Raw genomic sequence first — 56,164 nt, 5'->3', positions numbered from 1 at the left:
TGACCGCCTGGGCGCGGGCTTTCCCTATCTCGCGCACCAGGATTTCATAGATTGGTTTAATAATCTCTGCTTCTATTTTGCGGCGGGCGAGAATGCCCAGCTCATTATTATCACTCATCACATTGCCTCACTGCGTTACTTCGTTTTGGCGCCGCCCAGTACCGTTTGCGGCTGCCATTTACCATCCACGACTTTGTAGACGGTGAAAGACGGCGATTTCAGGTTGCCTTCATTATCAAAAGCGATCTGCCCGGTAACGCCGGAATAGCTTATTGCGCGCAGAACCGGCAGATACTCAGCCGGATCGACAGAGTCGGCTTTTTCCATCGCAGCAACCAGAACGCGGGTGGCGTCATAGGCGAACGGGGCGTGGAGTTCAATATGGGTGTGGTAGCGAGACTGATACTCTTGTTCGAACGCCTTACCGCCCGGCATTTGCTCAACCGGCAGGCCCGGCTCCAGCGCCACGACGCCTTCACCTTCTTTCTGGGCCAGTTGCAGGAAGGTCTGGCTGACGAAGCCGCCTGCGCCCATCAGCGTGGCGTTCATACCCAGCTGTTTGATACGACGCGCCAGCGGCGCGGCCTGGCTATCCACGCCGCCGAAGAAAATCAGGTCAGCGTTTTTGCTACGAATGGCGGTCAGCACGGCGCTGAAATCCACGGTTTTGTCGTCAACGTACTGACGGTCAACAATCTTCACGCCCTGCGCTTCAAGTGATTTTATAAACTCGTCAGCCAGCCCCTGACCGAATGCGGTACGGTCGTCGATCACGGCAATACGTTTTGCCTTCAGGGTATTCACCGCGTACTGACCGGCAAACTGGCCGCCGTCGTCGTCATGCCCCATCACACGGAAGCTGGTATCAAAGCCTTGTCTGGTATAGGCATGGCCGGTGGCAACAGGCGCGACCTGGGCGATACCCGCATCGTGATAAACGCGTGCTGCCGGAATACTGGTGCCGGTATTCCAGTGGCCGACCACGCCCGCCACGCCGCTATCGACCAGACGCTGCGCCACAGCCACGGCAGTGCGCGGGTCGGACTGATCGTCTTCAGATTGCAGCCTGAAAGTCACCGCTTTACCACCGATGGTCGGGTGCTGCTTGTTGATATCGTCAATCGCCAGTTGGGCGCCGTTCTCCAGATCTTTACCAATACGGGCAGACGGGCCGGTAAGCGGGCCTGCAAGACCGATGGTCACGGTTTCGCTTTTAGCTGACCATGCACCTGTTGAGGCAAAACTACTGAGCAGAATAGCGGCGCTGAGCGCACTGATTTTTACTGTTTTCATTGTTTTTCCCTGCTGTTGGTGAGTGTGTTAAACAGGCATTTCGCCCAAATAAATCTGTGCAATTTGATCGTCATTAAGCATCGCTTTCGACTCGCCGTGATGCACAATGCTGCCGCTGTCCATCACCCAGGCGCTGTCGGTTACTTCCAGCGCCAGTCGGGCGTTTTGTTCAATGAGCAGCAGGGCGACGCCGCGTGCGCGCAGCCCGGCGATCACGGTAAAAATGTTTTCCACCATCCTGGGGGCTAACCCCATAGACGGCTCGTCGAGGATCAGCAAACGCGGGCGGCTCAGCAGGGCGCGGTTGAGCGCCAACAGCTGCTGCTCGCCGCCAGAGAGCAATCCTGCAAGCTGGTGCTGGCGTTCGCCAAGACGCGGGAAACGCTCAAAAATCTCTGCCATTTCGCGCTTAACGCTGGCGGCGTCACGCCTTAACCATGCCCCCATCTGCAAATTTTCAAGCACCGTCATGCGGGCAAAGATGCCGCGACCTTCCGGCACCATCACCAGCCCGTTGCGCAGCAGCGTCTCCGGTTTCTGTTTGCGTACGGCTTTGCCATTGAACTCAATGTTGCCGTTAAAACTTTCCAGCCCGGTGATGGCGCGCACGGTGGAACTTTTACCCGCGCCGTTGGCGCCAATCAGCGTGGCTTGTTCACCCTCATGCAGGGTAAAGGAGATATCGCGAACGGCCTGAATACCGCCGTAATGCACATCCAGGCGTTCCACCTTCAGTAACTCAGACATGCTTATTGCCTCCAAGCCAGGCTGCGATAACTGCCGGGTCGCGACGCACGCTATCCGGCGTGCCGCAGGCCAGCGTTTTGCCGTAATCGAGTACCGTCAGGCGGTCGCAGATGTTCATCACCAGCTTGACGTCGTGCTCGATCATCAGCAGGGTTTTGCCATCTTCACGAATACGAATTAACAGCTCGCCAAGCGCGACCTTCTCGGCGGCATTCATCCCCGCAGCAGGTTCGTCAAGCGCCAGAAGCAGCGGATCTGTAGCCAGCGCGCGGGCGATCTCAAGACGACGCTGGTGGCCGTAGGCCAGATCGCAGGCGCGGTAATGGGCAAACTTAGCAATGCCGGTGTACTCCAGCCAGCGCCAGGCCTGTTCGCGGGTTTGCGCTTCTTCCTCACGGGCGCGTTTATGGCGGCTCAGTGCAGCCCATAGCCCATTACGGGTGCGAACGTGGCGACCGACCATCACGTTTTCCAGCACCGACATCTCGTTGAACAGACGCACGTTTTGAAAAGTGCGTGCAATCCCGGCGGCGGTGACTTTCTCTATCTGTTTTGGGTAATAGGGTTGGTCTGCAATAAAAAACGCCCCCCTGTCTGCCGGGTAAAGCCCGGTAATCAGGTTAAAACAGGTGGTTTTTCCGGCTCCGTTGGGGCCGATCAGACCGTAGATCTCGCCTTTATTAATGGAAAGCGAAACATCGTCCACGGCGGTCAGGCCGCCAAAGCGTTTGGACATATTGCTCACGGTTAACAGGCTCATGCTTTCACCTCTTTGTGGCGAACCGGCCAGATACCGGATGGGCGAACCAGCATCACCAGCACCAGTGCAAGGCCGTAGAAGAGCTGACGCAAAATTTCCGGGTCAATCAGTACCGTGCCGAACAACATCTGTTGAACAGGGGCCGCCTGGCTACGGAGCAGTTCCGGCAGAGCGGTCAGGAGCACCGCACCGAGGATCACGCCGGGGATATGGCCCATACCGCCCAGCACCACCATCGCCAGCACGGCAATGGACTCTTGCAAGGTGAAGGATTCCGGGGAGACAAATCCCTGAAACGCGCCAAACAGTGCGCCAGCGACGCCGCCAAACGAGGCGCCCATAGCAAAAGCCAGCAGCTTATAGTTGCGCACGTTAATGCCCATCGCGCGGGCCACGTCTTCGTCCTCACGAATCGCGTGCCAGGCGCGACCGATACGTGAGTGTTGCAGGCGCAGGCAGACAAAAATGATCGCCACAATGACCAGCATCAGCAGGTAGTACCACAGCCACAACGCGGGTACTTTAAAGCCGAGCCAGTGATAAACACCGCTGAACTTCAGGCCAAACAGATTAAGCGTATCCACGCCGGTGATGCCTTTGGCACCGTTGGTGATATTCACCGGGCGATCGAGGTTGCGCATCAGAATGCGGATAATTTCGCCAAAGCCCAGCGTAACAATTGCCAGATAATCCCCGCGCAGCTTCAGCGTCGGTGCGCCAAGCAAAATGCCGCATACGGCAGCGACCAGTGCCGCAGCCGGAACGATCAGCAGATACGAGGTATGTAGCCCGTCCGGGAACCAGACGGCGAGGATTGGGAACACCTCAGACAGATGGGGAGAGGCCAGCAGAGCGGCCAGATAAGCCCCAACGGCATAAAAGGCAATAAACCCCATATCCAGCAGGCCGGTATAGCCCACGACGATATTGAGCCCCAGCGCCAGCATGATGTAGAGCAGGGCGAAATCGATCACGCGGACCCAGTAGTTACCGCCAAGCTGACTGGCAACGACAGGAGCGATCAGCAATGCGATGCAGAACAAGGTCATGCCTGACCAGAATTTGCGCGTCGTGGCTGGAGCTTGCAGTTGTACGGTTGTCATTGATTTTCCCTTACGCTCTGTGCGCCACGCGCTCGCCCAGCAAACCTGCCGGACGGAATACCAGCACCAGGATCAACACGATGAAGGCAAACACGTCCTGGTAATTACTGCCAAAGACGCCGTTAGTGAGCTCACCGAGATAGCCCGCACCCAGCGCTTCTATGACACCCAGTAAAATCCCGCCGATCATCGCGCCGCGAATATTGCCAATGCCGCCAAGCACGGCGGCGGTGAACGCTTTAATTCCGGGGAGAAAGCCCATTGAGAAGCTGGCGTTACCGTAGTTGCTCGCCATCATCACGCCGGCCAGCGCCGCAAAAATGCCGCCGATAGCAAACGTCAGGGTGATGATGGCGTTTGGGTTAACGCCCATCAGCGTGGCGACCCGCGGATTCTCTGCCACTGCGCGCATGCCTCGCCCGAGGCGAGTGTATTCAACCAGCAGCCACAGACCGGTCATGACCGCCAGCGCCAGCCCGACGGTGGCAATGCCGGTGAGAGTGATAATCGCGGGTGGGTGAGTTTCGCCGCCGGAGGTCACGGCGATCGGGGCCATCGACAGGATCTGCGGGAACATCAGTGGGTTGCGGGTCCAGACGATCATCGCCACGGTTTGCAGTAATACGGAAACGCCGATACCGGAGATCAGCGGAGCCAGTCGTGGGGCGTTACGCAGCCTGCGATAGGCGAAACGTTCTACCGCCATTGCCAGCAGGGCGCAGACGGCCATCGCAATGAGCAGCGCTACACCGAGTTGCGATAACTGCGGCATAGCAGGGAAGGTATGATTCAGGACATTGATGGCGGAGAGCGTAGTGAGCGCGCCAACCATCAGGATATCGCCGTGAGCAAAGTTAATAATACGCAAAATACCATACACCATGGTATAGCCCAGCGCGATCAGCGCGTAGATGCTGCCCAGCATCACACCGTTTATCAGTTGTTGTATGAGTGTGTCCAACGTTTGTACCCGACAAATTGCTCTTTCAGTGGGTACCATCCAATAATTGAATAAAATTGTAAAATACACATATATTATTTCTTATGATAAACGGATATTTTTATATCTTAATGATTAATATGATTATTTTATTAATCACAAAACAAGGTTATAGCCTAAAGAAATCAATATATGAATAAAACAGAACAATTGACGACATTACCCTCCTTTGCGGAGAGTCGCCTTGCCAACGATCCTCCGTTGCGGGCGGTGCGCGCCTTTGAAGCCATTGCCCGGTTAGGAAGCGTGACGCAAGCCGCGAGGGAACTGGCGATTTCGCCATCTGCGGTTAGCCATCAGCTCAAGTTACTTGAGGGATATCTGCAAATCGCGCTCACCGAACGGCATGGACGACGACTGGCGCTGAGCCAGCAAGGGCGTGAATATTATCGTTCGATCCGTGCGGCGTTTAACGTTTTGCGTCAGGCGACGGAGCATCTGGTGGAGCAGGAGCAGACCCGGCAGGTAACGATTAGCCTGATTCCGCTTTTTGGGATGGGCTGGTTTATTCCTCGCCTGCCGATGTTTATGCGCGCGAATCCGCATACCGAGATTAACGTGGTGTATGCCAATCACCGCAACTATCTGAGTGATGCTTCAGACATGTCGATCCGCTTCGGCAATGGCAACTGGGCGGGATACCAGAGTGAAAAACTGATTTCCGGGCGCATGGTGCCGGTATGCAGCCAGGCGTTTTTGCGACTGCATGGTCATATTGATACCCCGGAGCAACTGATGCAGATGCCGCTGCTGCATGATGAAGAACGAACCACCTGGCATCAATGGTTTATTCAGCAGGGCGTGAAGCGTTCCCCGCCGCGCAGCGGCCCCTTGTTTGAGGACGGTCTGCTGACGCTGGCGGGTGTACAGGCAGGACTGGGATGCGCCCTGATGCGCGAACCCCTCATTATGCCGTACCTGGACAAAGGCGAGCTGGTGAAGATTTTCGATCTGCCAATAGATGACGGGCGCGACTACTATTTGTGCGTCCGCCAGGATAGTGAAATGACGCAGGATGGCAAGCTATTACAGAATTGGTTAAGGCGCGAAGCGGCTACCGTATAACGACATCACCGCGTATGAAGCGAGTTGGGGGCGACATAATAAAATGCCGTTTTCAGCGCAGCGTTGCATAACCTCTGGAGAACGCAATTTCTTCCCGGTCGCAGACGACTTGCCAGGCGTCTGCTGACGGGGTGATAAATCCCCGCAGCCCCAGAGGCCGTAATAGCGTGGCGTCGCGTTCTGTATTCAGCGTCAGCAGCGCCGTTTGCAGCGCCGCAATGGCCTGTGGATTAACGGTATCGCTTGCCACCAGTAAAGGCATCGGTGCAGGAACGCTGCGCGTCAGTATGCGCACATGGCGCGTTAGTTCCGGCTCATACCGGCACAGAAGCGACCAGGCATAGCTGTCCAACGGGCCGACATCCGCTTCGCCCGCCGCCAGCGCTTCCACCACGCGTCGCGGGGTGATTAGCGGCCCGACAAGCGTGCGATAGAGCGTCTTTCGCGTCTCGTTAATGTATGCCGACAGATGATAGCGTACCGCGTTATAGCCGGAGTGCGACTCCGGGTTGGTATACGCCAGCCGCCCGCCGAACGTCTCTTCCAGACATCTGGCGGTAGACGATGTCGGCACCATAAATAGGGTGCGGTAGTGCCCTGGAATCCCTTCCCTGGCGGCCTCTTCCGTAACCGGCGCGGCCACCGGGCGTACCGGAAAGCGCCGCTGCGCGAAGGGCCAGCCGCACATGAATACCGCCAGCAGATCGGAACGAGCCCATAGCCCCTCCAGCCTGGCCGGGGCCGGGTAGTCAACAATCTCTGCCGTCAGCCCGGCGCGGCGCACGGCTTCGGACAGGAGTCTTTTCCACCCCTCCGCCGCTGCCGGAGTTACTGAGTACATTCTTGCGTTAACAATCATCGGTAGCGTAGCTCCTGACCAATACCCAGCGCACGCGCTTTCTTCAGCATCGTATGCCCCAGCGCAATATCGCTTAGCGACAGCCCCCGGTGCCAGAAGAGGATGGTTTCATCATCATTTTCACGGCCTGGCTTCGTGCCCGCGACAATGTCACCCAGCTCGGCATGCAGGGTATGCTCACTTAATTTTCCCGCTTCTACGTGGGCTCGCAGTGAACCAAACATGCCGCCTTTGCACTGCCCCCAGTCGTCCACCACCAGCTTGTCCATCATGTCGGTGAGCGACAGCTCCACGGCGCTCATGGTGCCGTAGGGCACAACAAAGGCGCCGGGCTTTATCCATTCTGTTTTTAACAGCGGCGTCGGCGCATTAAGACGCGAGGCTTCGACCACAATATCTGCGCCGCGCACGCAGCTTTCCCAGTCATCGGTAACGATGATTTTTTTGCCGAGATCCTGCTCCAGACGGCGGGCAAATGCGGTACGGCTTTCCGGGCGACGCGAATGAATGCGGATTTCATCAAAATCATAAATGCTGTTGAGCAGACGAACGTTCCACCAGGCGGTTCCCCGCGCGCCGATATGCCCCAGCACTTTACTGTTGCGGCGGGCAAGGTGGCGTGCGCCCAGCGCGGTAAGCGCGCCGGTGCGCATATCGGTGATCGCCGACGCGTCCAGAATGGCGACCGGCATCCCGGTGCGCGGATCGAACAGGTTCAGCAGCGCCATTTCCGAGGGCAGCCCGAGCGTATAGTTATTGACGTAATCGCCGACGATTTTTACCCCGGCGAGTCCCAGCGGTTCGATATAACCGCGCAGCACGTTAAAGTGGCCGTTAAACGCTTTATCGGGAATTAAATGCATGCGCGGTTCAATGACTGTTTTTTTCTCTCCCTGTGCCCGCAGCCCGTCCTCCACCGCCGTGAGGATTTCTGTATCCGTGAGCTTCAGTTGGTCAACGTCGGGGCCGTTTAGCCAGGTTAAATGGATGGGTTGATTCATAAATTTCTCTCACTGGTAGCATGGTTCGCATCGGGTCGTACGTGGGTGAAAAGCCGCTGGCGAGTTAATACGCCAACGGGCGCGCCGCATTTGGTGACGGTGATGCTGTCGGCGCGCCGGGAAAGCATTAGCGCCAGCGCGTCTTTCAGGGTAGCGTTGACGTCAAGCCGTTGTGGATGGTCAGCGTTCAGAGACGTTTCCATCGCCTGGGCTACCGGGGTAATAGCAAGAAGTTTCAGCGCCGCATCGCTGCCGACAAAAGCCGCGACGAACTCATCTGCCGGGGCCGAGAGCACTTCAGCGGGCGGGGCATACTGGCACAGGCGTCCTTCGCGCATAATGGCGATGCGATCGCCCATTTTGATGGCCTCATCAAGATCGTGAGTGACGATAATCACCGTCTTTTTCACGCGTTGCAGAATCTGCTTAAACTCGGTCTGTAATCGCCCGCGAACCAGCGGATCGATGGCGCCGAACGGTTCATCCATCAGCATGACCGGCGGGTCCGCCGCCAGTGCGCGGGCAACGCCGACTCGTTGCCGCTGACCACCGGAAAGCGCGGCAGGAAATCGGCTGGCGTATTGCCGGGCATCCAGCCCGACCAGTTCCAGTAATGTTTCCACTCGCGCCTGAATACGCGAGGCGCTCCAGCCCAGCAGGCGCGGCACCGTGGCGATGTTGTCCGCGACGGTCATATGCGGGAACAGTCCGACGTTCTGAATAACGTAGCCGATATGCCGACGCAGCATCACCGGATCTTCTGTTGCGACGTCGCGCCCATTTACCCGGACACGCCCGGAAGTGGGTTGTTCCAGCCGGTTGATTAAGCGCATGGTGGTGGTTTTACCGCAGCCGGAAGGGCCAATCAGGGCCGTGGTGGTTCCCTCTTCAAACGTCATGGAGAGATCGTCAAGCGCTTTACGCGGCGAACCAGGATAAATTTTGCTAATATTTTCCAGTGTAATCATTGTATTAGCCCTTTACGTCGGCTGAGAAAACAGGCGCTCAAGCAGGGCGAAAAGCGCTTCGATAGCCACAGCGAGCAGAATAATCGGCACCGCGCCGACCAGCAGGCGCGACATGTCCATGATGGCAATGCCGGTGGTGACAAAATCCCCCAGACCGCCGCCACCGATAAATGACGCCAGAGCCGCGCCGCCGACAACCTGTACGGCGGCGGTACGGCAGCCGGCGAGAATGCCGGGAGCCGCCAGTGGCAGTACGATTTTGCCTGTGACCTGCCAGGGCGTCAGCCCCATGCCGTGCGCCGCTGAGAGCGTATCCGGGTTCACGGACTGAATGCTGGTGCAGGTGTTGAGCAAAATCGGCGGCACGGCCAGCACCACCAGCGCGACGACTGAAGGCAGCAGGCCAATACCGAGAAACGGCATGACCGCCGCAAGGATCGCCAGACTTGGGATCGTCCGCAGCGTGCTGGCGCCGCTGGTGATGATAAAAGCGAGGCGAGGGATGTTCGCGATCAGCACGCCCGTCGGGATAGCAATAATCAGGGCGATGCTGAGCGCCAGCCCGCACATCATCAGATGCTGCCACACTGCCTGCCAGAACAGCGGCTGGTTATCCAGCACCCATAGCCATGCCTGGATTATCATTGGTCTCTCCCCTGTAAAACGCGCCGCTGTAGCCGGACAAAAAACAGATCCGCGCCGATCGCCAGCAGCGACGTCAGGCCGCCGCCGATAAATATTTTCTCTGGATAGCGCTGATCCAGCCCGGCGAGAATAATTGCGCCAAGTCCACCGGCGTTGATATATGCCGCAACCGTAGCGATGCCGATAAGCGTGGTGGTGGCAATGCGCAGTCCGGTGATGATGAACGGTAGCGCCAGCGGCAGTTCCACTTCGCGCAGATTGCGCCAGGCGCCATATCCCATTCCGCGCGCCGCTTCGCGGACGTCCAGCGGAATGGCATGAAAACCGGTGGCAATATTGCGGGTCAGGATCATCAGTGCATAGGCTGTCAGCCCGACAATCGCCGGGAGCATTCCGATGCCGAGCCACGGGATGAGCAGTGCGAATAGCGCCAGCCCTGGAATGGAAAAAATCATGCCGGTGACCGCCATCACCAGCGCATACAGTCGCGGGCGGCGGGCGGTGGTAATGCCGAGAAACAGTGAAATAGCGAACGCCATCAGCATTGCGGCGCCGACCAGTACCAGATGCTGCCAGAGCGCCAGCAGAATGTCGTCATAGTGTCGCGTCGCCCAGCGCATCAGGAGGTCTCCAGCAATACGGCCCGGCCTGCAAGCCATTCCGGCTGCATTATCGCGTCGGCCAGAACGGAAATGTCGCCAGCACTGGCGCGATCTTCATCCAGCGGTGCCACCCGAGCGCGAATCTTGTCGTGTAATACCGTTGCATAGCGTCCTGGCCGTGGCGACGCCTGAAGATCCAGCGCCTGCGCGGCGACCAGCAGTTCAATGGCCACCAGATAGCGCAGGCTTTCCAGTAGTCGTGTGGTTTTGGCGACCACCCCCATTGCCTGCGAGGCGTAATCTTCAATCCGATCGGCTACCGGCATCGTCAGCGGGGAGAGCGGCTGGGCATGATGGGCGATATCGCTGACCAGCGCGGAAACCGTCTTTTGCAGCGTGGCGAAGCCTGTCTGCCCGGCGTGGCGGGTGAGAAAACGCGGCAGGCCGCTGGCGGCGGGTGACATCAGTTTCATGATGCGTTCGCCGCTGCATGCGGCATGGCGGGCGAGAGCCAGCCCGAGGCTTTCCAGCGCCAGCGCCAGATGCGTGGCATCAAAATTGGCATTTGCCAGAACCTGTTCAGACTCAGCCAGCAGGCCGGGATTGTCGTCGGCGCTGTTGAGTTCCAGTTCCACCGCCGCGCGGGCATTCAACCAGGCATGGCAAACGCAGGCCAGCACCGGCGCGACGCAGCGGAAGCTGAGCGGGTCCTGCAACGAACGCGCGCTGCCGGGCTGGAGTAGCGGGCTGCCTTCCAGCAGCGCCAGCAGATACGCGGCGGTTTTAGCCTGTTGCGGTGCGGGGCGCATCCGCGCCGCCCAGGGCGTCAGCGGCGAGATATTAGCGCGAAACGCTTCAAACGAGAGCACGATAGCGCCCGCGTGGGCGTTCATAAGCCGGGCGGCGTCGTGCAGCAGCAGCGCGGCGAGGCCGACGCTGGCGGCGTTAGACGACACCAGCGCCAGCCCGTCTTTTCCACGCAGCGGCGCAGGCGTCAGACCCGTCTGGTTCAGCAGTGCGGAGACCGGCGCCACCGTACCCTGATATTCCGCTTCGCCATCGCCGATGAGCGCGCATCCGATATGCGCCAGCGGCGCGAGATCCGCTTCGCCGATAGATCCGATAAGCGGAACGCGCGGATGGATGCCTTCGTTGATAAAGGCCAGCAGCGCCTGCGCCACGGGCAGAGAAATACCCGATGCGCCCTGCACGAAACCCGCAAGACGCGCCAGCATGATCGCGCGAACCTGTGCGGGCGTTGCCTGCTGGCCGACACCGACCGCCCGCGCCAGCGGGATTCGTCGCTGAATCGCCTGTAGCAGATCCTCATCGTGACGGTCATTTTGCGTGTGCAGCAGCGTCGTATCGACATTAGCGCCAAGCCCGGTGGTGACGCCATAGATATGCTTTCCGGCGCTGATGCTGTGCAGCAGAAAATCAAAGGACGCGCTGATGGCCTGCTGCGCCTGCGCCCCCAGCGCGACAGTCTGGCCGCAGTCAGCAACAGCTCGCACGTCATCAAGCGTGAGCGGCGCGTCGCCCAGAAAAAGTGTCGTTGTCACGGTCGTACCCTATTTAATTACGCCTTTTGCGCGCAAAAAGTCTTCCGCCACATCGCGCGGTTCTTCTTTATTCTTTTCCACTTCCGCATTCAGTTTTTGCATCGTGGCGTTATCAAGCAACTGGCTGATGTTATTTAAAATGTCGCGAACCTGAGGATGTGCCTGTAGCGCGGCATCGCGCACGACCGGCGCAACTTCGTAGGGAGGGAAGAAGTGTTTGTCGTCTTCCAGTGCGACATACTGGTTTTCCGCGATTTGCCAGTCGGTTGCGAAGCCGTTTGCGACGTCTATTTGCCCGGCAGCAAGGGCGTCGTAGCGCAGGCCGACTTTGGCAAACTGGCGGAAAGCTTTAAATTTAATGCCGTAGGTTTGCTCCAGCCCTTTCAGGCCGTCCTGACGGTCGCCAAACTCCGCACCTGCGCCGATGGTCAGTTCCGGCGCGGCTTTGGCGAGGTCGGAGAGCGTTTTCAGGTGGTATTTCTCGGCGGTTTGTTTGCTCACCAGCAGTGCGTAGCCGTTGTTCACGCGGGCTGGTTGCAGCCAGGTGAGATGATATTGCTGCTGGTAGGCGTCGCTGACCTGCTTAAACACCTGTGCGGCATCGGAGGAAGGCTTTCCTTTGACCACTGCGCTGAGCGCCGTACCGGTATATTCCGGGTACATATCAATTTCGCCTTTCAGCAGCGCGGCGTGGGCGATTAACGTCCCGCCCAGGTTTGTTTTGCGTTCAACGGAAAGACCGGATTGCTCCAGTGCCTGGGCATAGATTTCCGCCAGAATATATTGTTCGGTAAAGTTTTTGCTGCCCACAACGAAATCCGCTGCCTGCGCCTGCGCTGCGAACAACCCCAGCGTCAGCCAGGAGGCTGCCAGTTTGTTTTTTATGCTCATCCCCGTTTCCCCGCAAAGAAATGCATGAATTTACTTGTATATACAAACCAGCGAAGCTAGCAGCATATTGACGGCGCATGAAATAGGGATTCGTTCTTTCTTATAACGAAACTTTAAATGTTTACTATTTGGCTGACTTCTCCTCGTACCAGCATCGTCAGACAAGTTTCAGGCGGGGCTCAGTGCCGTTGAATGGTCTTAACAGCGGAGAGCGCCGGGTGGATACATAAGTAATTTTGGCTGCTCAGTAATCCCATCTTTTTTAATGCCGACCTCTTGTAGTAAGAGACCGTTTTTTCAGAGATGTTTATTGCGCTGTACATTCGTTTCACATTCCCGGCGCGGACTAACTCGCTGAGAATAAAAAACTCTTTGTCAGTGATGGTGTTATTTTCCGTATTTTTTCTATTTGAAATAGCTATCAGAATATCGTTTAATTCTGATAATGTTTTGTTTTTATTGAAGTAATATACACCATACTGGCAAAAGAAATGGCGACGGGAATGCAGGCCTGACGGTGATATGCACAGCGTAACCTTACTAAAGAAAAAGGTTATTAACCTGTCGAGTAAACCCGGCTCTCTGACGGAGAGCAACACAACGGTATCTTTTGATAGCGAAAAAGAGGTGGTTAGCGTGAAACGTTCAAACTCGGCAGCATCGCTTAAAAAAATGCTCTCAACACGCGTACCTGACTCTTTCATCCCTTTCGATATACCCGTCAGATAATAGACGTCATCAGACACTATCACTATTTTCGACTTCATTTGAATCCCTTTTTTATATTTGAAATATGCTGGTTTCCTTAATATTTAAATCGTTATTACGAATGATTCTCGCTCATCAACGGGCCAGAGAAATCCCTGGGCATAATGTACGTCGCTCTCCGAAATAAAGCGGTGCTGGTATTCATTTTCAACGCCTTCCACCAGAACATGATCCGTCAGATATTCCACCTGCTTTACCAGCGTTGTCATTGCTGGGGTATCCTGTTCAGCGGATATTCTCCAGAGTTCATGTTTATCAATCTTAATCCCATCAAAGCGAAAGGGGAGTTGCGCAATTAACGGAATATGCCTGACATAGAGATCGTCCAGCCAAAGTTGAGTATTAAAAGCGCGCATTAGGGTCAGAATTGCATCAATATGCGGCACAAGTCGCGGAAAATAAGACTCGCTTTGCTGGCAATCAATTTCAATGACCTTTGGGCCGGGTAACATGGCAAGAATCGATCTGAGCCACACCAGATTCATAAGCAATGGAATCGTAATATTAAAAAATAAAATGCCATTGCGATCGTGCTGATTTGCTACTCCCGTGCATATCTGTTCCTGAACAATATGTGACAGGAGTTCTGGCGAAACAGAGCGGAAAAATAGCTCTGGATCTGCCCCTTCCGGCTGGCAGAGCACCTCACCGCCAATCCGTCTACCGGTCTGGACATGAATGATAGGTTCGATACGGCACATGAGTTTCATAATAATGGCATATCCTTTTTAATTATAAACGGTGCATCGGGCTTTTCTGGGATTAATTAAATCGGTCGCGATAAGATATGCTTGCACTTTTTAGTGGATTACTGTTTATCGCTTTCAGCATTTTTATGTGTTCATTTTTAGTGCTTAGATGCAGCTTTTTATTGATCTTTTTGATGTAGTAAAAAAGCGTGTGATAGCGTTTATTTATTATTTTTGCGATGTCATGGGTAGGCGTGCTGTGGGCCAGTTCGGTCAGAACGGTCCATTCAATGTCGTCAAAAGAATCCGGCTGTTCTATTTCAGCCATGAGATCGTTAATGTACTGGCTGTAAAAAGCCTCATCCAGCCAGCAGGCATGAACGGCATGATTAAGCTCGGACATGGGTTCATACTTAGAAACGATATTGATATAATGAAAACTTCGCAAAACCTGAAGCAGGTAACTGTTACGCGTAAAAGTAAACACCGTTAAGCGAATGCCAGGATAGTTTATCTGCATATCATAAATGAAATTAAGCGCCTCCAGCGCACTCTCCTCCAGCGTAAAAACTTCCATGACGACATTATCAATAATATGGTTTTCTATTTTGTATTTTGCTTCTCTGAATGTCGGGCTGGTGTGTAGTACCAAAGGGTTGATCAGGTGTTTGCAAAGAAAATTAATCATATAGTTATCGGTATCAATAATTAACGTTGAATGGAGCGGCTGCGTAACGCTATTTAATGACTTGACAGAGTTTTCTATCATGACTAAATCAAATCTTGCAGTGGAAGGATTACAGGATGAGTCCTCACTGCTGAGATAAAGAAATTGATCGTTCTGTAGTGTACGCATTATATTTTTCGATCCGCATATCGTTTACAATAATGACAAGATGTAAAATTTAACTGTAACTATTTATAAAATAAGAAAATAATAGTGATGCTATTAAAACACACCATGATAAGGCGTTGATATACACTTCATCCTTCAGGCTGCCTCTTTGTTGGCTGCGCTCATTCACCCCGGTCACGTACTACGTGTACGCTCCTGGGGGCTCATTCACTTGCCGTCTCGATGCTTCTCAAATGATTTTGTGTATAAATGTCTTTCTTTTTTTGTTGAGGCTTCTGATTATTTCAGTAGATGACTATTCTGTTTCTCGCCTTTTATCATGGGTAAATGATGTTTACTTTCGCCGTGGTTTGTATTCTGCCTTCCGTCGGTTTTGCACCATAGATGTAATAATATGCTCTCAGTGGAATATCAAAATTGCTTCCCCACTGTGCAATCTTATAGAGTTCATACTCGCTGGTAATATTACCTGCGGTAAGCTCTGTCTGGCTGATGGCAATTTTTTTACTGGTATCGGCACGCATAATTCGCACCCCAATATTCCTTGCCGTTCCCTGGGTGTTTTTCAGGGTGTATTTATCCGTATCGACGCTGGCGCTACTGAGATAAAACTGAATGGTGCGTGTGCTCATGCCTTCTAACAGGTCGCTGCATTCGGCATGCAGAGTGAAGTTTTCATAAAACTGCGCTTCCTTTCCTGCGGATATCAGGCTGGTAAGATCGGTTTCCGGTAGCGTGACCGTCGTATCCGGGATGCTACAGGTGCTGACATGAGGACGATAATTGATCGTGATATTCTGGTAGAACAGGCGTTTCTCTTCGTCAGAACCGATAAGGCCTAATATCCATTTAATGAATTCGGCTAAATTAACGCCGGGAAACCAGAAATCGATACCTGAAGCATCAACAACGGATATAGCGTGAGCAAGAGTAATACTGGTTGCGTCCGGGCCAACGTTATAGACATAGGCCGGGTTGGCGCCGCTCGGTACGCTTTTGAGTAACTTAGCCTTATAGGTATAGACCACGTTATTCAGCGAAGTACCGGGAATATGACTTTCTCCAGAGCGACTATAGTCTTTTTTCGTGGGTACAATATTGCCGATGGTGAATTGCAATACATAGTTACCATAATTGATATAGGCCGTGCTGTTGGCCATTTCAGAGATAATGGCAACACGGTTAGCATAACCAATCCATTCGCCGGTACAGCTAAACGTACCGGATGACAGCGACAGGTTCTGCGAACCTGTGGTTTCGCTGCTGAGGGAAAGTGAATCCAGGTTGAGCACCAGATTGCTCTCTTTTTGTGCGCCGGAATCGCTTTTACAGGAGGCCTGTACGCCATAGCTTATCGATCCCAGTAGCCAGGCAAGAATTAACGTTATTGTACGGATAGTGATTTTCATCCTCTGCTCCTGCCATTAGCGGCAAATATTTATCTGACCATCGTGGGTCGGCTGGCTAATAACACAGCTTTGGCGGCCGTCACTGCTGGTTTTGATATGTAAACGTGACGGGAGCTGTTCCGTTTTCAGATACAACATTCCTCCCTGGGCGACATATCCGACGCTGGCGCCAGCATCGTCAAAAATTTCGGTGCCGAAGGGGAGAGGGCGCCCGTTAACGGCCCGTGCTGGCAACATGAACTGCCGCCGTTGGTCGGTATCGAAGCGCACATAGGTGACGGAACCCGCATAAGGCACCACTTCCTGGATATTGCCTTTCAGCTCAACGCCTTCCTTCATATGGGTGGTATCTAACTGGATTCGGTTTTTACGGTACGGGGACAGGTAAGGAACCAACGCTTTCCCGGCGGTATTCGTGGTGCGTGTGCCGTCGCCGCCCAGCGTGGCTCCTTGAGCGCCTGGCGCGTCGATAATTGCGAAGGTATCGCCCAACTGGCTGGACGTCAGCAGGCCGCCCCGATAAGCCACCAGGCTACCGCTGGCCCCCGCGCCGATCTGACGATAGTCTCCTGACTCGCTATAGCTGCCGTTTAAGGTGGTAAACGCAGTGCGATAGCTCAGGCTGCTGCTGGCCGAGTTATTTCCACCGCGACGGTTGCTGCCGCTGACGCTATAGGTCGCCTGATTAAATTCGCCTGCGGTTCCGCTGATCCCCATGTTCGTGTCGGAATAGCCGTCACGATTAAATGTAACGCTGCTGTTGAGGAAGACGGGCCGTTCAAAGAGACTCAGGGGCACCGAGAACGTGAGGTAATAACGTCGCTCTTCGCGCTGATTATCGTTACGCATGCTGCTGGCTGAGAGGGTATAACTTACGGCGCCAACGTGGTTGGAATACCCCAGTTGATACTCTTTTGTTGTGCCATGACCATTCCAGTAGTCCCGCCAGGCTCCTGATAAGTAAAGGGAACCCAGTTCCTCACCCAGAGACTGGCTCAGGTTGATATTAAAGGTGTTTTTCTGGCGCATATATCTGGCATTAGGGCTGTCAGCGTTCTCTTTTTGCCAGTTGTGCAAAGCGATTGCATCATTGAAGCTGTAATAGTTTTTCGTGGAATAGCGATACGCCGCCAGCGCAAAGTTCGTCCCGGTGACATTGAAGAAGCGGCTAAAGGCGACTTTGTAACTTTGCCCGCGGACTTTTTTATCTGCCGGAATTTGCGTTTGTGACTGTGTGACGTCAAAAGACAGCGCGCCAAACGGGAGATTAAGGCCGCTCCCGAGAAGAAACGCGTTATAGTCTTCGCTGTAAATTACCCCGGTATAACCGGTGATCAGGTTATTGATCCCGTATTGATAGCTGCCCTGGGCAAACTGGGGGCGATAGCGGCTTTCTTCCGTGCGCGCTTCCCCCAGCAACAGACCATATTTCCCAATCCCTTCTTGCAGCATGTTTGGCACCGAAGAAAAGGGGACGATGAAACTGCTGGTGCGCCCGTCTGCTTCAATGACTTCGACATTCAGATCGCCGCCTGAGCCGGTAGGAAGGATATCCGCAATTTCAAATGGGCCAGGCGACACGTTTTTCTGATAAATAACCTGCCCGTTCTGACTAATTTTAACCAGCGCGTTAGACTGTGCGACGCCGCGTACAATCGGGGAAAAGCCCTGCTGAGAATCGGGTAACATGCGCATATCCGTGCCCATGCTGACGCCGCGAAAACGCAAAGAGTCAAAAAGATCGTTGCTGGAATAGCTGTCACCCATGCGGATGATCGATTTAAGCGCAGCGATCCCGCGCTCAACGTAGCGTGTATTGTTTGTCCATGATCCTTCCACGCCCTTGCTTTTGTTATAGCTGGAGCTATCGCGAAATTGCCAGCCAAACGCATTCAGCCCGCTGTTTAACTGGAAATAGGCGTTTTCCTGATTGCGTCCTCCGCCTTTGGCTTCGTTGTAGTTATAGTTGGCATTGTATCCCAGCATCAGCGCCGGAATGCCTTCATCCCAAAAGACGGGATCGACATAACCGCGCAGCGTCTGGCGAATATACGCCTGGGGAATGGTCAGACGTAGCGACATATCGGCCGCATTGACTTTCATACTGCCTCCGTGCAGTAACGTATTCACATCCACTCGCTCGCTGGCGCTGTTTGCGGCAGGGACTATTGAGGGAAGAAGCCCAAGCTGGGCAATATTCTCATGCTGGAAAAACGTTCCTTCATCCGTGATATAAACGGGAAGGCGGCCTTTCCACTCCTCGTTAATAAAAACATCAAACGGGTATTCACCAGGAGGAAGCGCAGAGGCACGATAAAAACGCGACATATCGGCATTTTTAGAGTCACCGGCTAAAAAGTCAGTATTGAAAGCCACGGCATACGCCCGACTATAAATAGACATCATCGCCAGTATTGGCAATAAACATGCGTATTGACTCTTTTTACCAGCCATTGCCATCCCCATTCATTTGGACATTATTATATTATTTTGTGGTGAATGAATATTTTTGATATGAACCGTAATCATCAACTAACAGAATATCCAAAGCCTGCCCCGATAAAGCCGCCCCTGTCGTGGGTATTGTCAGTGTTGACAATGGCGCAATCATTTTCGGTTCGCCAGTAAGAGATTTACCTCGTGAACTCATTGTGGCAATCGATGCGAAATAAGGAGCCCGGTTTGTGGCGACAAGTTGATTACCCTGCGCGCTAAACGATAAATACTTATGTAAATCGCTGACTGGAATCGTAAGTTCGGTCGGGCGATAAAATAATTTGATGCGCGACTTAATGGCGATTTGCATCGTGTTTTTGCCATCAAGATTTTCCTGTTTTGGCGGAATATCCAGCACATTCAGGTAATAAACGGATTCCCTGTCCTGAGGCAGCGCGTTGGCTGAACCGGTATAGCGAATGCGCAGCTGCTGGCCGCTACCGCCTTCAACTTTCACCACTGGCGGCGTCAGCAAAAAGGGAACCTGAGCGGTTTCTGGCGTAGAGTCTGGATTACCTTCGTCTATCCAGGCCTGAATTAACGCCGGACTGTTGCCACGGTTAATCAGCTGAACCGTTGTTTCTTTTTGTTCTTCAGGATAGATAACCCTGGTATTGCTAATAATAACATTCGCCAGACTGCTAAAGCTGAAGGCAATAAGCGTTAGAAAAATGAGAGAACGTTTCATATTAACCTGAAAAAAGAGAGCCTAATCTAATCAATATACCTGGTCGCGTTTATTTTCTCTCTTCCCTTCTGAATTGCAGGTATAAGAATACCTCACCAGAAGGTGAAAATAATTCGCGAATACAATAAGTCAATAATGACGGATCAGGCTCTTTATTTATATGAGTAAATTAACCCGTTGCTTATAAATACGCGACGGTATAAGTCAGCATGGTGTTAACGGCACCGGTATCGGCAGCGTCTGAACCGACTTTATAGTAGTTCGCATACAGATCGACAGTGGCGCTATCACCTTCAACATTCGTATCAAGGTTAGTATGCAGGTTCAGCGGCGTCTGGCTATTGGCCAGCGTGCTGAGTGCGATACCCACGTTTTTCTTCGTGCCGTCGGTTCTCAACTGTGTGTTGTTCAGATACAGACCATCGTTAGAAATACTGTCTGAACTCAGGATCAGATTCAGGGTATTTTTATTTCCCGCGCCATCGTCCTGCCCCAGGGAAGCAGAAGTACAGCCGGTAAATTCCAGAGTAAATTGTTTACGGTTTTTCTGGATCAGACCTGCGGTAGATGCATCGCTAACGGCGATGGGATCTAATGGAATCGTCAGGTCAGCAGAGTTTCCGCCGTTAATTGTACAGGTTGTATCAGTAACCTGGCCGGTAAAGGTGATAGTACCGCCAGAAGCCTCGGTTGCAGCGCTGACATTAAAGGCTGCGAAGGATGACGCGATAACGAAAGAAGAGATAGCGAGCTTTTTCATTGATATTAACTCCAGTATGTTTGCTCCCGTCCTGGGGACGAACATTTCATGTCACAAAACCGTCCTGGTCTTGCTGTCTACATCCGTAAAATCCCTGAAAACGGAAAAATGGAGCCTGCATCATTATTTCCATCAGGTTAGGTGATGATCCTAATTGATGTAACACAATCTTAAAATATCAGTTTAAGAATTTACTTAAATTAAGTGTATAAGTCTGCTGTTTTGGTTTTTTTTCTTGTTTATCAGCATATGGCACTGATCGTGTAACTGAGATGTAACTTTAAATTTTAAAATTCTTATAAAACGAAAGGCAAAATGGAAAAAATCTGATGCTTACATTCAGTAATATTGATTTACACAATCAGGTAACGACAAAAAAAGAGAATATTTTGCGCGCTAATGTTATATTTATAAAGAAAAGTAGTTAAATGTTCTTTGTTTGTTTTATTTTTGTTTCATTATTCAGGGTGGATTATTTTAATTAATAAGATTTATTAAAATGAAAGTGGGTGAAGAGGATGAGCAAAAGGGATAAAAACGCCCAGGCATGCAATATAAAATGGCGTTTTAATAAAAAGGAGAGCGGAGGGGGATTGCTGCTTATTCTTACAGGTACGCACTGACGCTAACTAAATAGTGCAATGGCAGGGGAGCAGAGTGTACGGCTTTGCCATATGGGGACTGTTATATACCGCAAACTCCGTATTTTTATAGGCGGGGCTGCGTTCTGTCGTTGCATTCCGGTCTTTATCTGTCCCTTAATTCGCTCCCGATCACCGCAGACTTCCCAGCATTTTATCTTCTTCGGCGCCGCTGATTAACCGGGTTAATTCCTGACAGGCAGCAATACGGCCATTTTCTAATGTGAAACAGGCAAAGACTTCGGTTTGTGCCTGTTCGCCGTTCGTTTTGATGACGGTCACCAGGTGATGGGTCAGAACGTGATTGCCCTGCTGAGCGATGGCCAGAATGTTCACCTTCATGGTACGAGTAACCTGTTTTAGTTTTGCCATGTGTGCGACGAAGTTCTCGTAATCAAGGTCGATGCCATTTACCGTCTGGCGATAATCGGGCGTGAAAAATGATTCGATAGTGTGTTCATCGTGCCCAGGTCGGGAAATAACGGCATCAAGCGCCTGAGCAATGCGTTGCATCATATTTTCCAATGTTCTCTTCCTCATCGTGATTGCGTACAGGGAAGATTACCCTCAGACTGAAGCGGCAAAGTAACCGTAGTAAGACAATAAATACGTTAAATCGGCCATGATGATAGAAAGCATTCAACCTTTACATCACTCCTCTAAGCATACGACTCAGTGGCACCATCACCCTGGCGGGCAATTGTACTGGGTCACGCGTGGCATGGTGATGGTCGAAACGGAACAAGGGCAGTGGGCGTTGACGCCCGGTTCGGTAGGGTGGATTCCGCCGTCGTTACCCCATTGCGCGTGGATGCCGGTGAGTGCATATGGCGCCAGTCTGCACTTCAGCGCGGAATATTGCGGGGCCTTTCCCTCCTCGCCGTGCATTCGGGCAGCGTCGCCTTTTTTACTGCTGTTGCTTGAGAAAATTTGTGGGGAGGGAACCATCGGAGAGCCTTCAGAGCGGCTGGCCCACCTGTTGCAGGTTATGGTCGATGAGATTCGCTATGCTGATGCGCTCTCTTCACAATTGATCCTTCCCGACGACAGAAGGGTCAGACAGATTGCGCAAAAAATACTGGCCGACAGGGCCTGTACGCGGAGTCAGGCAGAGCTGGCGAAACAGGCCGGGCTGAGCGTCAGGACGTTGAGCCGCCTTTTTATACAGCAGACGGGATTAACATTCGGTCAGTGGAAGCAAAAAGCGAAAGTCATTTTGTCTCTGGAATATTTACTGCGCGGAGAGCCTGTCAGCCTTGTCGCGCAATTAGCGGGTTATGAGAATGTGAGTGCATTTATTGCCGTGTTCAGGCGTTTTATGGGAATGACGCCAGGGCAGTTCTATCTGCGTTTCGGTCATGGTACGAATGTGGTTTAAAAAAAGGTCGCATAAATAGAGTCACTTATGCGACAAGGCACACGGAGTCAGACATCCCTGCCTGTATAATAGAATCTTATGATTTGTTCTTCGTTTTCTCCAGAATGACGCCTTCCAGAAAAATAATTCTGTTTTCCAGCAGATTAATATAATCCTTCATCAGGACATTTTCTTGTCGCAACGTTTTAAAGACATTAATTTTTAAGTTAAGGTCGTGGTCTATTTTATTTCTTCCTGTTTTTTTTATGTTTAACAGTTCCCTTTCCATAAATATTCCTTATGCTTATAAGGTTATGCCTTTATTTCTTGTTGCCCATATTTATGCTGTGTAATTATCTTGTCAAGATTATTATTTTTTCTCATTGGATTTAAGATGCAAGGACAATGTACCGGAGAGAATAAATGAGACTCTGGACTCAGGCGTGTTCTGTTTACATTGATGTATTACGCTTTTATCAGTGTTGACATGTTATCAGTTAGTTGTTTATATAACATATATTTTACAGGGAAAAGTTCATAATTGTGATATGGTCACTTGAACTCTTTTTTATTGGACTGCATGTCTTTCATTTTTTTGCTTATTTAGCACGCTCATACAGATCTTTTCTAAACTTTACCTGATGTGCGCCTGTCTTCTTCTTCCTGAAAAGACGTATAATTGTGAAACACAATTCGTACAAGGATAATAATTATGCCGAAAATCATTCAGTCTTTATTATTATTTATTGCACTAAGTAATATCTCAATGGCATCGACGCAGGAAACGGCGTTTTTGGCTGAACGCGGGCTGGCGGGAAAATCGGTTGAGCAAATGGTGGATGCTATCGATCAAAACCCTCAGTCGCGTCCTTTACCGTATACCGCTTCTGTGACCAGCACGGATCTGAAACTGTCGGCGAATGGCGAAACGTACACCTTTCCGCTGGGTGAGAAATTTTATCTCTCGCTGGCGCCTTATGAATATCAAACCCATCCCTGTTTTAACCACAGTCTTTCAGGTTGCCAGGGAGAAATGCCGGACACCTGGTTTGATGTGAACGTGACAGATCGGAACGGTACGGTGTTGATACATAAGAAAATGAAAAGTTATCAGAATGGCTTTATCGGGTTATGGCTGCCGCGTAACACTGAGGGGATGATTGAAATCAGTCATGAGGGGAAAAAAGCGGCTTATTCGTTTAAAACCGCGAATGACAGTCAGACTTGCCTGACCGACCTGCAATTACGCGCTGCCTCGTAAAGAGATAAACAGCCTGAAGAGATGACTGACGATGTGCTGCATTCTTCGCCAGTCTCTATCTTCAGGGCGATTCCCTTGCCGGTGACTCAGCCCCGCATCGGGTGCGAATCACGTATCATGTAATGGTGACTTCTTTTCGGATTTTGTTTTGAAATTCCGTAGACAGCGATTTAAATTGCGCTCGCTTTTCTGTCAGTGTGGTAATGACTTTATTGCTGCTGGTACATCTGCCGTAGATAAAGTCAAAATAGATAGAGCAGTTTGAAACTTTACACAGCGTATTATAATCATCCTGTAGATGCGGAAAGTAAATAGATATTAATGCTTTTATTTTGGAGTAAAGTTTGCTGTCGCCGCTTATTGTCGGTTGTGTTATCGGCGTTTCTGTGGCGCTTTTACTCTTCACTTTTGTAATGAAAAACTCAATGGTGGATATTCGATACGTATGCCATTCGATTTCCATTGCTAACAGCTCCTCATATTTTTGCAGAATTTTATTATTCTGATCCTCTTTCCTTTTGAGTTCCAGCCCATCCATTATTTTTTGTTCTATTTTAGCTTCGGCTTTCAGAATGAGTATCCATCCTCCAGACAGTGCCAGGATGCAGCCAATTATGATTAAGGAGATAATAAATATTATATCCATACATCAGACTCCTTCATTTGTTATTTTGCTCAAATTGCCTGAGTACCATTGCGACACAATCCGGCCTGTACTTAAATCTTATGTTGTGTGATTGCTATAAATTCTGTTGATATTTTAAAAAATAGATGCAGAGTTAGCTGATATGTTTCATTAAGTCAAATCAGATCGCCTTGTCAATGTGTAAATAAAGTATTTGTTTTCTGTTCAAGCGTAAGGTTTTTGATTTTTCTTATTTCTGTTAGACATGAGGCAGAGTATTAGTAATTCTCTTAGGGCGTTAATGGACGAACATACAACAAAAGGAGTTTGTTATGGAGTGGAGCGTCGAAAATAACCTGGTGTGCCCGACAACGGGAACCGCCTTTGCGCTGACCAGCGGAGCGGAAAATCTTAAGTTCATTCTGTGGTATAAGGGCGATTATTTTTTACGCACAGGTTCCGTTATCTCCCCGGAGGATTCAGGCGTCCTGGCGAACGGGAAAAAAAGGAACATCAAAATCCTGCACGTTTTCCCCTACAGCAATGCGTTATGGGCCTCTTTTCATAACCGAATTGATTGCCCGGGAAATGGCGTTGTTACCATCAATCACTGTGCGCGACAGCAGCGGTGCGTATTCACGCTTTGTCCGTATGGCGCGAGGACTGTCACCGGATAAAATAATTTATGGCGTGACTATTCTGGCATCGCAGAACGTCGTCGTTACATGCAGATTGGGTATCCATCCTTTTTATTGCTGTCATTTAAGACGGGCCGGTTTTGTGTCGCCTGAACACAGAGTGCCCTGAGTAGAAAAGAAGCGACCTGATATGTCTTTAAGGTTTATAACAAAATCAGATAAAAGAATCCTTACAGCTTCTGTCTTTCTGTTTTTTCTGGTATTTGCCAGCGTGCTGTGGCTGGAGTTAACGAGCGTACAGCAAAGTAAGCAGGCGCTGCTGCAATCTGAGGTCAAAAGTCTGGCTTTTGTCGTCGATAAAGTATTAGGCGATGCCCGACTGGCGATTGCGCAGGCGCAACCGTTACTGGGTCAGCCCTGTAATACGACACTGGAAAAAAAGCTCAATATTATCCCCACACGCTACCCGCATCTTCAGTCGCTTAACTTTACGCAGGGCAATACGATTTATTGTTCCTCGCTACTCTACAACAAAGGGTACACCCTGAGTCCTGCTCTCTCTTTACAGCAGGGCATAAGGGTTGATCGGGTGATCACCTCTCCGCATGATTTCATCATGATGCTTTATGTTTCTTATCCGGCGGGAAGAATATTTGCGGCTTCTGATGTGCGCATTATTGTTGAGCGCATCAAAAATATGGCGTTCAGCGATCGTATTGTTTTACGCATGAACGATAAAATTTTAACCGCCTCTGGCGTTAAACCGGGGAGTTTGCAGGAGTCGCATTTTTCACACTATATAAAAGCGGAAAGTAATAACAAACTTTATACGATTGCCTGGCGAAAAACCGAACTGGGGGATGCGCTGGTCGTGATCGCCCACTCATGGCGCTATATTGCGATGATTATCGCCAGCGCGCTCGTATCATCCATATTGCTCTGGTTACTGTTATCGCATCGGGCATCATTACCTCATCACCTTGCGGTGGCCATCAGAAGAAATGAAATCCAGCCTTACTACCAGCCGATTGTATGCGCCAAAACAAACCGCGTGATTGGCGCGGAAGTTCTGGCCCGCTGGCAACATTGTGAAGCGGGTTCTGTTTCTCCCGATATCTTTATCCCGGTGGCAGAACGTGCCGGGTTGATTGCCGACCTGACGAAAGGATTACTGGATCTGGTGGTTATCGATATTCAACGCTCGGTCACGGTATTTAAACCGGGTTTTAAATTTAACCTGAACATCAGCCATGCTCATCTGGTGAAGGACTCTTTTTATTCGTTCATCGGGACGTATTCAGGCGTGTTTCGCGAACAGAACCTGCAACTTGTTTTTGAAATCACCGAGCGTGGAGAGATCGAAGTGAATGATGATATCTCCAATAAAATTGATTATATGAAGATTCATAATGTCGGGCTGTCGCTGGATGACTTTGGCACGGGATTTTCTAACCTGTCTTATATCACTGGCCTGCGGCCAGAGAATATTAAAATAGGCCGTATGTTTATTAATCTGATTTCGGAAGGGAAAAATACGCCGCTTGTTGATTGTGTGGTCGAGATGGCACAAAGAATGCGTATTCAAACGACTGCGGAAGGGGTGGAGCATAAGTACCAGGTTGATTATCTTCGATCTAAAAATGTTGATTTCTTCCAGGGCTATTTCTTCTCCCGGCCACTTTCATTCGCGAATTTTATCCGCTTTATCAGAGGTTATCAGGTTGTCACGTAACATACTGATTATAGGAATTATATCCTGAAGGACTCTGCGCGGGGGAGGGGGCGTGATATGAACGATAAGCTATCTCAAGTGCGTGACAGATTACCGCTCATAATAATTATGCTGTATAGCGATGATTCAGACTGGCGTCTCTTTACCTAAATCATACTGAATTAACTGCCATTGCACGGGCGAGCCCTGATAATAAGGCATCATTTCCCCTTTTTTTAGGTTCACTACAGCCGATACCGCGGTGCTGGACAATTGCCAGTAACCGCTTTGTGGACTGGCCTGCCCGCTGTTACGCGTGATGCCGAGAGGTTTGCGACTGGCATCGTTTTGTGACGAACCTGAGGAGAGTGTCGAAAGCATGTAATTACTACTGTCTATCTTCATAACCTAACAATCCATGAGGAACACATATTGTTATCAAGCGACATTTACCGGCAACAACTTAAATCAGGGAGGTGATTATTCATAATGTGAATAAAATCTTGTGACTTATTGCAAATAAAACATAATTTAGCCAAAATAAGCCCCTGTATTGGTTAAAGATTATTCATAATGATTGGTCGCCTGATTAACTGTCTGATACTCCTTGTGTCATTCTCCGCTGCCAGCGCTTATGCGGTTAACTGTCAGCGTGCTTCTATGCCTTTAGAAAACACCATTTGTAACAACGACAATCTTCATTGGCTGGACAGCACAATGACGGTTATCTATCACACGATGTTGGTCAGAAACCCTTCTCAACAGGTTCACAAGAAGTACCAGGAATGGGAAAAGTCGCTACAGGCGTGTACCTCCGACAGCTGCATTGAGCGTGCCTACTATCAGGGCATCAGTTCTATTTCAGACGTTGCCCCGGATTTTGACTGGGAAGGGCTGTGGTGGAACACCAGTGTGTCCAATTTAAGTGGCGGAATGATCCAGTTCAGCCGGAGCGCGGAATGGTCAGTCACGACGGATATTCGCGTCTGGTCGGGATTAAATAAAGATGAGTTTACGGCCGAAGCCCGAAAACTGTACGGCATGGCGCTGGTCGAACGTATTGCCGATACCAGTAATTGCAAACTGCTGTTTATCCCCCGTAAAAGCGGCGCGCTTCAGGTCTACAGCAACGCGGACTGGGGATGCCGGATTTCGATGCCGACGGGGGCATTTATTGATGGGCGTTATCTGCGCTCGGATCACGATCCCCGCCCGAAGGCGACGCTGTACTCGCTGGGAATTTTCTCCGACCCCAAAATGGATGAGCGCTTCCGCGCGCTGGTGGGGGATGATTACCAGAAGTTTGTGGATACCGCCAACGTTTACATTTATCAGGATGATATAGATAACATCGGCGCAACGGTCGTCTCTATGTGGGTGCGTGGCGCGGCGAACAACCATACGGCCATTATTATGTACACGCAAAGCAATATCTGGGCGGCGAGGGTAGAACGCGACAGCGCCGGAAAAATGCAGTTGTACTACTTCAGCACCAGAGGTAACGATATCAAGAAAATGCCGCGTACGCTCGCTGGCTGGAAACTGCGTTACCTGGATCAATAAAACCTGTCGTTATGGGAAAGGAGATCGTCATCGCGATCTCCTTTGTCGATCTTCTGCTGGTTATGCCAGCGTCCCTACGACGTTCAGATCCGCGTCATCCGGCACTTCATTATAAGAAAGAATATGCAGCCCGCTGGCGAACAGCCGGCCATAGCGGGAGATCACCGGACGTAGCTGCGGCGTTACCAGCAGCAGCGGCGGCAGCCCTTTCGCCTTCATCTGCTCGTAAATCATCGGCATTGTCGTCTGCAACTGGGTCAGAATGTTCGGATCGACAGGGAAGCTATCCAGCGCCACTTTTCCGGCCTGCTGCGCCTGGTTGAGCGCGCCCAGCAGCATATTCTCCAGTTGGCTGTCGATGGTGTAGGCCGCGAGTTGTTGACGATCTCCGTTAATGGTGTGAACGATGGCGCGGCGCAGAGCATAGCGCACGTCGGAGGTCAGCAGCACGGGATCTTTCGTCACGGTGACGCTTTCCAGCAATGTGGACGCGATGGTGACGATATCCTTCAGTGAAATCTGCTCCAGCAATAACTGGCGATAAATGCGCAGCAGCAGACTGTAGTTAAACGCGGCATTTAAATCCTCCGCCAGCTTTGGCGCCTGGAGCGCCAGGCGCGCATGCAGGTGGGTAATATCGTCATAGTTAAACAGATCTGGCAGATGCTCGCGGGCGACCTTGTTGACGTGCGTCGCCACCACGCTCGCGCAGTCAACCACCTGATAACCAAGATTCAGCGCTTTCGCCTTTTGTTCCGGGTCGATCCAGACAATCGCCATGCCGTAAGCGGGGTCGGTATCCAGTATGCCGTTGATCTCCCCGTACAATTCAGTGCCGGGAATCGCCATCAGTTTTTCAGCCTGGACTTCGCCGAGCGCGGTACGAATGCCGTTGATATGAATCGCGTATTGCGCCGGTTTCAGGCGGAAGTTTTCCCGGATGCGGATCTCCGGCAGCAGTACGCCGCAGTGCTCGGAAATGACCTGGCGAACGCCGCGTATACGTTGTGACAACGGACTGCCCTTCGACTCATCCACCAGCGTGACCAGTTTATAGCCGAGATTCAGGCCAATGGGCTCCACCAATGGAATGCTTTCCCAGGAGACGCCTGGCGTCGCATCCGGCGCGATGGCTTCGGTGATGGCCTCCATATCCGTCTCTTCCTGGGCGGGCTGCACCGCTTTGCTCTGCCGCCAGGCGGCAAACAGCAGCAGGGCGGTGAAGCTCAGGAAGGCAATGTGCGGCATTCCCGGCACAATCGCGAGAATAAACATCACGAAAGCGGCGGTATAGAGCACCTTCGGGCGAGAGAGAAGCTGGATTTTAATCTCATCGCTGACGTCATTGCCTTCGCTGACGCGGGTCACGATAATCGCTGCGGCAGTCGCCAGCAGCAGCGACGGGATCTGGGCGACCAGACCGTCACCAATGGTCAGCAGTACGTACTGGCGGAACGCGTGGCTGGCATCGAGATCGTATTTAAAAATACCGATACAGATACCGCCGATCACGTTGATGATCAGCACCATGATCCCGGCGATGGCGTCACCGCGAACAAACTTCGACGCGCCGTCCATCGCACCGTAGAAGTCTGCTTCTTTCGATACTTCCTGTCGGCGGTTTCGGGCCTGCTGCTGGTTAATCAGACCCGCGTTCAGATCGGCGTCGATAGCCATCTGTTTGCCCGGCAGCGCATCCAGGGTAAAGCGCGCGGAAACCTCGGAAATACGTTCCGCCCCTTTGGTGACCACCACGAAGTTGATGATCATCAGGATGATAAACACCACGAAACCGACGACGAAATCGCCGCCGATGACCACCTGACCAAAGGCTTCAATGACCTTACCCGCCGCGCCTTCGCCTTCATGACCGTGCAGCAACACCACGCGGGTAGAGGCGACGTTCAGCGTCAGACGCATTAACGTCGTGATCAGCAACAGCGTCGGGAAAATCGCAAAGTCCAGCGGACGCTGCATATTCACCGATACCAGCAGCACGATGACCGCCAGGACGATATTAAAGGTAAACAGAATATCCAGCATCAGCGGCGACAACGGCAGAATAACCATTGCCAGCACGCAGAGAAGCAGAATAGGCACGCCGACTTGCCCCTGACGGAGCACGCTCAGCGCGTTGCGCAATTTACTGTTCGCCATTGGCTTTCAGTACCTCTTGAGGAATGTTGATTTGCCTGTTCAGGCGGGGCTTTTGTTCCACGTTGCCTTCGCGCCAGGATTTTAATTGCATGACGTAGGTCAGTACGTGGGCAATCGCGCGGAAAAGCTGCGTGGGAATCTGTTGGTTAACGCGGGTGGTGTAATAAACTGCCCGCGCCAGCGGCGGAAATTCCACCACCTCGATATTGTGATTAGCGCCCACTTCACGGATCCAGAGCGCAACATCGTCGATTCCTTTAGCAACGATGTAAGGGGCTTCGGCACGCTGTGGATCATATTTCAGCGCAACGGCGTAATGCGTCGGGTTGGTGATGATAACGTCTGCCGTTGGTACGGTTCGCGCGATTTGCCCCATCGCCATCTGACGCTGAAGCTGGCGGATGCGTCCTTTAATCTGTGGATTACCGTCATTGTTTTTATACTCTTCTTTCACTTCCTGTTTGGTCATGCGCATTTTTTTGGTGAACATGAACTTACTGAGCGGTACATCCAGCAGGGCGAAAATGACGATAACGGCGATGAAGTAGCTGAAGACGTGACGAAAAATGGCAAACCCTTGTCCGATCGCCTGACGAAGATAAAGCTGTTGCAGGTGCAGCAGAGCGTGCATGGAGTCATGCACCATCATGTACAACACGGTAAGAATAATGCCGCACTTGAGCAGCATCTTGCCGACTTCCGTGTAGTGGCTGGCGGAAAACATCCGCTTGATGCCGCTAATGGGGCTGAGCTTTTTAAAATCCGGCTTCAGTTTTGTGGGGGTAAAAATCCAGCCGCCAGGCACCAGGCTTGCCACTATGCAGCACAGCGGAATCGGAATCAGCGTTGCGATAAAGCGCAGTACAACCCAGACGTTCAGCAGCATAAACTGATTCAGCGCCGTGGGATCGTCGAGCCTGCCCGCCATTTCACCGACAGCGGCAAACGATTCACGGATTAACTGCTGGTAATAGGGTAGAAATGCGGCAAGGGTGAAAAACGACGCCAGCAGTCCCGCCGCCATCGTCAGATCTTTTGAGCGCGGGAGGTCGCCTTTTTCACGCGCTTTGCGCAGTTTTCCGGGGGTGGGTTTTTCGCTTTTGTCGCCGCTGGAGGACATTACGGCACCCTTATGGCGTCGAGCTTCGCCAGTATTTCATTGGTGAGATTGAGATAGTGATCAGGAATGTTGGTCACCATCATCGAGATACAGAGCAACCCAAACAGCATACTGATCGGAAAACCCAGCGAGAAAAGGTTCAGCGTTGGTGAAACGCGGTTTAGCAGGCCAAATCCGCCCTGCACAATCAGCATGACGAACGTCGTCGGCAGCGCGATAAGCGTCGCAGATGCCATAATCCAGCCCAGTCCCTGAACAATCAGCGTCAGCGTTGGCTGGTTAATCGCCTGACCAATAGGCCAGTAGCTAAAGCCTTTGAACAGAATCGTGACCAGCAGCAGGTGCCCATCCATGATGAAAAAGAGCAGTGCGCAGAAAACATAAATGATCTGCGAAATCACCGTAGTGGAGCTGCCGTTGACCGGGTCGTTCATCATCGCCATCCCCAGCCCCATGTTCATCGACAGAATATGCCCGGCGGTTTGCAGCGTGACAAAGACGAGCTGGAGCGCCATGCCGAACAGGAATCCCCACAGGAGCTGCTCGCCGATCAGCAAGACGGTGCGCATCGAAAGCAGTTCGCTGAGCACAACATTATTGGGCAGCATAGGGGTGATAATGATCGACAGCGCCAGCGCTGCGGCAATCTTAATGCGACGGGAAAAAGCCCGGTTGTCCAGCACGGGCGCGAACTGCAAAAACGCCAGGATGCGGAAAAAGGGCAGCACCAGAGCCATCAGCGGCGTGAACAGCGCCTGTATATCGATTCCCATCGCCGCTTAACCGACCAGCGCCGCCGCCTGGTGAAAGATCTGGATCGTAAAATCCACCAGTTGCGTCAGCATCCATTTACCGGCGAAGATCAGCACGCCCAGGGTGACGACCAGTCGCGGCAGAAAGCTCAGCGTCTGTTCGTTAATTTGCGTGGTGGCCTGAAAAATACTGACGCACAGCCCGACAATCAGGCTGGGAATAATGGCGACGGCGGAAATCAGCAGCACCAGATGGATGCCGGTCGCCATGATATCGCCTGCCGTGTCCATGTTCATCATCGCTAAAGACCCTGAACGCTGGAGGCCAGCGTACCGACGATCAATGTCCAGCCATCGCACAGGACGAACAGCATCAGCTTAAAGGGCAGCGAGACGATCAGCGGCGAGAGCATCATCATCCCCATCGCCATCAGGATACTGGCGACAATCAGGTCGATCACCAGGAAGGGGATATAGATCATAAAGCCGATCTGGAAGGCGGTTTTCAGTTCGCTCAGCAGATAGGCCGGAGTCACGATCGTGAGATCCTGCTCGCGCGCATCGCCCTCGATCCCGGCGATGCTCATCATTTGCGCCATCGCTTTATTGTTCGTCTGGGCCAGCATGTAGTTCTTCAGCGGCACTTCCGCCTTCGCCAGCGCCTGTTTCAGCGTGATTTCATCTTTTTGAAAAGGGTCAATGGCGTCAGTATAAATCGTGGTCCAGACCGGGCGCATCACCAGCAATGTCAGCGCCAGCGCAATCCCGGTAAGAATTTTATTGGGTGGACTTTGTTGCAGCCCGAGCGCCTGGCGCAGAATCGCCAGAACGATAATGAAGCGGGTGAAACAGGTCATCATCAGCACCATGATCGGCAATAAGCCGAGCAGGGTCATCAGGATCAGGATCTCAATTTTAACGTTGTAATCCTGACCTGCGCCGTTGGCGGCGGTGCTAAAGAGGGTAATGTCGCCATTTGCAGCCAGTGCCGGTTGTGCGACAAGAAAACCCAGGAGCAGCAGAGCGATGCCGCTTCTGTTAAACAAGCGGTTCATCGCGTGAGCTCACCGAGTTCTTTGGCGTTGAATTCAATGATTCGCAGGCCGTATTTATCGTTGAGCACCACCACTTCTGCTTTACCAAACAGAATGCCGTTCACTTTAATGTCCAGCGGCTCGCCCGCCATCTTGTCCAGTTCGACCACCGAATCGCTGTTGACTGACATTAATTCAGCAAGCGAGATATTTACGGAAGCGACTTCCAGCGTCAGCGTCACAGGAATGCGGCTAAACAGCGCCATTTTACGGATATCCGTCATCGCGGTGTTGCGCGTTTCAGGCTGCAAATCCAGGCGGATATTCCCTTCGACGGTGTCTTCCTGCGTCATATCGCTAAGGTTCAGGTCATCCAGGTCAAGAGACTGGCTTAGCTCGTGTTGCAAATCACTCATATTGCTTCTCGGTTGTCTTATCATAGATATCGCACAAAAACAGCTTGCTACGATCTTCAACGATAGCAGCCTCAAAAATCTGTTCTTTGCCGATAAATACCGGTAAAGGTTCGTTAATGGCGATGGGGATGATATCCCCGGGTTTAATATCGGAAATCTGGGCGACGGTCAGGTTCAGGCTGGCCAGACGCCCGCTCAGTTTTAACGGCAGACTGTCGAACAACCGTTCTATCTGCGCAGGGCTCAGCGGCACGCTTTTCACGGCGCGGCTATCGGTCGCATCTGGCGAACGGAGTATCGCCAGCATCTGATCAACATGGTGGTGATCGAGCAGAATGGTAAAAGAGCCGTGATCGTACCCTTCGAGGGTAAAGGTAATGCACCAGGACCAGTGGCTAATGACCGTTGAATAATCGACCTTAATATCGAGATTTTCGCCAAAGGTTTCTTTGCAAATCACCAGTTGCGTGAGTTCCTGACCCAGTTTACTTCTCAGGCGTTCTTCTGTTTTTGTCACGCGCAACGATTCATCTGGCGCAACATGGCTGCTGTCTTTACTTAAACCGTAATAATCATGAAGGATGTTCAGCAATAAGATGCGATCAATAACAAAGGCGACATTTCCGTAAGGCGTCGAAAAAACCTGCGCATTCTTATATTGCTGGTCGATTGCGAAGGTCATCGACTTCAACGCGGCATTAACACGGAGTTTCTTCAGAAAATAAATGCTCAGGCGTGCATCAAGTATGTCAAAACTGTCATTCATCAACTTGGGTAACTTGTGCCACGGCCGACCGAGTTTACTGGTGTCGAGCTTTACCAGAGAGGGTAAATCCTTTCTCTGATGAATTCTGACTCGCTGTGATGCAGGGTTCATGATTATTCCGGGTTACCAAAAGTTTAGATGAAAAATAACGCCACTTTTTGGTTGTTGTGTAGCGTGAACCGTAAAATTTCCTGGAGGTATTTGAGTTTTAAAAATTATGTGTCGCTCTTGAACAACACAGAAGAAACGTCGCTGTCGAAAACTCTCACACATTACGTCAGGATGTAGATTAGACAATCTTAACCCTGCTATTGCAAGCATCAAGGGGTTATTAATCCATTATTTCTCTAGGAATTTTCTCATTAATAACTTTTTTAATTTATTGATTTTTATAGATTAATATTTTAATACCCATTAAAAACAAGACAATTCCTATTCGCTACGTATACTGCCTTTACTTTATGAAAGTTGCCTGATTCATGAGTTAAAAAAACTGTTTATTTTTATTAACATCTTATAAAAACCCATTAACAAACTGGGTTTGTGATGTTTTTAAAAGATGCTTTGAATAATGGCTGAACAGCATATTTCTTATTTTGTTTTTTCTGTTGGTACACCTAAATGAGTATTATCATTGAATGCGAAGATCGTAATAGAAATGGCTTTATCGCCGTTTCTCCTGCCAGCGTTAGCGTAATGTCGTTAGCGCGTCGCGTTGCTAAGTATAATGTATCAGTACTGATTACGGGCGAAACGGGAACAGGGAAAGAGTGTATCGCCAAATACATTCACGAGAATGCCTGCGGCAGTGACGCCCCGTATGTCGGCGTTAACTGTGCAGCTATTCCAGAGAGTATGCTGGAAGCCATTTTATTTGGTTACGAGAAAGGCGCGTTTACCGGCGCTGTTGCGAGCGTCGCCGGTAAATTTGAGCAAGCTAATGGCGGCACGCTGCTGCTTGATGAGATTGGCGATATGCCGTTGGCGTTGCAGGCAAAATTACTGCGCGTATTGCAAGAGCAGGAAGTTGAACGTCTGGGAAGCCATAAGCGTATTCCGTTGGATATTCGCCTGATCGCTTCTACAAATAAAGATTTGCAGCAGGAAATTGCCGAAGGCCGTTTCCGCCAGGATCTTTTCTACCGTATTTCCGTCGTGCCTATTCATATTACGCCGCTGCGTGAACGCAGGCAGGACATCCTGCCATTGGCCCAGCGTTTTATCACTAAATACCGCGCTTTTCATAAAGGCGATCTGCGTCTGAGCGATGAGGCGCGTACCGTCCTGCTCAGATACGACTGGCCGGGTAATGTCCGTGAACTGGAGAATGTGATTCAGCGCGGCATGATTTTGTGCAACGGCGAAGAGATTCACGCCGCCGACTTTGGCCTGGCCGTTCGCGCTTCCCAGCCTGAAGCGCCGGTTATCGAAATGATGCCTGCCTATCGCGAGCAGGAGACGGGCAACCCGTCGATCCGCGATGTCAAACTGCACGGACGGCTGGCGGAATACCAGTACATCATCGATCTGCTTAAACGCCATAAAGGCAACAAATCCAAAACCGCAGAGTTTTTAGGCATCACCCCACGCGCTCTACGTTATCGTCTCGCCTCCATGCGCGACGAGGGTATTGATATTGAATGTTATTCCTGAGGCCAGGAAGGATTGATGAATGGATAAGATTACTGCCGCAGGCATTAACACGACACACCAGGCGTTGCTAAACAGAATGCAGCAAACCGCTTCATTAGCGTCAGCCGGTTCGGTTGACGCCTCTTTAACTATCGCTCCCGCCAGCAACGCGTTTGGCGTCAGTGAACCGATTTCCTTTGCGGGCGCGCTGAATAACGCTATCGATAACGTCGATGCGATTCAACACAGCGCAGGCGCAAAGCAAAAAGCGATTGATATGGGGCTGAGCGACGACTTAGCCGGTGCGATGATCGAAAGTCAGAAAGCCAGCGTGGCTTTTTCGGCCATGATGCAGGTGCGTAATAAGCTCACCACGGCACTGGACGAAGTAATGAATATTCCGCTCTAAGGTTTTAACCGTGCTTACTAAGATTAAAAGTCGTCTCCCTTCCGTGTCGGTGCCATCCGGTCTGAATAAGCCCCAGCTCATGGCGATTGTGGGCGGCGTGGTGCTGGCGGTCGCGATTATTCTGTCGCTGTGGAACCGCAATCAGGGTTATGTCGCGCTCTATGGTTCGCAGGAACATCTGCCGGTGTCACAGGTGGTGGACGTTCTGGGGGCAGAAAACATCGCTTACCGCATTAACCCGGACAATGGCCAGATTCTGGTGAGCGAAAGCAAACTGCCGCAGGCGCGAATGGCGCTGGCGGCAAAAGGCATCAGCGCGGCGACGCCCGATGGCTACGAGTTGATGGACAAAGAAGAGATGCTCGGCAGCAGCCAGTTTATTCAGAATGTCCGTTACAAACGTAGCCTGGAAGGGGAACTGGCGAAGAGCATCATGGCGCTGGACCCCGTGGAAAACGCGCGCGTCCATCTTGGGCTTAACGAGTCCAGCTCCTTTGTATTGACCAATAAACCGACCAGCAGCGCATCGGTCATGGTGCAACTGCACTATGGCAGAAAACTGGATGAGCAGCAGGTCGCTTCTGTCATTCAACTGGTGGCCGGAAGCGTACCGGGTATGCAACCTGGCGCGGTGCGGGTGGTCGATCAGAGCGGTAATTTGTTGTCTGACGGCATCGAAGGCCCGGATGGCGGCATGACGAGCAAGCGCATGGGCGATGACGTCATGCAGCGCATTCGCGAGGATACCACGAAAAATATCACCAGCCTGCTGACGTCGTTAGTGGGGCCGGGCAACTTCCGTATCAGCGTCGCGCCGACCGTAGATTTAAGCCGTGTGGAAGAGACTCAGGAACGGCTGGGTAAAGATCCGCGCGTCAGCGATGAACAACTGAGCCAGGAAAACACCACCAATGAAATGGCGTTTGGCATTCCCGGCTCGCTGAGTAACCGTCCGGTCAACCCGACGCCGCAGGCTCCCGCCAACCCGGCGGAGGGCAATCCGCCCGCTGCAAACGCCGCGAATAACACCGACCCGCGCTCGCTTTCCAGCCGCAGCCAGGAACAGCGTAAGTACGCGTTTGATCGCGATATTCGCCATATCCGCCACCCGGGTTACAAGCTGGAAAAACTGAGTGTCGCGGTGGTGCTGAACCAGGCCGCTCCTGCGCTGGCGAAAATTACGCCGGAACAACTGACGTCGATGACGCGCCTGGTGGAAAGCGCGGCGGGTATCGAAAAAGCGCGCGGCGATGCCTTAACGCTGGATGTTCTGACCTTCACGGCCCCGGCAGACGATGTCATGCCAGACCTGAAATGGTGGCAAGACCCTTCCATGCAGTACTGGGGACAGAATGGCGGAATTGGGCTGCTGGCCTTGCTGACATTGCTGTTTGGCGTTCGCCCGCTGGTACAGCGCTTTGGACGTCACGACCCGATCACCCTTGATGGCGAGGCGACGAAGAAAGAGCTGGAAGCGCCTGACAATGGGGTGGTGATGAACGATGACGAGTTCGCCAGCCTGTCGAAAGCGGCGTTCAACAATAATGAAGATCTGCTGCCGCCGCAAAGCTCCGGCCTGGAAGCCAAAGTGGAATTCCTCCAGCTGTTGGCCCAGAGCGAAACCGAGCGCGTAGCAGAAGTACTGAAACAATGGATCAACAGCAATGACCGAAGCAACAGTAAGCCGGAATGATAAAAACCACTCAGCCTCAGCCGGGCGCAGCCGTCTGGAGCAGGCGGCGATCCTGCTGATGAGCGTAGGCGAAGAGGCCGCCGCGCAGGTGATGCAGAAGCTGAACCGCGAAGAGGTTATGTTGTTGAGCGAAACGATGGCGCGTCTCCATGATGTGAAGGTGCATCAGGCGCGTCTGGCAATGAACAATTTTTTCTCTGATTACCGCGAACAAAGCGGGATCAACGGCGCCTCACGCACGTATCTGCGCAGCATTCTGGAAAAAGCGTTGGGCGGTGAGATTGCCCGCAGCGTGATCAACGGTATCTACGGCGATGAAATTCGCTACCGTATGGCACGCCTGCAATGGGTCGATATCCCACAGCTGGCGGCATTGATTGAGCAGGAACATCTCCAGCTCCAGGCCGTTTTTCTCGCCTTCCTGCCGCCGGATATTGCCGCCAGCGTGTTAAGCGTTCTGCCGCAAGAACGGCAGGATGAAATTATCTATCGCGTCGCGCGTCTGGACGACATCAATCGTGACGTTATCGACGAACTGGACAGACTGATCGATCGCGGCGTCGCGGTGCTTTCCGAGCATGGTTCAAAAGTGATTGGCCTCAAACATGCCGCCAACATCGTTAACCGTATCCCCAGCAATCAGCAACAGCTGCTGGATCAACTGCGCGAGCGCGACGAGAAAGTGGTCGAAGATCTGAAAGACGAGATGTACGAGTTCTACATTCTCAGTCGTCAGACGCCGGTGACGTTGCAGCGTCTGATGGATGAAATCCCGATCGAAGAGTGGGCGGTAGCCCTGAAAGGGACGGAGCCGGTTCTGCGTCAGGCCATCTTTAACGTGATGCCAAAACGCCAGGTCACGCTGCTGCAAAGCACCACGACCCGCCTGGGGCCAGTGCCGATCAGCCGTATAGAGCAGGTGCGCAAAGAGATCATGCAGGTTGTGCGCCAGCTGGCTGAAGAAGGTGAAATTCAGGTGCAACTGTTTGCCGAGCAGACGGTGGAGTAAACCATGTTCAAGAAACGGAGTTTACCGCTGGATGCCCTGACTGCCAGCCGCCAGGCGGTGGTTAAGCCGCGCTTATACCGCTTCCCGCCCCTGCGTAATCGCAGGATGCCTGCCGGTGTTGTCGCTGATGAAGACGCCGCACCGACGCTGGACCCCGCCGACTACCAGTTACAGGTAAAAGAGGGGTTTCAGGAGGGGATGAACCGGGGGTTTGCCCAGGGGATGGAAGAAGGCCGGGAAGAGGGCTACCAGGAAGGCATTCGTCTTGGTTTTGACGAAGGGATGCGCAAAGGGCTGATTGAAGGTAAACAGCAGGCGCGTCAACAGTTCCTGGACGCCGCCGCCCCGTTTGAGCGCCTGACCGCAGAGGTGCAGAACTACCTGGAGCGTTACGAGCAGCGTCGCCGCGAAGAGTTGCTGCAACTGGTGGAAAAAGTGACCCGTCAGGTGATCCGCTGTGAACTGGCGTTGCACCCGACGCAACTGCTGGCGCTGGTGGAAGAGGCGTTGATCAGCCTGCCGCATCAGCCGGAGCAGGTGCGTGTTCAGCTGAACAGCGAAGAATTTATGCGCATCAGCGAGGCCGAACCGGAGAAAGCGCGTGAGTGGGGACTGGTTGCCGATCCTTCTCTGGAGCCGGGAGAGTGCCGCGTTATCACCGATACCACGGAGATGGATGTGGGCTGTCAGCACCGTCTCGATCAGTGCGTAGATGTACTGAAAAACAGTTTGCTGCCGGAATCGCCGCATGAGCAGCCTTGATTTTGAAGAGGCGCTGCGCTCTATCGAGCAGATCGATCTGGCGCGCGTCGCCGGGCGGTTGGTCAGGGTCAACGGCATTCTGCTGGAGTGCGTCGGTTGTCGTCTGGCGGTAGGGCAGATGTGCCACGTTGAAAGCGTCGATCAGGAGATGATGGATGCGCAGGTGGTTGGCTTTGATCGTGACGTGACCTACCTGATGCCCTTCAAGCATCCCTCTGGCCTGATCGCTGGCGCACGCGTGTTTCCCGCAGGCAAAACTGAAGGGGTTATGATCGGCGATCAGTGGCTGGGACGCGTGGTAAACGGTCTTGGCGAACCTCTTGATAATAAAGGAAAGCTCGGCGGAGATACGCTGTTAGCGCAGCAGCTTCCGCAGGTGCATCCGCTTAAGCGTCAGCCTGTTCATGCGCCGCTGGACGTTGGCGTTCGCGCCATCAACGGCTTGCTGACTATCGGTAAAGGCCAGCGCGTCGGGCTGATGGCGGGCAGCGGCGTCGGTAAAAGCGTTCTGCTCGGCATGATCACGCGTTACACCCGGGCGGAAGTCGTGGTGGTAGGGCTGATCGGCGAGCGAGGCCGTGAAGTCAAAGAGTTTATTGAAAATGCTTTGCAGGCTGAAGGGCTGGCGAAGTCGGTGATTGTCGCCGCACCAGCGGATGAATCGCCGCTGATGCGCATTAAAGCCACCGAGTTATGCCACACCATTGCCAGCTATTACCGCGATAAAGGGAAAGACGTTCTGCTGCTGGTGGATTCCCTCACGCGTTACGCGATGGCGCAGCGCGAAATCGCCCTGTCGCTTGGCGAACCGCCTGCGACCAAAGGCTATCCGCCGTCGGCGTTTGGGATGATCCCGCGGCTGGTTGAAAGCGCCGGAAACAGCGAAAGCGAGGGATCGATGACCGCGATCTATACGGTGTTGGCGGAAGGGGACGATCAGCAAGATCCGATTGTGGACTGCGCCCGCGCGGTGCTTGACGGGCATATCGTGCTTTCGCGCCACCTTGCCGAGGCCGGGCATTATCCGGCGATTGATGTCGGCCAGTCTATCAGCCGCTGTATGAGTCAGGTGACGGAGCGTGAGCACCAGCTCGCCGCCCGCACGCTGAAACAGCTGTATGCCGAATACCAAAGTATTAAACCGCTGATCCCGCTGGGGGGATACGTTGCAGGCGCCGATCCGCTGGCAGACAGAGCGGTACGTCTTTCGCCCGCGATCAATCAATTCTTACAACAGGAAGTCCAGGATGCCGCGCTGCTTGAGCCGACAATCAGCGATCTGTGCGCCCTGGCGCAGGCAGGGTAATGCACGATGAGCAAACTGATTTCTACGCTTGAGCAACTTCACCTGCTGCGCGCCCGCGCGGTAGAAGACTTAAGCACGAAGCTGGCATCGCAAAACCAGCTGTGCCAACGGTTTGAGAAAAATATCGATACGCTGACGTCGCTTGCTGCGGGTCTGGTGTCCCAGAGCGCCAACAGTGCGGCCATGATGATTAACCAGTCGAAATATAAACATAACATTCAACGCATTATCGACTGGCAAAAACAGGAGCAGGCGCTGGCGCACCTGGAAGCGCAAAAAATTCAGGGCAACCTGCTGGCGGAGGCGAAGCGGGAAAAAAGCATTGAGCTGGTTCTCGACGCTAAACGCGCTGACCGGCAGGCTGAAATCAACCGTCGGGAACAGAAAATGACCGATTCGCTCTCTGCCCAGTGCTGGCTGCGTCAACAACGTCTGATTCGTCAACGATAAGCGCTATGAAAAGAAACAAACCGGGTTTCCCGAAAACGTCTTCGCGTTCTCTGATGGGGACGCTGATTCACCGTCAGCAGACGGCACGTGTTCACAGCACGCCGTTCGTTAGCGTCGTCTGCCCGACGTATAACCGACGCGAGTTCCTGCCGTATCTGCTGTATATCTGGCAGTACCAGGACTATCCGGCCGACAAACGCGAACTGATTATTCTGGATGATTCTCCGGTCAGCAATGCCGATCTGATTGAGATGATGACGGACCCGTCGCAGCCCAACGTGCGTTATGTCCACAGTGAAGCGCGTCTGGTACTGGGGCAAAAACGTAACATGCTCAATGCGATGGCGCAGGGAGAGTACATCCTGTGTTTTGACGATGACGATTATTACCCGCCGGATAAAATTTCCTGGCAGGTGGCGCAGATGCAGGCCAGCAACGCGCTGTTCTCCGGCAGCGATCAGATTTATATCTGGTACAGCCATCTGGACAAAATCTATATCACGCACCCTTTCGGGCCGAGACATGCGCTGAACGGCACTTTTGGGTATCACCGCAATTTGTTGAAAAAAAATCGTTATGACGACGATGCGACAAAAGCGGAAGAGACGGGATTCCTGAAAGGCTTTACCACGCCGGTTCACCAGATAGATCCGAAGCGCGCCATTCTTTGTATTTCGCACAGCAGCAATACCTATGACAAAGATTTCATCATGGGCAGCTCCACGCCGGTGGATCTGACGCTGGAAGACATTGTCGATGACGCGAACTTGCTGGCGCACTACCGTCGACTGAGTCATGCGCCGCTAAATGTTCAGGTGAACTGGCAGGCTTTTGAAAAGGTGGCGGTGCTCTACGACCCGGCAAAAGAGGCGGAGCTGGCCCGTCGCTGCGAGGCTTTACTGGATTTTGGCCTGCGCGGCGAACAGATCTGGCCGGTAGCGAAAAACGCGGAGGCGTCGGCGGAACGGGCGGAACTGGCAACGCACTGCCAGGTGCTTGAGCGGGCGCAGAAAGAAGGCTGGAAAAATGTGCTGCTGCTGGATGCCGACGTGCAGTTCGTCAAAAAAGAGAACGCCGTTAACGATATCAACAAGCTGCTGAATGGCCTGAACCAGCTTAACTGGCAGGTGCTTCTGCTCGGCGGGCGCTATGAAAACTTTACGCTCACCCAGTCATTGAAGGGTGTGGCGCGGATCTATAACGCGGGCTGCGGCTGCGCGTATGCCGTTAACGCGGGTTATTACGATGCCCTGCTGGACGCCTATCGCCAGGCGATGGACTACCCGGCAAGCCTGGATCGCTGCTGGGCGGCATTAATGAATAAGGGGGATTTGTGGCTGGGATTCAGCCCGAGCTTTGCCTTCCTGCAACATCACCCGGACCCTAAAAGTGGCGAAATCATCGATTGTACGCACTGGTTTTTCCGTAAACACCGCTAACCGCAGGCCAGAATACGCCTGGAGAGAGCAAACATGGAACTGATAGAACATTACCAACCTGAATTTGTGTCACGCTTTGATGCGCGAGAAACCCCGTGCCAGTGCCCGGCTTGCCAGCATGCGCAGCAAAACTGGCCGCGTATTAGCGTGAAGCTGAAAAACCAGCAGCGTGAAAGTCTGGATATCACCTGTGAAGCGGCGGCCAGAGAGATGCTGCTTAACCCGGAGGCCTTTATCCTGCACACCTCGCAAGGGGAGGCGCAGGGCGAAGATGAGTTATCCGCCTGGAGCGAAACCCTGAACCAGCAATGTATTAATCTGGCGGTACATCCTGCGCTGTCGCTGGAAGGCAGCCTGTATGCGATCGGCGTTTTGCTGAGTAAGGCGCAGCAGTATCTGGACGGCGGCGAGCACGATCCGGCCCTGCTGTCCTCTATGGGAGAGCAACTGGCAATGCTGGCAGAGCAGGGCGTGCTGACACAGCAGTTTGCGCTGTTGCCTCCGATTGCTGAAAACCGCATTGCCGCGCTAAAAGAGATGGGCCGGGTACGCCTGAATCTGAATCTGCCGCTGACTGAAAAAATGAGCGTGGCGCTGAAAATGAGCGAGCTGTCGGTGATGCAGCCGGCGCGGCTGGCGGATCGTCTTCAGCAACTGGAATCGCTCTGGTCAACCATTCCACTGTTTGATGAACAGCCGCATATCCTGCGTAATGCGCTGATTTATCAACTGTATAACGATGTATTCCCCGGCATTCAATGCACCAATTACGGTGAGGCGCTACTGGGGCTGGCCAACCAGTTCTTCCAGATCAAAATGCTGTGCGCAATCCGCCGCGAACAGGGAGCGCTGACGCAGGATGATGTCGTGCTGCTGATTAACGCGCTGAAGGGGTGGCAGCAGCAGAATCCGTTCTCCGCGAATGCGGCGCATACCTCTGACTACAGCCTGCTGTGCGGGTTGTCGCTGTTGTAATAAATCATATGGATACTGTTTATTTACACCTTAACGCTGCAATGGGAGATACCCTGTATCTCCTGGCAGCGTGCAGAGCCATCAAAAATAAAACAGGCGCGAGCATTGTTATGCTGAGCCAGCCGCACTTTAGCGCGCTGGCGCGGGCATGCCCGCATATCAGCGAGGTCTGGCCGGTGGACTCTCTTAGTGCGGAGCAGCATCAATGCATTCAGCGGGCGCAGGCGCAAGGGCGACTCTTTGACTTTACGCATTGGGCCCATGCGCTCAGACCGCTACATATGATCGATGCTTTTCTCGCGCAGGCAGGGCTTGAGGCGTCCGCAGCGGATAAACACCTCGATTTGGTCATTCCAGAATCTGCCCACAGTGCCGTTGACGCGTTCTGGCAGCAACATAAATTAGAGAACGCGCCGGTGTTATTAATGCACCCTAATATTGGGCACCCAAACCGGACCTGGCCGCAAAATAACTGGCATGAGCTGGCGCAAATGTGGCTGCAAACGGGGTGGCAAGTTGTGTTCATTGGGAGCAATAACAACTCTGAGGCGGGAAAATCGATGGCGGAAGCGTATCCGGCCGGAGTTATCAATGCCATTGACCGCTTTTCAGCGCTGGAAACGGTTGCGCTTATGCAGCGAGCGAACATGCTGGTTTCCTGTGATTCAGGGCCGGTCATGCTTGCGGCGGCAACAGATATCCCTGTGGTAGCCCTCTATTCAACCGTGGCTGCGGAACACCGGTTGCCGTTTCGTTATGGGGAAGCGGGCTGGCGTTGTATGGGAATTGATCTCGCCTGTAGTCATGGGCCATGTGCGCGTTTGCTGATGAACGATGTCATTTTCACCACCGTGCTTAAACGCCCTTTTGATGTGCCGACGACTCAGGAATTTGCAAACTGGTGCGTTCATAAAACCCCTTTCCGTTGTCTGCGACAATATGAACCGGCGATGCTGTATACCCAAATGGTCAGTTTTGTTTTATCGCTCCAGGAATAACGTTATTTCTTGTCGTGCCGGTTCCTGAAGGAATATCTGGTAAAAGCGATTGGCTATGCGGCATAGCCAATCGTATTGCTAAATAGCGTGGTATGAAGACTAAAAACCTTCGGCTAATATTCTTCTTTTGTTCTTTATCGCCAGTTCAATTCTGCCTGATAGCGCGATGAATTCGCTCTCATCAATAATATTGCTGTCGCGAGCAATTTGGTTAATCAAGGCATGCAGCAACACAAGCCCATTCTCTGTTGGCGTGTCTACATACAGTTCATGAAAAATGGATGCCAGATAGTGAATCATCTTCTGTGCGGAAAATAAAGGCAGCGTTTCGGGCAAATTACGGATTATCGCATCCTGATATAGCATACCCGTATATCGGTTTAAACATTGTACGGTTTGGGGATTGCTGATATTTCCGGCCCGGGGAAGCAGCAGTCGGAAGGTATCAAGGATAGCCAGCGCGCGTTTTGCTTTGCTGCTGGAAGTGGTGATTGAGCCGTTACGAATGGTATGGAAATACAGTCTGTCGGCAAGGCACCTTACTTTTGCGTCGGGCACGCTGAGCAGCAATTCGGTGGTGAAGTATTCATCCTCAAAAAACGGTGTCTTAAACCGCATATGAGCATACGTTTTTCGCCGCCAGGCATATCCCCAGACCACAACGGAGTAACCGTGTCCTGTTCGGGCGCGTTCGGTAATGCAGTGATTAAAGAACGTTTCGGCATGAAATGTTTTATTAATCAGATTACGCGGCCGTTGATAATACCCGGAAACCATATTGTTGCTGATATGGTGCAGGTGAAATTCCAGATGGGTGGAGAAAAACAGGACATCCAGGTGATGCTTTTCCATTTCGCACACAATGGTTTCGATACCATCCGAAGCGATATGATCGTCAGAGTCCAGGCAATAAATATATTCGCCTGATGCGCTTGCTAACGCGGCGTTGCGGGCCTCGGCGAGTCCTCTGTTTTCCTGGTCAACAATACGCATACCCGGCAGACGGTTCTGATAACGCGCCAGAATATCCCGGGAGTTATCTGTCGAACCGTCATTAACCGCGATAATTTCCAGATGCCGCCAGGTCTGCGCAACGAGTGAATCAAGGCAGCGCTCAAGGTATGCGCTGACATTGTAGACCGGCAAAATAATCGATACGACAGGGTGATTCATTGGCTACTCTCCCTGTTGCTATGATTTCAGCTTTTGGATGATTATCTCAATTGCGGATTCAGCAAACGCCGTCCGCGTTTGATCGAATCGAGGCATACCTTTTAAATGGCTATGATTCAGCCTCTCTATTTTCTCAATGCTGAAGTTCCCTGGCAGGGTTTGTAATAACGATAATACGTTGACGGAAACAGGCGACCAGCTCCGATGCTTAAAGGGCGTAAAAGTATGTTTATGATCGTCGTTGAAGGTTGATGGCCAAACGCCTTGCTCGTATAAATCTTCGTCTGGAATGGTTAAAACCAGATGACCGCCGGGTTTTACGACCCTTAACCAATGAGGCAGCGCGACGTAAGGGTCCATGACATGCTCCAGGCAATGCCCTGAATAAACGAAATCAAATTCGTTATCCGGTACTCTGGCTAAATACTGCGCGTCACCTTGTTGAAGATCGAATACGGTTATTGATTGGATTAAAGGAAACAGGCTTTGATACAACGCAATACTGTCATCGCCGCCGCCAATATCCAGACCTTTTCCTGACAGCCAGCGAGTACTGAAACGTGCATCAAGCAATCGCCTGTTAATTGACATACAGGTTGATCCTGGTATCCCCGTTCGAAATACGGGGGCGGCAGTCCGGTCTCCTGCCAGAATATGGGTGTTAACGCCGAATTCTCGCCAGCTTTTAGGCCAAAGTACAACGTAGCCCTGGTCATCGGGGTAATGTTTGATGATATGCGTCCCGCTATAGGCCTCAAGCGCTTCCAGAAACGCGTTCTCAGCGTCTTCTGTGGGAGGAGGGAGCGCTTTGCAGCCGGTGGCCTCATGCATAACGCGAAGATAGATACGGCTATCATCAATAATAATCAGCGCATTATCCGCAAATTCTTTTAGCTGGCGTAACTCATTGAGCAGAGGAAGGCGCGTTTCCTCATTGTATTTATTGCTCTGGTAGTCCTCGAATTTAAAATCCGCGCCGGGGAAGTGTGCATCCAGAAAAACAACGGCGCGCTTGATGAAAAGAGTGCGTTTAATTTCTTCATGGGACAAAAATGTCAGGCTGTCTTCATTGTACAGATGCAGATTGTCTATTTTTGGCGCGGCATCAAATAACGGTTTATAGATTTCACAGGAATAAACTTCTTCAGCACCTGAGCGTAAGGCATATACACTTGATGCACCTTTACCAAAACCTGTTTCAATTACATGAGTAACACGATAGTGACGAATCAGGTGGGGAAGGTTGAAGCGTCGTAATTGCCCCATAATATTGGCCTCGATGAAAATTACGGATAGAACGCAAACGGAACAAAGCTACAAATCAATAAATTACAGCGCATTACCCCTGCTGATACAGCCAGTTTTCGGGTTCGCTGATATTCAACAGATTGGTCAGAATCTCCTGCTGCATATTCATCAGCATGGCGTTGTATTCATTGGTGGCCTGACATTGCGCGACCTGTTGCTGGAGACTTTGCCAGAGAGCGGAAACGGAAGGCTGGTGGGCGGCAGGCAGGCGGGCAATGAGCGTTTGCATGCCCTGCGCGTTGGCGTTAATGCCTAACCGCTCAAGCAGGCGATAACGTTGCTGACTGTGCTGCGACAAGTGCTGGTAGCATGCCATGATTTGCGCGTTCAGCACGTCAAGCTCTGCGGCGCGGCGCGCAATAATGTGGTCGCGCTGCTGTATGAGTAAATCATTCAGGACATGGTAATGCTTACGGTCTTCGGCCATGTCCTGTATCAGTGTTTTAACGCTCTGAGCGGCGTTAGTCATAATTACCTCTGGAAATACTTCTGCATCGCATCCGTCAGCGAATCGAGGTTAACCGCGATTTTACCGCTGCTGATAGCGTCTTTCATTTCAGCTACGCGCGCCATATCCACTTCCGGCAGCGCAGAGAGTTGTGTTTGCGCATCACCCAGTACCGGATCGATCGCGGCGCTGCGCTCAATTTTCGTGCCTTCCTGAGCGACAGTGCGGGTCTGTTCTGCGGCGCTACTCTTGTTGATTGCGGTTGCCAGATTGTATTGATTCGCTACTACTTTCATCGCTTCGCCTCTTTTTCATCTTTTCGTTATGGTTGCGGATGAATCCTGCCCTGCGGAAGGAGGACTTCCGATGCCCTCACCGTTAAAGAGCGGCCTGTTGCCGGTAAAACTTAAACCGCGAATGAATATTTTTAGTTTCCGCTGGCGTAGACCATTTTGACGACGCCAGCGTCCGCGACAATTGCGCTTACCACCCGCTCGCTGCTCTCATTTTTCACCTTAATCATTTCGCCTTTACGTCCCTTTTTCATGGCTTCCCCCATCGTACGGGCCTCTACGCCTCCCTGTTCGGCGATCATCAGAACGCGCTGACCGCGTTCAACCAGCACCGGAGATTCCAGTTGCGTCAGGGTGATCGGCTGTAGTTCACGAATGCGGCGCTTCACGGTCAGCCCAATGGCCTCATCCGGGTCGGTGAGGTAGTTGCCGCGCGTGCTGCTGATGTTGAGCTTTTTGATGGATACGTCGCTGGCGGATAACACCTGGCCGCGCTCCAGCGAATTTTTGGCGATCACCACCGGAAGATAGACATCCGGTTTGACGGTGACGGCGACATCCCAGCCTTGCGGCCCTTCACAGCGCACATCAAAACGCAGGCGGTTGAGATCGATGCGTTCGCCGCCGGGCAGCGACACGGTTAGCGCGTCAGGGCAGGGAGCGTACCGGGAGACGTCGGAAGGGATAAACAGGTTCATCTTCGCCTGATACTCGGGCCACTTGCGGCGCCCGGCCTCCTGGCGAAGGGCTTGCGCTGCGTGATGTTGAACGGCGGCAGTGACCTGCTTACGCGCGCTCTGCACTTTTTCCGGGGCGGCGAAGGATGGCAGCGCCGTAAAAAGCATCAGCAGGAAGGATAACGTTCCAGGGCGGAAGCAACGCTTCACCCGTGTAGGGATAAAACCAATAAAGCCATTAAAAATCATGATGTTAAAACCTTGGCATGAATATTGCTATACAGGGAAGCAGATCATTGCAGGTTTAGCATCACGAGGGTGTGAGTTGTGAGTATTACTTTTGACAAAGCATTGGGCGTTCATCCACAGGCTGTAGCGCTTCGACTTTCCCGAGCAGAGTTGCTGTCAGCCAATCTGGCAAACGTCGATACCCCCAATTTCCAGGCTAAAGATATTGATTTTGCCGCTGAGATGCAACGTTCATCGTGGAGTTTTTCGAATCCGTCAGCGCCGCAAGAGATGTACCGCGTGCCTTATCAGCCCTCTTCCGATGGCAACACCGTTGCGCTGAACGTCGAGCAGGCTGAGTTTGCGAAGAATACCCAGGATTATCAGATGAGCCTGGCATTTTTAAACATGAAATTCACGGGCCTGAAAAAGGCCATTGAAGGTAAGTAATCCTACGCAGGTGATAACGGAATATGGCTTTTACCGATATTTATCGCGTTTCGGGGTCGGCGATGACGGCGCAAACCGTTCGTCTGAATACCATCGCCAGTAACCTCGCTAATGCGGAAACCGCCTCCGCCACCGAAGACGGCGTCTATAAAGCCCGTCGTCCGGTGTTTGCTGCGGTTTATAAGAATGATGAGTTAATGAATAGCAGGGCGTTAACCGGCGCGCGCGTCCAGGTGATGGATGTTGTCGAAACCGGCAATGCCGTACAGCGTTATGAGCCGCATAACCCGATGGCAAATACGGATGGCTATGTCTACTACCCGGATGTCAACGTGGTGGAGGAGATGGCGGACATGATGTCGGCGTCGCGCGGTTTCGAAACTAATGTTGATGTTCTGAACAGTGTTAAAAGCATGCAGCAAAGTCTGCTGAGACTCGGAGAGGTATAAGGATGAATGTAGACGGCACGTCCACCAGAAGCCAGACAGGAACGTCGGATAGCAGCATTGCCAGTAACAACAATAACAGCAGCGCAGCCGGCATGAACACGCTGTTCATGCAGCTTCTGGTCGCGCAGATCCAGAATCAGGACCCGCTGAACCCTACCGATGGCACCGAGTATGTCAGCCAGCTGGCGCAACTGACGCAGGTTCAGTCAATGGAAACCATGTCGCAACTGATGGCGAACAGTTCCGTATTGATGGACAACCTGCAAACGCTCACCACCGGCAACCTGGTCGGGCAGCATGTGATGGTGCAGACCGACGCTATCAACTCTGACGGCGAAACGACGATTAACGGACGTCTGACGCTGGATCACGCTTCCGGTGTGACGACGGTCATCGTCAAAGACGCGGCCGGCACCGAGCACAAAATTGAGCTGGGGAAACAGGACGCCGGGCAGGTGGACTTCACCATTGACCCGCAGGAGCTGGGCCTGAGCGAAGGGAAATACACCCTTAGCGTTGTGACCGATACGGGCGAAGAAGGCATTCCTGTTGAAGTGGGCGGCATCGTCAACAATGTGCGCATCCCGCTTGATGGCAGCGCCATCCAACTGAATATCACCGGAATCGGTGAAATTGCTTACAACAATATTACCCAGTTTGGCAGCGACTCGCAGAAACGTGCGTAAGTCGGGTTAAGCGTTGAGTTAACAGGAATTTATTATGAGTTTTAATATTGCGACCTCCGGTCTGAATGCGATTACCGAGCAGTTGAACGCCATTTCCAACAACATTGCGAACTCCGGCACCGTAGGATTCAAATCCGGCCGTGCGGAATTTTCCTCACTGTATGCGGAAAGCCAGCCGCTGGGCGTAGGGGTTTCTGGTGTGACCCAGAGTATTACCCGAGGCGGAAACATTTCTACCACCGGAAATGCGCTCGATCTGGCGATCAGCGATAGCGGATTTTTCATGGTGCGTGACAGCACGGGGACCACGGCATATACGCGTGCGGGCTACTTCGGCACCGACAGTAGCGGCAACCTGATCAACAACCTGGGGATGTATCTTCAGGGCTACCCGGTTAATGCTAACGGCGAGATAGAAGTGGGGACGATCGGCAATCTGACGATCAGCAGCGGCTCTATTCCGGCGAAAGCGACCGACAGCCTCGACTTCACCGCCAACCTGGATGCGCGCGCCGCCGAACCGGAGACGGCGCCTTTCAACCCAAAAGACAGCACTTCCTATAACAATACCTACACCACGCAGGTTTTTGATTCCCTGGGACGCGAGCACACGCTGAACCAGTATTTTGTGAAAACCGGCGAGAACACCTGGCAGGTTCACTATTACATGGACGACGTGGAAATCCCGGACAGCAGCCAGGCGATAGAATTTACCGAGCAGGGCGTCCTGAAAAGCCCGGTTGGCCTGACGAACCTGACCACATCGATCTCTGGCGCGGCGGATCTCTCTATCGATCTGAGCTACAACGGCACCAGCCAGTACGGTTCTGACTTCTCCGTCAGCAAAAACAACAGTAGCGGCTACGCGTCTGGCGAACGTACCGGTCAGGCGATTGATGAAGACGGCAGCGTTTACGCGACCTTCTCCAACGGCGAACGGATGTTGCAGGGGCAACTGGTGCTGGCGAACTTTGCGAACCCGAATGGTCTGGCGTCAAAAGATGGCACGACGTGGGTACAAACCGCCAGTTCCGGCGCGCCGCTGACTGGAACGCCGGGCACCGGTTTACTGGGTTCTGTGAAATCCGGTGCGCTGGAATCCTCAAACGTGGATTTGACCTCTGAGCTGGTTGGTCTGATGACCGCGCAGCGTAATTACCAGGCGAACACGAAGGTTATCAGCACTAACGACAACATGATGAACGCTCTCTTCCAGGCGGTGTAATGGATCGTTTGATTTTTACCGCCATGAGCGGCGCATCGCGCAGTTTGTCGCAGCAGCAGATCCATGCAAACAACCTGGCGAATGTGAATACCCAGGGGTTTCGTAGCGATCTTGATAATGCGATTTCTCAGCAGGTTAACGGCGAGGGATATGCCTCGCGTTATATGGCGCTGCCTACTCAGGGCGGCGTGGATATGACGCCTGGCGCGGTACGTGAAACGGGGCGCAATCTGGATATCGCCATTAAAGGCGATGGGCTGATTGCGCTGGCCAGCGGCAACCGTGAGGTTTACACCCGCAACGGGCAGATCGACGTCAGCCCGGAGGGCGATCTGTCGATCAACGGTCTGCCGGTTGAAGGTGACAACGGCCCGATCGTTTTACCGCCGTTCTCGTCCGTCAGCATCGGTGAGGACGGTGTGATCACTATCGTGCCTGACGACGGCGATATTGCCGCGCCAGTTGATGTTGACCGCATCAAGCTGGTGAACATTCCGGTAAGCGACCTGAGCAAAAATGTGGATGGCTTTCTGGTGAGCAACACGGCGATTAACCCACGCGATGAAGAGGTGATGGTGGCGTCCGGGCATCTGGAAACCGCTAACGTCTCGGCCATTAATGAGATGGTCGCCAGCATTGCGCTGAATCGTCAGTTTGAAGCGCAAATCAAGATGATGAAAGCCGCTGAAGATCTCGCTAATTCAGGCAACCGTCTGATTCGTGGCACCTGATAACAATAAGAAGGAATAAAGATGAATCCCGCTTTATGGATCAGTAAAACCGGCCTGGCGGCGCAGGACGCCAAAATGACCGCGATTTCCAACAACCTGGCGAACGTCAACACCACCGGGTTTAAACGCGATCGCGCGATGTTCGCCGATCTGTTTTATCAGAATCAGCGCACGCCAGGCGGGCAGCTCGATCAGAACAATATCGCGCCGACCGGCATTCAGTACGGCACCGGGGTGAAGATCGTCGGGACGCAGAAAGAGTTTACCGTCGGCAGCATCCAGAACACCGGGCAAACCTTCGACGTGGCAATCACCGGGCAAGGGTTCTTCCAGGTGGAAACTGCGGATGGCGATATCGCGTATACCCGCGCCGGTAATTTCCAGAAAACGCCAGATGGCGTGCTGACGAATGCGCAGGGGCTGCCGCTGGTGCCGCAGATTGAATTGCCGGAGAACGTCAAAGATTTGCAGATTGGTAAAGACGGCACTATCACCGCGACGGTGGCAGGCGAAACCGATCCGGTGGAGCTGGGGCAGTTGACGCTGGTGAACTTCGTCAATCCGGCCGGTCTGGAGGCGATAGGCGGCAACTTATACCGTGAAACGGCGGCCAGCGGCGAAGCGGTTGAAGGCGTACCCGGCGAGGACGCGCTCGGACAACTGGAGCAGGGCTCTCTGGAAGGTTCTAACGTACAGGTCGTTGAAGAGATGGTCGACATGATCACCGTTCAGCGTGCCTACGAAATGAACGCCAAGATGGTCTCTGCCGCCGATGACATGTTGAAGTTTGTCACCCAGTCGATGTAACGACAGGGCTTTAAAGTGAAAGAGAAATGAAAAAGCAGTTAGTTATCAGTCTACTGGCGCTGTTTTTGTCGGGCTGCGAAAGCCCGGCGTTGCTGGTGAAAAAAGACGATGCGGCGTATGCGCCGCCGGAAGATATCGTGGTGCCTGAAACGCAGGTGCGCGGCGGTGGGTTATATAACGGCAACTACAACTGGTCGTTGACCCAGGATCGCCGGGCTTATCGCGTAGGCGACATCCTGACCGTTAAGCTGGATGAGTCTACTCAGGCCAGCAAGCAGGCGCGCACTAACTTTGGTAAGAAAAACGATGTTTCCCTGGGGATACCGGAAGCATTCGGCCATTCAATCGATAAGCTTTCCGGCTCGATTGACGGCAACCGAAACTTTAACGGTAATGCCACCTCGCAGCAGCAAAACAGTCTGCGCGGCGCGATCACCGTTGCGGTTTATAAAGTGTTGCCAAACGGCGTGCTGGCGATTCGCGGGGAGAAATGGCTCACCCTCAACCAGGGGGATGAGTATATGCGGGTGACGGGCCTGGTGCGCGCGGAAGATATCGAACGCGACAACTCCGTCTCTTCACAGCGAATCGCCAATGCCCGTATCTCCTATGCCGGACGCGGCGCGCTCAGCGACGCGAATGCGGCAGGCTGGCTGACCCGCTTCTTCAACCACCCGCTGTTCCCAATTTAATGGAGGCCATGATGCGTAAACTGGCACTCTTTTTCCTGCTGATTTGCAGCATGAACGCGGCGGCGCAGCGTCTTGGCGATGTGGTCGATATTCAGGGCGTACGCGGCAACCAACTGGTGGGCTACAGCCTGGTTGTGGGGCTTGACGGTACAGGGGATAAAAACCAGGTCAAGTTCACCAGCCAGTCCGTTACCAACATGCTGCGCCAGTTTGGCGTGCAGTTGCCTGCGAAGATTGATCCGAAGGTGAAGAACGTCGCGGCCGTGGCGATTAGCGCCACGCTGCCGCCGGGCTATGCGCGTGGGCAAAGTATTGATGTAACCGTCTCCTCGATTGGCGATGCGAAAAGCCTGCGTGGCGGTACGCTGCTGCTGACTCAACTGCGCGGTGCTGATGGCGAAGTGTATGCGCTGGCACAGGGGAATGTGGTGGTAGGCGGCGTGAAAGCCGAGGGCAACAGCGGCTCCAGCGTGACCATCAACACCGCGACCGTTGGCCGTGTGCCAAACGGCGGCTCGGTGGAGCGCGAAGTGCCGAGCGATTTCCAGCAGGAGCCGGTGGTGATGCTGAACCTGAAACGTCCCAGCTTTAAGACTGCCAACAGCGTCGCAGTCGCGCTGAACAACGCCTTTGGTTCCGGCACGGCGACCGCGCAAAGCGCGACTAACGTGGCGGTACGTGCGCCGATGGGCGCGGGCGATCGGGTGGCCTTTATGTCCTCTCTGGAAGATGTGCAGATTAACGCCGGTAAACAGCCGCCACGCGTGGTGTTCAACGCCCGAACGGGAACGGTGGTCATTGGCGATGGCGTAGTGGTGCGCGCTGCGGCGGTATCACACGGCAACCTGACCGTCACCATCCGCGAGTCGTCGAACGTCAGCCAGCCTGGCGCATTCAGCCAGGGAAGAACGGTTGTCACGCCGGAAAGCGACGTCAACGTTAACCGTGGCCGGGGTCAGATGGTGACTATTGCGGCAGGAACCAGCCTGCGCAGCATCGTGAATACCATTAACAGCCTTGGCGCGGCGCCGGACGACACGATGGCTATCTTACAGGCGCTGCATGAAGCTGGCGCGCTGGATGCTGAACTGGTCGTGATTTAAGGAAATACCATGCTGAATGCCATTAACCGACAAACCGCGATTCTGCCCGGCGATCTCTCCGGGCAGGTAAAGCCGCAGAATCTTGAACAGGCCGCCGAACAGTTTGAGGCGCTGATGCTGCGTTCCATGCTGTCGCAAATGCGCAAGGCGTCCGATGTGCTGGGGGAAGACAACCCTTTCAACAGCAAACAGCAGCGGATGATGCGTGATTTTTACGATGACCGACTGGCGTCTGACCTGGCGTCTCAGCGCAGCACCGGGATTACCCAGATGATCATCAACCAGCTTTCGCCGCAGGTGAATACGCCGCTTAAGAAAACGGATGAAATGACCGCTTTAGAAGAGCAACCGAAAGAACTTAAAACGCCTGTGGTTCCGGTAATGCGCGGGCAGGAGTAAGCCATGAGTATGATTAATATTGCCTTCAGCGGTTTGCAGGCAGCCCAGGTGGGCATGAATGTCACCTCGATGAACATCGCTAACCTGCTGACGCCGGGGTACAGCCGCCAGGGCATTATCCAAAGCTCCATCGGCCCAATGGGGGAAGCGGGTTTTACCGCCGGGAACGGGGTACAGGTCGACAGTATTCGCCGCATCTCCAGTCAGTATCTGGTTAATCAGGTGTGGCAGACCAACTCGAAAGCCAGCTATTTCGAAACCGGAAATCAATATATTGGCGCGCTGGAACAGGTGATCGGCACCGACTCTACCAGTCTTGGTAACGGGCTGGATGATTTTGTCAGCGCCCTGAGCGCATTGACCCAGACGCCGGAATCCCCGGCGCTGCGTCAGCAGCTTATTAACCAGGCGGGCGCGCTGGCGACCCGCTTCAATAACGTTAACAACTTCATCTCCAGCCAGAAAGAGTCGATCAACACCCAGCGCAACGCGATGGTTGACCAGATCAACACCCTGAGTACCAGTATTGCGGACTACAACAAAAAAATTACCGACATGGAGTCAACCGGCGGTAACAGCAGCGTACTGCGCGATCAGCGTGATGAACTGGTAAAACAGT

General features: G+C 52.6%; 62 protein-coding genes (2 of these 62 cut by a window edge). 26 read left to right on the top strand and 36 right to left on the bottom strand.

The annotated features are described in order from the left end of the window. The 6 genes in view from OGY62_RS06135 to OGY62_RS06110 are tightly spaced (at most 27 nt apart) and all read right to left on the bottom strand, a layout consistent with a single transcriptional unit that may run on beyond the window. Positions 1-118, bottom strand: the 5' end (the start) of a protein-coding gene (locus OGY62_RS06135; protein ID WP_012133757.1) for an L-2-amino-thiazoline-4-carboxylic acid hydrolase. Its footprint begins 365 nt before the window's first position; only the first 118 of its 483 coding nucleotides appear in the window; its start codon is at positions 116-118; its stop codon lies beyond the left edge, outside the window. Positions 119-135: 17 nt separating this feature from the next. Beyond that, complete coding sequence (locus OGY62_RS06130; protein ID WP_047458708.1) at positions 136-1,293, bottom strand: branched-chain amino acid ABC transporter substrate-binding protein; 1,158 nt, start codon at positions 1,291-1,293, stop codon at positions 136-138. A 27-nt stretch (positions 1,294-1,320) separates the two neighbouring features. Further along, positions 1,321-2,040: an ABC transporter ATP-binding protein gene (locus OGY62_RS06125; RefSeq protein WP_110494636.1), complete on the bottom strand. Its 720-nt coding sequence runs from the start codon at positions 2,038-2,040 to the stop codon at positions 1,321-1,323. Continuing rightward, entirely contained in the window at positions 2,033-2,800 is a 768-nt protein-coding gene (locus tag OGY62_RS06120) for an ABC transporter ATP-binding protein (RefSeq protein WP_012133754.1), read from the bottom strand. Before OGY62_RS06120 ends, OGY62_RS06125 begins: the two co-directional genes overlap by 8 nt. Beyond that, complete coding sequence (locus OGY62_RS06115) at positions 2,797-3,903, bottom strand: branched-chain amino acid ABC transporter permease (protein WP_012133753.1); 1,107 nt, start codon at positions 3,901-3,903, stop codon at positions 2,797-2,799. The genes OGY62_RS06120 and OGY62_RS06115 overlap by 4 nt, the downstream gene beginning before the upstream one ends. Before the next feature lie 10 nt (positions 3,904-3,913). Continuing rightward, positions 3,914-4,864: a branched-chain amino acid ABC transporter permease gene (locus tag OGY62_RS06110; protein ID WP_286458209.1), complete on the bottom strand. Its 951-nt coding sequence runs from the start codon at positions 4,862-4,864 to the stop codon at positions 3,914-3,916. Between the two features lie 171 nt (positions 4,865-5,035). Here OGY62_RS06110 and OGY62_RS06105 point away from each other — a divergent pair, with 171 nt between their 5' ends. Further along, positions 5,036-5,968, top strand: coding sequence for a LysR substrate-binding domain-containing protein (locus OGY62_RS06105; protein WP_047458702.1), 933 nt, complete (start codon positions 5,036-5,038; stop codon positions 5,966-5,968). 52 nt (positions 5,969-6,020) lie between these two features. Here the strand turns inward: OGY62_RS06105 and OGY62_RS06100 are convergent, their stop codons facing one another. The 15 genes from OGY62_RS06100 to OGY62_RS06030 form a co-directional block, all read right to left on the bottom strand. Continuing rightward, a complete protein-coding gene (locus tag OGY62_RS06100) occupies positions 6,021-6,827 on the bottom strand; it encodes a phosphate/phosphite/phosphonate ABC transporter substrate-binding protein (protein WP_286459344.1) in 807 nt (268 codons plus the stop codon). Next, positions 6,824-7,828, bottom strand: a complete 1,005-nt coding sequence (locus tag OGY62_RS06095; RefSeq protein WP_286459342.1) for an ornithine cyclodeaminase family protein — start codon at positions 7,826-7,828, stop codon at positions 6,824-6,826. Before OGY62_RS06095 ends, OGY62_RS06100 begins: the two co-directional genes overlap by 4 nt. Then, positions 7,825-8,796 carry an ABC transporter ATP-binding protein gene (locus OGY62_RS06090; protein ID WP_047458700.1) on the bottom strand — a complete coding sequence of 324 codons (972 nt, stop codon included), beginning with the start codon at positions 8,794-8,796 and terminating at the stop codon, positions 7,825-7,827. The genes OGY62_RS06095 and OGY62_RS06090 overlap by 4 nt, the downstream gene beginning before the upstream one ends. Before the next feature lie 12 nt (positions 8,797-8,808). Continuing rightward, positions 8,809-9,441, bottom strand: coding sequence for an ABC transporter permease (locus tag OGY62_RS06085; RefSeq protein WP_012133747.1), 633 nt, complete (start codon positions 9,439-9,441; stop codon positions 8,809-8,811). Next, positions 9,438-10,061: an ABC transporter permease gene (locus tag OGY62_RS06080; protein ID WP_012133746.1), complete on the bottom strand. Its 624-nt coding sequence runs from the start codon at positions 10,059-10,061 to the stop codon at positions 9,438-9,440. The genes OGY62_RS06085 and OGY62_RS06080 overlap by 4 nt, the downstream gene beginning before the upstream one ends. Further along, a complete protein-coding gene (locus OGY62_RS06075; RefSeq protein ID WP_286459341.1) occupies positions 10,061-11,605 on the bottom strand; it encodes an HAL/PAL/TAL family ammonia-lyase in 1,545 nt (514 codons plus the stop codon). The genes OGY62_RS06080 and OGY62_RS06075 overlap by 1 nt, the downstream gene beginning before the upstream one ends. Before the next feature lie 9 nt (positions 11,606-11,614). Then, the gene (locus tag OGY62_RS06070; protein ID WP_286459338.1) at positions 11,615-12,496 is read right to left on the bottom strand and encodes a glycine betaine ABC transporter substrate-binding protein; all 882 of its coding nucleotides are present in this window, start codon (positions 12,494-12,496) and stop codon (positions 11,615-11,617) included. A 179-nt stretch (positions 12,497-12,675) separates the two neighbouring features. Next, on the bottom strand, positions 12,676-13,263 hold the full coding sequence (locus OGY62_RS06065; RefSeq protein WP_153258667.1) for a LuxR C-terminal-related transcriptional regulator: 588 nt from the start codon (positions 13,261-13,263) through the stop codon (positions 12,676-12,678). 45 nt (positions 13,264-13,308) lie between these two features. Next, positions 13,309-13,974: an EAL domain-containing protein gene (locus tag OGY62_RS06060; RefSeq protein ID WP_286459333.1), complete on the bottom strand. Its 666-nt coding sequence runs from the start codon at positions 13,972-13,974 to the stop codon at positions 13,309-13,311. A 52-nt stretch (positions 13,975-14,026) separates the two neighbouring features. Continuing rightward, positions 14,027-14,809, bottom strand: coding sequence for a hypothetical protein (locus OGY62_RS06055; RefSeq protein WP_130029234.1), 783 nt, complete (start codon positions 14,807-14,809; stop codon positions 14,027-14,029). 317 nt (positions 14,810-15,126) lie between these two features. Then, entirely contained in the window at positions 15,127-16,218 is a 1,092-nt protein-coding gene (locus OGY62_RS06050; protein ID WP_047458669.1) for a fimbrial protein, read from the bottom strand. Between the two features lie 15 nt (positions 16,219-16,233). Continuing rightward, on the bottom strand, positions 16,234-18,672 hold the full coding sequence (locus OGY62_RS06045; protein ID WP_286459331.1) for a fimbria/pilus outer membrane usher protein: 2,439 nt from the start codon (positions 18,670-18,672) through the stop codon (positions 16,234-16,236). A gap of 31 nt (positions 18,673-18,703) precedes the next feature. After that, positions 18,704-19,402, bottom strand: a complete 699-nt coding sequence (locus OGY62_RS06040; protein ID WP_286459329.1) for a fimbrial biogenesis chaperone — start codon at positions 19,400-19,402, stop codon at positions 18,704-18,706. 181 nt (positions 19,403-19,583) lie between these two features. After that, positions 19,584-20,162: a fimbrial protein gene (locus OGY62_RS06035; protein WP_024130637.1), complete on the bottom strand. Its 579-nt coding sequence runs from the start codon at positions 20,160-20,162 to the stop codon at positions 19,584-19,586. Between the two features lie 773 nt (positions 20,163-20,935). Next, positions 20,936-21,319, bottom strand: coding sequence for a nuclear transport factor 2 family protein (locus OGY62_RS06030; protein WP_223849122.1), 384 nt, complete (start codon positions 21,317-21,319; stop codon positions 20,936-20,938). A gap of 106 nt (positions 21,320-21,425) precedes the next feature. Here OGY62_RS06030 and OGY62_RS06025 point away from each other — a divergent pair, with 106 nt between their 5' ends. Then, complete coding sequence (locus tag OGY62_RS06025) at positions 21,426-22,181, top strand: helix-turn-helix domain-containing protein (protein ID WP_200030895.1); 756 nt, start codon at positions 21,426-21,428, stop codon at positions 22,179-22,181. A 76-nt stretch (positions 22,182-22,257) separates the two neighbouring features. Here the strand turns inward: OGY62_RS06025 and OGY62_RS06020 are convergent, their stop codons facing one another. Next, positions 22,258-22,449 (bottom strand): hypothetical protein, encoded by a 192-nt coding sequence (locus OGY62_RS06020; protein ID WP_049009530.1) that lies wholly within the window; start codon positions 22,447-22,449, stop codon positions 22,258-22,260. A gap of 423 nt (positions 22,450-22,872) precedes the next feature. Here OGY62_RS06020 and cueP point away from each other — a divergent pair, with 423 nt between their 5' ends. Then, entirely contained in the window at positions 22,873-23,421 is a 549-nt protein-coding gene (gene cueP, locus OGY62_RS06015; RefSeq protein WP_049009532.1) for a copper-binding periplasmic metallochaperone CueP, read from the top strand. Positions 23,422-23,536: 115 nt separating this feature from the next. Here cueP and OGY62_RS06010 read toward each other — a convergent pair whose 3' ends face one another. Next, entirely contained in the window at positions 23,537-24,067 is a 531-nt protein-coding gene (locus OGY62_RS06010) for a hypothetical protein (protein WP_012133729.1), read from the bottom strand. A gap of 311 nt (positions 24,068-24,378) precedes the next feature. Between OGY62_RS06010 and OGY62_RS06005 the strand changes: the two genes are divergently transcribed. After that, positions 24,379-24,723, top strand: coding sequence for an anti-adapter protein IraM (locus OGY62_RS06005; RefSeq protein WP_047458657.1), 345 nt, complete (start codon positions 24,379-24,381; stop codon positions 24,721-24,723). 151 nt (positions 24,724-24,874) lie between these two features. Next, positions 24,875-26,416: an EAL domain-containing protein gene (locus OGY62_RS06000; protein WP_053090069.1), complete on the top strand. Its 1,542-nt coding sequence runs from the start codon at positions 24,875-24,877 to the stop codon at positions 26,414-26,416. 126 nt (positions 26,417-26,542) lie between these two features. On the opposite strand, the gene OGY62_RS05995 is transcribed toward OGY62_RS06000, so the two are convergent. Further along, positions 26,543-26,800, bottom strand: a complete 258-nt coding sequence (locus OGY62_RS05995) for a hypothetical protein (RefSeq protein ID WP_024130634.1) — start codon at positions 26,798-26,800, stop codon at positions 26,543-26,545. A gap of 168 nt (positions 26,801-26,968) precedes the next feature. Between OGY62_RS05995 and OGY62_RS05990 the strand changes: the two genes are divergently transcribed. Next, a complete protein-coding gene (locus OGY62_RS05990) occupies positions 26,969-27,958 on the top strand; it encodes a lysozyme inhibitor LprI family protein (RefSeq protein ID WP_012133726.1) in 990 nt (329 codons plus the stop codon). A gap of 60 nt (positions 27,959-28,018) precedes the next feature. On the opposite strand, the gene OGY62_RS05985 is transcribed toward OGY62_RS05990, so the two are convergent. The 7 genes from OGY62_RS05985 to OGY62_RS05955 are packed head-to-tail and all read right to left on the bottom strand — an operon-like array spanning position 28,019 to position 34,314. Beyond that, a complete protein-coding gene (locus tag OGY62_RS05985) occupies positions 28,019-30,115 on the bottom strand; it encodes a flagellar biosynthesis protein FlhA (protein WP_012133725.1) in 2,097 nt (698 codons plus the stop codon). Then, complete coding sequence (gene flhB, locus OGY62_RS05980) at positions 30,102-31,235, bottom strand: flagellar biosynthesis protein FlhB (protein WP_012133724.1); 1,134 nt, start codon at positions 31,233-31,235, stop codon at positions 30,102-30,104. The genes OGY62_RS05985 and flhB overlap by 14 nt, the downstream gene beginning before the upstream one ends. Continuing rightward, positions 31,235-32,008, bottom strand: coding sequence for a flagellar biosynthetic protein FliR (fliR, locus tag OGY62_RS05975; protein WP_049009537.1), 774 nt, complete (start codon positions 32,006-32,008; stop codon positions 31,235-31,237). Before fliR ends, flhB begins: the two co-directional genes overlap by 1 nt. A gap of 6 nt (positions 32,009-32,014) precedes the next feature. Continuing rightward, positions 32,015-32,287: a flagellar biosynthesis protein FliQ gene (gene fliQ / locus OGY62_RS05970; RefSeq protein WP_012133722.1), complete on the bottom strand. Its 273-nt coding sequence runs from the start codon at positions 32,285-32,287 to the stop codon at positions 32,015-32,017. A 2-nt stretch (positions 32,288-32,289) separates the two neighbouring features. After that, on the bottom strand, positions 32,290-33,042 hold the full coding sequence (gene fliP, locus OGY62_RS05965; RefSeq protein ID WP_012133721.1) for a flagellar type III secretion system pore protein FliP: 753 nt from the start codon (positions 33,040-33,042) through the stop codon (positions 32,290-32,292). Then, positions 33,039-33,437: a flagellar motor switch protein FliN gene (gene fliN, locus OGY62_RS05960; protein WP_012133720.1), complete on the bottom strand. Its 399-nt coding sequence runs from the start codon at positions 33,435-33,437 to the stop codon at positions 33,039-33,041. The genes fliP and fliN overlap by 4 nt, the downstream gene beginning before the upstream one ends. Then, a complete protein-coding gene (locus OGY62_RS05955) occupies positions 33,430-34,314 on the bottom strand; it encodes a FliM/FliN family flagellar motor switch protein (RefSeq protein WP_071259999.1) in 885 nt (294 codons plus the stop codon). The genes fliN and OGY62_RS05955 overlap by 8 nt, the downstream gene beginning before the upstream one ends. A gap of 510 nt (positions 34,315-34,824) precedes the next feature. Here OGY62_RS05955 and OGY62_RS05950 point away from each other — a divergent pair. The 10 genes from OGY62_RS05950 (at position 34,825) to OGY62_RS05905 (ending at position 44,876) form a co-directional block, all read left to right on the top strand. Then, a complete protein-coding gene (locus OGY62_RS05950; protein ID WP_101743927.1) occupies positions 34,825-35,856 on the top strand; it encodes a sigma-54 interaction domain-containing protein in 1,032 nt (343 codons plus the stop codon). A 19-nt stretch (positions 35,857-35,875) separates the two neighbouring features. Beyond that, the gene (fliE, locus tag OGY62_RS05945; protein WP_047458644.1) at positions 35,876-36,244 is read left to right on the top strand and encodes a flagellar hook-basal body complex protein FliE; all 369 of its coding nucleotides are present in this window, start codon (positions 35,876-35,878) and stop codon (positions 36,242-36,244) included. A 10-nt stretch (positions 36,245-36,254) separates the two neighbouring features. After that, positions 36,255-37,937 (top strand): flagellar basal-body MS-ring/collar protein FliF, encoded by a 1,683-nt coding sequence (gene fliF / locus OGY62_RS05940; protein WP_286459324.1) that lies wholly within the window; start codon positions 36,255-36,257, stop codon positions 37,935-37,937. Continuing rightward, on the top strand, positions 37,909-38,946 hold the full coding sequence (locus OGY62_RS05935) for a flagellar motor switch protein FliG (RefSeq protein ID WP_012133715.1): 1,038 nt from the start codon (positions 37,909-37,911) through the stop codon (positions 38,944-38,946). Before fliF ends, OGY62_RS05935 begins: the two co-directional genes overlap by 29 nt. Positions 38,947-38,949: 3 nt before the next feature. Then, positions 38,950-39,708 (top strand): flagellar assembly protein FliH, encoded by a 759-nt coding sequence (gene fliH / locus OGY62_RS05930; protein ID WP_286459322.1) that lies wholly within the window; start codon positions 38,950-38,952, stop codon positions 39,706-39,708. Next, entirely contained in the window at positions 39,695-41,014 is a 1,320-nt protein-coding gene (gene fliI / locus OGY62_RS05925; protein WP_012133713.1) for a flagellar protein export ATPase FliI, read from the top strand. Before fliH ends, fliI begins: the two co-directional genes overlap by 14 nt. Positions 41,015-41,020: 6 nt before the next feature. After that, on the top strand, positions 41,021-41,464 hold the full coding sequence (fliJ, locus tag OGY62_RS05920) for a flagellar export protein FliJ (RefSeq protein WP_049009295.1): 444 nt from the start codon (positions 41,021-41,023) through the stop codon (positions 41,462-41,464). Positions 41,465-41,469: 5 nt separating this feature from the next. Continuing rightward, entirely contained in the window at positions 41,470-42,903 is a 1,434-nt protein-coding gene (locus OGY62_RS05915; RefSeq protein WP_058668665.1) for a glycosyltransferase family 2 protein, read from the top strand. 33 nt (positions 42,904-42,936) lie between these two features. Next, positions 42,937-43,878 (top strand): hypothetical protein, encoded by a 942-nt coding sequence (locus tag OGY62_RS05910; RefSeq protein ID WP_071259990.1) that lies wholly within the window; start codon positions 42,937-42,939, stop codon positions 43,876-43,878. A gap of 110 nt (positions 43,879-43,988) precedes the next feature. Then, the gene (locus OGY62_RS05905) at positions 43,989-44,876 is read left to right on the top strand and encodes a glycosyltransferase family 9 protein (RefSeq protein WP_286459321.1); all 888 of its coding nucleotides are present in this window, start codon (positions 43,989-43,991) and stop codon (positions 44,874-44,876) included. A gap of 99 nt (positions 44,877-44,975) precedes the next feature. Here OGY62_RS05905 and OGY62_RS05900 read toward each other — a convergent pair whose 3' ends face one another. From OGY62_RS05900 to flgA, 5 genes are all read right to left on the bottom strand, one after another. Then, on the bottom strand, positions 44,976-46,049 hold the full coding sequence (locus OGY62_RS05900) for a glycosyltransferase family 2 protein (protein WP_286459320.1): 1,074 nt from the start codon (positions 46,047-46,049) through the stop codon (positions 44,976-44,978). Positions 46,050-46,067: 18 nt separating this feature from the next. Further along, a complete protein-coding gene (locus tag OGY62_RS05895) occupies positions 46,068-47,315 on the bottom strand; it encodes a class I SAM-dependent methyltransferase (RefSeq protein ID WP_172958462.1) in 1,248 nt (415 codons plus the stop codon). 73 nt (positions 47,316-47,388) lie between these two features. Beyond that, a complete protein-coding gene (locus OGY62_RS05890) occupies positions 47,389-47,826 on the bottom strand; it encodes a flagella synthesis protein FlgN (RefSeq protein WP_012133706.1) in 438 nt (145 codons plus the stop codon). 2 nt (positions 47,827-47,828) lie between these two features. Continuing rightward, positions 47,829-48,101, bottom strand: a complete 273-nt coding sequence (gene flgM / locus OGY62_RS05885) for a flagellar biosynthesis anti-sigma factor FlgM (RefSeq protein ID WP_012133704.1) — start codon at positions 48,099-48,101, stop codon at positions 47,829-47,831. A gap of 131 nt (positions 48,102-48,232) precedes the next feature. Further along, on the bottom strand, positions 48,233-49,024 hold the full coding sequence (gene flgA, locus OGY62_RS05880) for a flagellar basal body P-ring formation chaperone FlgA (protein ID WP_047458630.1): 792 nt from the start codon (positions 49,022-49,024) through the stop codon (positions 48,233-48,235). A 78-nt stretch (positions 49,025-49,102) separates the two neighbouring features. Between flgA and flgB the strand changes: the two genes are divergently transcribed. The 10 genes in view from flgB to flgK are tightly spaced (at most 34 nt apart) and all read left to right on the top strand, a layout consistent with a single transcriptional unit that may run on beyond the window. Further along, entirely contained in the window at positions 49,103-49,453 is a 351-nt protein-coding gene (gene flgB, locus OGY62_RS05875) for a flagellar basal body rod protein FlgB (protein ID WP_012133701.1), read from the top strand. Positions 49,454-49,476: 23 nt separating this feature from the next. After that, positions 49,477-49,902, top strand: coding sequence for a flagellar basal body rod protein FlgC (gene flgC, locus OGY62_RS05870; protein WP_012133700.1), 426 nt, complete (start codon positions 49,477-49,479; stop codon positions 49,900-49,902). A 2-nt stretch (positions 49,903-49,904) separates the two neighbouring features. Beyond that, a complete protein-coding gene (flgD, locus tag OGY62_RS05865; protein WP_012133699.1) occupies positions 49,905-50,588 on the top strand; it encodes a flagellar hook assembly protein FlgD in 684 nt (227 codons plus the stop codon). Between the two features lie 34 nt (positions 50,589-50,622). Further along, positions 50,623-51,813 (top strand): flagellar hook protein FlgE, encoded by a 1,191-nt coding sequence (gene flgE / locus OGY62_RS05860; protein WP_012133698.1) that lies wholly within the window; start codon positions 50,623-50,625, stop codon positions 51,811-51,813. Continuing rightward, a complete protein-coding gene (locus tag OGY62_RS05855; RefSeq protein ID WP_012133697.1) occupies positions 51,813-52,544 on the top strand; it encodes a flagellar basal body rod protein FlgF in 732 nt (243 codons plus the stop codon). Before flgE ends, OGY62_RS05855 begins: the two co-directional genes overlap by 1 nt. A gap of 21 nt (positions 52,545-52,565) precedes the next feature. Next, positions 52,566-53,351 carry a flagellar basal-body rod protein FlgG gene (gene flgG, locus OGY62_RS05850; RefSeq protein ID WP_012133696.1) on the top strand — a complete coding sequence of 262 codons (786 nt, stop codon included), beginning with the start codon at positions 52,566-52,568 and terminating at the stop codon, positions 53,349-53,351. Between the two features lie 26 nt (positions 53,352-53,377). Continuing rightward, positions 53,378-54,043 carry a flagellar basal body L-ring protein FlgH gene (gene flgH, locus OGY62_RS05845; protein WP_012133695.1) on the top strand — a complete coding sequence of 222 codons (666 nt, stop codon included), beginning with the start codon at positions 53,378-53,380 and terminating at the stop codon, positions 54,041-54,043. Next, positions 54,043-55,146, top strand: a complete 1,104-nt coding sequence (locus OGY62_RS05840) for a flagellar basal body P-ring protein FlgI (protein ID WP_012133694.1) — start codon at positions 54,043-54,045, stop codon at positions 55,144-55,146. Before flgH ends, OGY62_RS05840 begins: the two co-directional genes overlap by 1 nt. Before the next feature lie 9 nt (positions 55,147-55,155). Further along, positions 55,156-55,545 carry a rod-binding protein gene (locus OGY62_RS05835; protein ID WP_012133693.1) on the top strand — a complete coding sequence of 130 codons (390 nt, stop codon included), beginning with the start codon at positions 55,156-55,158 and terminating at the stop codon, positions 55,543-55,545. A 3-nt stretch (positions 55,546-55,548) separates the two neighbouring features. Next, on the top strand, positions 55,549-56,164 hold the start of the coding sequence (gene flgK / locus OGY62_RS05830; protein ID WP_012133692.1) for a flagellar hook-associated protein FlgK. The gene runs 770 nt beyond the window's last position; 616 of the gene's 1,386 nt are visible here — the first part of the coding sequence; it begins with the start codon at positions 55,549-55,551; its stop codon lies beyond the right edge, outside the window.

The organism is Citrobacter sp. CK198, assembly GCF_030333295.1.
GTDB lineage: Bacteria > Pseudomonadota > Gammaproteobacteria > Enterobacterales > Enterobacteriaceae > Citrobacter_B > Citrobacter_B koseri.
Note: the sequence above shows the minus strand (reverse complement) of the source record. Positions and strands in the feature narration are given on the sequence as shown.

Bases quoted from the DNA above. Each gene is read 5' to 3' on its own strand.
- flgH (WP_012133695.1), top strand. From the start codon at position 53,378: ATGAAAAAGCAGTTAGTTATCAGTCTACTGGCGCTGTTTTTGTCGGGC.
- OGY62_RS06050 (WP_047458669.1), bottom strand. From the start codon at position 16,218: ATGAAAATCACTATCCGTACAATAACGTTAATTCTTGCCTGGCTACTG.
- fliH (WP_286459322.1), top strand. From the start codon at position 38,950: ATGTTCAAGAAACGGAGTTTACCGCTGGATGCCCTGACTGCCAGCCGC.
- OGY62_RS06125 (WP_110494636.1), bottom strand. From the start codon at position 2,040: ATGTCTGAGTTACTGAAGGTGGAACGCCTGGATGTGCATTACGGCGGT.
- fliE (WP_047458644.1), top strand. From the start codon at position 35,876: ATGGATAAGATTACTGCCGCAGGCATTAACACGACACACCAGGCGTTG.
- flgA (WP_047458630.1), bottom strand. From the start codon at position 49,024: ATGATTTTTAATGGCTTTATTGGTTTTATCCCTACACGGGTGAAGCGT.
- OGY62_RS05855 (WP_012133697.1), top strand. From the start codon at position 51,813: ATGGATCGTTTGATTTTTACCGCCATGAGCGGCGCATCGCGCAGTTTG.
- OGY62_RS06030 (WP_223849122.1), bottom strand. From the start codon at position 21,319: ATGATGCAACGCATTGCTCAGGCGCTTGATGCCGTTATTTCCCGACCT.
- OGY62_RS05905 (WP_286459321.1), top strand. From the start codon at position 43,989: ATGCTGAGCCAGCCGCACTTTAGCGCGCTGGCGCGGGCATGCCCGCAT.
- flgD (WP_012133699.1), top strand. From the start codon at position 49,905: ATGAATGTAGACGGCACGTCCACCAGAAGCCAGACAGGAACGTCGGAT.
- OGY62_RS06100 (WP_286459344.1), bottom strand. From the start codon at position 6,827: ATGATTGTTAACGCAAGAATGTACTCAGTAACTCCGGCAGCGGCGGAG.
- OGY62_RS06115 (WP_012133753.1), bottom strand. From the start codon at position 3,903: ATGACAACCGTACAACTGCAAGCTCCAGCCACGACGCGCAAATTCTGG.
- OGY62_RS06000 (WP_053090069.1), top strand. From the start codon at position 24,875: ATGTCTTTAAGGTTTATAACAAAATCAGATAAAAGAATCCTTACAGCT.
- fliQ (WP_012133722.1), bottom strand. From the start codon at position 32,287: ATGATGAACATGGACACGGCAGGCGATATCATGGCGACCGGCATCCAT.
- OGY62_RS05935 (WP_012133715.1), top strand. From the start codon at position 37,909: ATGACCGAAGCAACAGTAAGCCGGAATGATAAAAACCACTCAGCCTCA.
- OGY62_RS06005 (WP_047458657.1), top strand. From the start codon at position 24,379: ATGGAGTGGAGCGTCGAAAATAACCTGGTGTGCCCGACAACGGGAACC.
- OGY62_RS06060 (WP_286459333.1), bottom strand. From the start codon at position 13,974: ATGAAACTCATGTGCCGTATCGAACCTATCATTCATGTCCAGACCGGT.
- flgC (WP_012133700.1), top strand. From the start codon at position 49,477: ATGGCTTTTACCGATATTTATCGCGTTTCGGGGTCGGCGATGACGGCG.
- OGY62_RS06105 (WP_047458702.1), top strand. From the start codon at position 5,036: ATGAATAAAACAGAACAATTGACGACATTACCCTCCTTTGCGGAGAGT.
- cueP (WP_049009532.1), top strand. From the start codon at position 22,873: ATGCCGAAAATCATTCAGTCTTTATTATTATTTATTGCACTAAGTAAT.
- OGY62_RS05955 (WP_071259999.1), bottom strand. From the start codon at position 34,314: ATGAACCCTGCATCACAGCGAGTCAGAATTCATCAGAGAAAGGATTTA.
- OGY62_RS05950 (WP_101743927.1), top strand. From the start codon at position 34,825: ATGAGTATTATCATTGAATGCGAAGATCGTAATAGAAATGGCTTTATC.
- OGY62_RS05900 (WP_286459320.1), bottom strand. From the start codon at position 46,049: ATGAATCACCCTGTCGTATCGATTATTTTGCCGGTCTACAATGTCAGC.
- OGY62_RS05840 (WP_012133694.1), top strand. From the start codon at position 54,043: ATGGAGGCCATGATGCGTAAACTGGCACTCTTTTTCCTGCTGATTTGC.
- fliR (WP_049009537.1), bottom strand. From the start codon at position 32,008: ATGGGAATCGATATACAGGCGCTGTTCACGCCGCTGATGGCTCTGGTG.
- OGY62_RS05990 (WP_012133726.1), top strand. From the start codon at position 26,969: ATGATTGGTCGCCTGATTAACTGTCTGATACTCCTTGTGTCATTCTCC.
- OGY62_RS06040 (WP_286459329.1), bottom strand. From the start codon at position 19,402: ATGAAACGTTCTCTCATTTTTCTAACGCTTATTGCCTTCAGCTTTAGC.
- OGY62_RS06035 (WP_024130637.1), bottom strand. From the start codon at position 20,162: ATGAAAAAGCTCGCTATCTCTTCTTTCGTTATCGCGTCATCCTTCGCA.
- OGY62_RS06020 (WP_049009530.1), bottom strand. From the start codon at position 22,449: ATGGAAAGGGAACTGTTAAACATAAAAAAAACAGGAAGAAATAAAATA.
- OGY62_RS06055 (WP_130029234.1), bottom strand. From the start codon at position 14,809: ATGCGTACACTACAGAACGATCAATTTCTTTATCTCAGCAGTGAGGAC.
- fliP (WP_012133721.1), bottom strand. From the start codon at position 33,042: ATGAACCGCTTGTTTAACAGAAGCGGCATCGCTCTGCTGCTCCTGGGT.
- OGY62_RS06025 (WP_200030895.1), top strand. From the start codon at position 21,426: ATGATGATAGAAAGCATTCAACCTTTACATCACTCCTCTAAGCATACG.
- OGY62_RS05910 (WP_071259990.1), top strand. From the start codon at position 42,937: ATGGAACTGATAGAACATTACCAACCTGAATTTGTGTCACGCTTTGAT.
- OGY62_RS06130 (WP_047458708.1), bottom strand. From the start codon at position 1,293: ATGAAAACAGTAAAAATCAGTGCGCTCAGCGCCGCTATTCTGCTCAGT.
- OGY62_RS06120 (WP_012133754.1), bottom strand. From the start codon at position 2,800: ATGAGCCTGTTAACCGTGAGCAATATGTCCAAACGCTTTGGCGGCCTG.
- OGY62_RS05985 (WP_012133725.1), bottom strand. From the start codon at position 30,115: ATGGCGAACAGTAAATTGCGCAACGCGCTGAGCGTGCTCCGTCAGGGG.
- flgG (WP_012133696.1), top strand. From the start codon at position 52,566: ATGAATCCCGCTTTATGGATCAGTAAAACCGGCCTGGCGGCGCAGGAC.
- flhB (WP_012133724.1), bottom strand. From the start codon at position 31,235: ATGTCCTCCAGCGGCGACAAAAGCGAAAAACCCACCCCCGGAAAACTG.
- OGY62_RS05915 (WP_058668665.1), top strand. From the start codon at position 41,470: ATGAAAAGAAACAAACCGGGTTTCCCGAAAACGTCTTCGCGTTCTCTG.
- fliN (WP_012133720.1), bottom strand. From the start codon at position 33,437: ATGAGTGATTTGCAACACGAGCTAAGCCAGTCTCTTGACCTGGATGAC.
- OGY62_RS06070 (WP_286459338.1), bottom strand. From the start codon at position 12,496: ATGAGCATAAAAAACAAACTGGCAGCCTCCTGGCTGACGCTGGGGTTG.
- OGY62_RS06080 (WP_012133746.1), bottom strand. From the start codon at position 10,061: ATGCGCTGGGCGACGCGACACTATGACGACATTCTGCTGGCGCTCTGG.
- OGY62_RS06045 (WP_286459331.1), bottom strand. From the start codon at position 18,672: ATGGCTGGTAAAAAGAGTCAATACGCATGTTTATTGCCAATACTGGCG.
- OGY62_RS05895 (WP_172958462.1), bottom strand. From the start codon at position 47,315: ATGGGGCAATTACGACGCTTCAACCTTCCCCACCTGATTCGTCACTAT.
- flgE (WP_012133698.1), top strand. From the start codon at position 50,623: ATGAGTTTTAATATTGCGACCTCCGGTCTGAATGCGATTACCGAGCAG.
- fliI (WP_012133713.1), top strand. From the start codon at position 39,695: ATGAGCAGCCTTGATTTTGAAGAGGCGCTGCGCTCTATCGAGCAGATC.
- OGY62_RS06065 (WP_153258667.1), bottom strand. From the start codon at position 13,263: ATGAAGTCGAAAATAGTGATAGTGTCTGATGACGTCTATTATCTGACG.
- flgM (WP_012133704.1), bottom strand. From the start codon at position 48,101: ATGAAAGTAGTAGCGAATCAATACAATCTGGCAACCGCAATCAACAAG.
- OGY62_RS05890 (WP_012133706.1), bottom strand. From the start codon at position 47,826: ATGACTAACGCCGCTCAGAGCGTTAAAACACTGATACAGGACATGGCC.
- fliJ (WP_049009295.1), top strand. From the start codon at position 41,021: ATGAGCAAACTGATTTCTACGCTTGAGCAACTTCACCTGCTGCGCGCC.
- OGY62_RS05835 (WP_012133693.1), top strand. From the start codon at position 55,156: ATGCTGAATGCCATTAACCGACAAACCGCGATTCTGCCCGGCGATCTC.
- OGY62_RS06085 (WP_012133747.1), bottom strand. From the start codon at position 9,441: ATGATAATCCAGGCATGGCTATGGGTGCTGGATAACCAGCCGCTGTTC.
- OGY62_RS06095 (WP_286459342.1), bottom strand. From the start codon at position 7,828: ATGAATCAACCCATCCATTTAACCTGGCTAAACGGCCCCGACGTTGAC.
- OGY62_RS06090 (WP_047458700.1), bottom strand. From the start codon at position 8,796: ATGATTACACTGGAAAATATTAGCAAAATTTATCCTGGTTCGCCGCGT.
- OGY62_RS06010 (WP_012133729.1), bottom strand. From the start codon at position 24,067: ATGGATATAATATTTATTATCTCCTTAATCATAATTGGCTGCATCCTG.
- OGY62_RS05995 (WP_024130634.1), bottom strand. From the start codon at position 26,800: ATGAAGATAGACAGTAGTAATTACATGCTTTCGACACTCTCCTCAGGT.